We start from the raw sequence: 57,279 nt of genomic DNA, 5'->3' as shown, positions 1-57,279 counted from the left end.
TCCGACGCCCGGAAACCTCTCCAAAAGCCAATTGGCCTGCGCTACACTCTGTCTGCATCGGGTCTCTGGCCTCGCTCGCGGATTTTCCTTTTCCAACAAGAACTTTCGCCGATTTCAGAGCCCGATGCTCCTACCCGTGTGAGATATGCGGGCCAGCCCGCCGGGACCATGTGTATGGGAACCGGATGCCACAGGCGCCTCGGCGCGGCATGACACCCAAACGGCCGATCACATGTCGCGCAGGCTGTAGAATCGAAAAACCGTCATGAAGGCGCTCAAAGTTCGCTATCCCGCGTCGCCGTATCCGCAAGCAGGATCACCGCATCCTCGTTCGCCATGACGACGAATTGCGGCTCGCCATCAATGCGCGCGGCATCCCCAGCGCCAAGGCCGACATTCTCCAGGGTCACGGCGCCCCGCACCACGACCAGATAAAGCGCTCGCCCCGGCGTCGTCTGGTAGCACGCGCCTTCCCCCGCAGGGAGCGCCGCATGCAGCAGGCGGGCGCGGGCGCGCAGCACCACCGGCGCCCCATCGGTCACGGTGCCGGCCGCCTCGGGGTCATCCTCGGGAAAGCCGGAAGCGAGAATGCGGAATCCCCCATCCTCCAGCCCCGCAAAAGCCGGCCGCGCCTCCTGCGCCGGCGTACCGCCCTCATCGTCGGGCAGAAACCACATTTGCAGGAACGACGCCCCAGCCGCCCCCGCCCGCCAGCCCATCGACAGGCACCCGGCGGCGGTCGAAAACAGATGCAGCCCGCCGCTGCCGACGGTCGCATCGGGGAACAGGTCGCTGCGCGCCGTCAGCGTGCCGTCCACCACCCAGGTGGCGATCTCGACATTCCGCTCCGGCCCCAGCACATACGCGGCATTGGCCGCCAGATGCCCGGCATTGACCACACGCAGGCGCCCGTCATGCACATGCTGCGGGTCCTGAAACGCCCCGAAGGCAAAATGACAATGCAGCAGCGCATCGCCCTGCCGCACCTGGCCCAGACTGCTCGCACGCCGGATCGTGATCATCGGGGTTCTGTATCCTTGTCAGCCGTGCGAAACCGGGGTGGCGTCAGGATAGGTGCCCTCCCACCCGCCGCCAAGCGCACGGTAAAGCTGCGTCACCGCGCGCGAAATCTCGGTCGTCGCATCCACGAAGCGCGCTTGCGAGGCCAGAAGCTGGTTCTGCACCGTCAGCACGGTCAGGAAGTCCGAGGCCCCGGCCTTGTATTGCATTCGTGCCGTCTCGACGGCGATCTCGTTCTCCCGCACCGCCTCGCGCAGCCGGTCGCGTTCCGATTGCGCGGTCGCCAGGTCGGCCATCGCGTCATCCACTTCCTGCCAGGCTTTCAGCACGGTCCGCCGCAGCATGATCGCGGCCTCCTTCTGCTGCGCCTTGCGCAGACGAAGCTGCCCCGTCAGCCGCCCACCCTCAAACAGCGGCAGCGTCGCCGTCGGCCCGAACCCGTATTGGCGCGAGGCCCACGACCCCAGCCCGCTGAATTGCAACGCCTGGATATCGAGGCTCCCGGACAGCGTGATGCGCGGGAAGAAATCCGCGACCGCCACGCCGACACTGGCGGTCGCGACATGCAGCCGCTCTTCCGCCATACGGATATCCGGCCGCCGCTCGGCCAGTTGCGACGGCAGCCCGATGGGCAGATCGGCCGGCACCGGCGGAATCGGCGCCGGCTTGCCAAGCTGGGCATTCAGCGCCCCAGGCTCCCGTGCCACCAGAAAGCTCAACGCATTGAGCAGATGCACCTGCTGGCGCTCCAGCGGCGACCGCTGGGCCTCGAAACCCCGCAACTGCCCCGTCGAATCCGCCACGTCCAGCCGCGTGGCGGCCCCCCGGTCGAAGCGCATCGTCGTCAGCCGCACGCTGTCGCGCGCGATGGCGATGTTGTGGTCCAGAATCGCCAGCCGCGCCTGCACGCCCCGCAGGTCGATATAATCCTGCGCGGTCTCGGCCATCAGCGACACCAGCACGTCGCGGCGCATATCCTCGCTGGCGCGCATGGCGGCCGTGGCCGCCTCGACCTGCCGGCGCACATGCCCCCACAGATCGACTTCCCACGAGGCATTCATGCCGTATTGCGGCAGGTTGAACGACGGATTGCCCACACTGCCCGGCAGCGCGGTCGGCCCGAACCCCTGCGTGCCGCTGGCCACGGTGCCGGCCTGCTCGCGCTCCATGGTGCCCAGCAGGCCGAGAATGCCGTTGGTGCTGGCCCGCTCCCGCGCATAGGACGCATTGGCCTCGGCATGCGGAAACTGCGCCGCGCTGGCAATCCGCCGCTCGGCCGCACTCTCCATCAGCCGCAGCGACGCGGCCTGAAGGTCGAGGTTCTCCGCCGCCACATCCTGTTCCAGCGCCGTCAGCACCGGGTCGTTGAACTGCCGCCACCATTGCGGATCGGTCGAAGCCGTCACCGGATGGCTGGCCGCCGGCGTCACGCTCTGATGCCACGCACTCGGACCCGCCACGACCGGCTTGTGGTAGTCGGGTCCGACCGTGCAGGCGGTCAGTGCCGCAAGGCCAAGAATGACGGCCCAGGGCCGGAGGCGGGGCCGTCCGGTACACACCATGGTGGAACCTGCCTGAACATGGGGGCCGTGAGGCGAGAGCGCCCCAACGGCCCGCGCCTGCCACGGGGTTTCGCGCACCGAAACGGAGCGGAGAAAACGCGCGTCCGATCGCCGCCGGCGCGCATGCCCAGCCATAGCCTTAACGCCAGACATAGCGTGCGTCATGGGCATGCGGGCCTGCGGGTTGAGAGGCGGTATCGATGCTGACTTCCACCGACATGCCGACACGCACCCTGGCCGCCAGCGGCTGGCCGGGGTCGAATGTCAGCTTCACCGGCACGCGCTGCACGACCTTGGTGAAATTGCCGGTGGCGTTATCCGGCTGGATCGGCGCAAACGCCACGCCGGTCGCCGGCGCCAGCGAGTCCACATGCGCCTTCAGCGGCTGGCCGGGAAAGGTATCGACCCAGACGGTCGCACTCTGCCCCGTCTGTACATGCGTCAACTGGGTTTCCTGGTAATTCGCCAGCACATAGGCCGCCTGCGTCGGCACCACGGCCAGGATGGCGGTGCCCGGATGCACATAGGCGCCCACGCGCACCCCGCGCTCGCCGACAATGCCGCTCACCGGGGCCGGAATGGTGCAGTAGGACAGGTTCAGTTCCGCCTGCCGCGCGTCACCCTGCGCCTGCAACAGTTCGCCCCGCGCCCGCGCAAGCTGCGCCTTCAGCACATCGACCTGCCGCACGGCGCTTTCGGTCGCGGCCTCGTCGCGCGCCACGGCGGCTTCGGTCTCCTTCTCGCGGGCCTCGGTGGCCTGCTTCTGCTCCACCGTGCCCGCCCCGCCCGACGACAGGTCGCGATAGCGCGCCATGTTCTGCCGCGCGAATTGCAGCGTCGCCTCATCGGCCCGTACCGCCGCCTTCGTCCCGGCAATCACCGAATCCTGCCGTGCCAGTTCGGCCTCCAGGTTCGCCACCGTGCCCTGCGCGGCCTGCAACCGGCCACGGGCCACATCCAGTGCGGCGCGGTAATCGTCGTCCTCGATATGCGCCAGTTCCTCGCCCGCGCGCACCGCCTCGTTATCCTCGGCCAGCACGCGGTCGATCCGGCCGGCAACCTTGGGGGCCACGGCGGTGAAATCGGCGGTCACATAGGCATCGTTGGTATATTGGTCGACACCGTTGCCCATCACCAGCCGGCTGCCGCCCCAGGCGGCAAGCGCGAGCACGATGGCGGTACTACCGGCATATAGCAGGGGTTTTCTGTAAATCATGCGATAGGGTCCGCGAGGTTCAGTGGGCGGGAGCCGTCGCCGACGGCGGGCGAGGCGGATAGACGCGACGGGGCAGGACGACGTTCAGCACGGCGTAGAACAGGCAGACCCAGATCAGGATGAAATAGATATCCGCCAGCCCGAGCACGAGCGCCTGCTCGTGAATAAAGGTGTGGAAGACCTCCAGCGCATTGCGCGCGACATGCCCGGCATCGGGCGAGGTCCCCGCAAGCTGCTGGCCGATCGGCTCGCCCAGCCCTTGCAGCGCCAGCCCGTGCGTGCCGTGGTGGTCGAGCAGCATGGTGGAGTGATATTGCTCCCGCCGCCGCGTCAGCGTGGCGAACAGCGCGAAGGCCACGGCATTGGCCAGCCCCTTGAGCATGTTGACCATGCCCGAGATGAACGGCCCGTCCGCCGGCCCCAGCGCCAGCGTCGCCAGCATCAGCGTCGGGATCACCGTCATCGGCTGGCCGAACACCTGAAGAACCTGGATGAGGTAGAAATTGTCCCGCACCCAGTCGGGCGTCAGCCAGGTGCCGCACCACGCCGCCGCCGCCAGGCACAGCATGCCGCCGGCCAGCACATAGCGGCAATCGACGCGCCGGCTGTTGCAGAGGGCGGCAATCAGCGGAATCATGACCAGTTGTGGCAGCGCCACCACCAGCGAGACCGGTACCATCTGGATCGGCCGATAGCCGCGCACCTCGGCCAGATAGGTGGCCGGCAGTTCCGCCATCAGGCTGCATATCGCCAGAATCCCCACCAGCGACAGCAGCGAGGCCTGGATATTGCGCGACAGCCAGTAATGGATCTTGAAATACGGGCTGGGATGAAAGGATTCGTTGATCAGGAACACGACGAACGCCGCCCCGCCCCAGAGGGCGAGGTTCGTGATGACGGGCGAGCGGAACCAGTCCAGCCGGTCGCCCTGATACAGCACGATCACCAGCGAGCAGATGGCGGGCAGCCCGACCAGCAGCCCGAGCCAGTTGAATTTCGCGAACCGCTCCAGATGCATCGGGTCGCGCGGCAACCCGTAGGCCAGCATGCCGATCGCCAGCGCCGCCATGGGAATGATCTCCCAATACAGCCAGTGCCAGCCGACATGCTCGAACAGGAAAGCTTCCAGCGGCAGGCCCAGATTAGGGCCGAAGGTCGCGCTCATGGCATAGCCGCCGATGCCGAAAACCCGAATTTCCGCCGGCAGATATTTCAGCATCACGGTCATCAGCACCGGCGGCAGGCACCCGCCCGCCAGCCCCTGGAAGGCCCGCAGCACGCATAGCGCGGTCATGTCGGGCATGAAGGGGGCCGGAATCGCCAGCAGCGCCATCACCGCCGTGATGAAGATCGAAAAGCGATAGATCGAGAACGTCATGTAAAACCACGGCGTAAACGCCATGGATGCGATGTTGAACGCCTCGTAAATTGTGGTGACCCAGGTCCCCTCGTCGTGGCCCAGATGCATGGCCCCGCGAATGTCCGACAGGCCGATCTCCGTCACATGCTCGTTGAATCCGGCCACATGCACGGCCAGCAGCATCCCCAGACAGCCGATGACCGTCCGCAGCCCGAAGGGCGGGATATAGGACGGCATCGGCGGCGCGGCATGGATCACCGGCGCCGCGGACGCGGGCGAGGGGGCTGCCGGCGCAGCCATGGCCGGCCCGTCCGGGGCTGCCGCACTGCCGCGTTTGTCAGGATGGTCCGAAATCATGCCCGGATCATCATCGAAATCGAAACGCGGAATACCTCCATTCCGATCAGGTCTGGATTCCACTTTCCGGAAGCGTTTCGGCTGGTCTTTCCCCTGCATGAAAAGATAGGCTGCCCGGATGCGTGGATACGATCTCGACCTGTTGCGCTTCCTTCAGGTGCTGATTGAAGAGCAGAGCGTCTCCGTCGCCGCCCGGCGCATGCATGTCAGCGAACCGGCCATGAGCCGCCACCTGGCCAAATTGCGCACCGTGTTCGGCGACCCGATCCTGGTGCCGTCAGGTCGGCACCTGATCGCGTCCGCCTTCGCGCTGGGCATTCGCGACCGGGTGCAGGCGGTCGTGCGCGCCGCCGACGGGCTGATCGAAACCCAGGTTCTGGCCGACCTGCGCAACATGGCGCCCAAATTCACCATCCGCGCCAACGATGTCGTCGTCGCCCCGATGGCCCTGCCATTGATGCGCGCGCTCCGGCAGGACTGCCCGAACTGCGAACTGGTCTTCGCGCCCGAAGTCGACGACGCCGCCAACCAGGCCCTGCGCGAGGACACGATCGACCTCTATATCGGCGCGACCGACATGCTGAAGCCGGAAATCCGCCGCCAGACCATTTTCTACAACATCATGAAGGCGTTGGTCCGCAAGGACCACCCGCTCTTCGCCGAGGGCATCACGCCCGACGCTCTGACCCGCTACGACCATATCAGCATCTCGCGCCGTGGTCGCGCCCGTGGCCCGATCGACCGCATCCTGCGCGACCAGTATGGCCTGTCCCGCCGCGTCGTCCTGGTCGTCCCGCATTACAAGGCCATGATCGACAGCATGCGCGACACGGACCTCATCCTGACGCTGCCCGACATGGCCCTGTATCGCGTGCCGCTGGCCGAACGCGGCCTGGCGCTGTTCGACTACCCGTTCCCGCTGCCTCGCGTCGAAGCCTTCCAGGCCTGGCACCCAAGACGCGACAACGACCCGGTCCACCGCTGGCTGCGCGAAACCATCTTCCGCGTCGCCCGCCAGATCCAGAGCGAACTGAACTGACCCGACCTGACGTTGCGCGGGTCAGACCGCTTCGCGCGCATCAACGACGCCTGACGCCTTCCGTAATGTCAGCGACAGCGTATTGTTCCCAACATCTGAAAAAACCACGACAAATCGCGATTTTGGCTCTTGCGTGCGAGGAAACGGATGTACAACCTATTGTTGCATATCACATCATAACGTTGCATTGGTGCGTGATGTCCAATCTGGCGATCCACTCTTCCTCAAAGCAGGAACGGCATATTTCCGGTCCGTATTCCCGGACGGACCATCCGGCTGGCAACGCAACCGGCGGCAGGGCGTATGACGGCATCCCGGCCGCAGACGCGATCCCGGACAAAATCGATGCGCCCGCCGCGATCATGGCGATCGGCCGTCGCGCCGGTTCAGTCCTTCCGGAAGATCGTTTTTACGGGTATCACCGGCAGCCGGCGTTTCTGAGCGCCCTTGCCGCCCGGCATGACCGACAAAGGGGTCACGTCGCGGTACCCGCAGTCCAAACGCCCCTCTCGCGCGCCGCGACAGGCCAGGCAGACATGCCCGGTGTCTCCGGACAGGCGACGGACATACAGGACAGCAGCCAGTCCCTGTCCTCGCCATCCTCCACGCTATCCGCTCGGCCGGCCATGACCGTCATGGAATTCATGTCCGACAGCGACGAAGGTGGATTTTCTGTTTCGGCGGGAGATGATGGCGGCGGAATGGATGGGAGCGACAATGGCGAGGGCATAACGGTCACAGGCTCTCCCCCTTCATCCGGAGATGGCGGCAGCGACCTGTCGACCTCCGACAGCACAATGCCTTATACGCCGCCTGCGCCGCCCGCATCCGGCGCGAGCACGGAACATATCACCGTTCATGGCCACGCCGTCACCGTCATCAACGGTGTGGCCTACCTGACGAGCGATTCGGGAAACGGGATTGCGACCTATCAGTCGTCGTCGGGCGCATACGTTCCGATCAAGCTGTCGGATATCGACCAGAACATCGCGGACGACACCCAGAACCTGCTTGGCCGCTCCGCGAGCGAGAGCGATTATAACTCCGCCTACCAGCAATTTTCCGAAGGCCAGTCGCCCAATCAGGTCCGGAACGCCATGGCGCATTCGTCGGGGGCGCAGGCCGCTCTTCAAAACGTCTATCACGACGTTCTGGGTCGCGACATCGACCCGGGCGGCCTGACGACGTACGAAAACGGGCTGGGCACGTCCATGACGCTGTCCCAGGTCCGCACCGTTGTCGCCTATTCGCAAGAAGCACAGAACGACGTCAACGCGATTTATCAACAGGTTCTGGGCCGGCCCGTTGAAGCCCAGGCGTTGGGCGATACCGAGAACGGACTGGCCACCGGCATGACCCTGGCGCAGTTTCGAAGCAACACCGCCCATTCGCAGGAAGCGCAGAACGACATCAATAGCATCTATCTCCAGGTGCTGGGGCGTAATGCCGATCCGGGGGGAATGAACTCCGCCGAAGATGGCCTCGCCACCAATCTGACTCTGGACCAGCTTCGCTATAATACCGCTCAGTCGCAGGAAGCCGCCAGCGCGGTCGGCAACGTCTATGATCTCCTTCTCAACCGAGGGGCCGATAGTGGCGGTTTGCAGACCTATCAGAATGAACTGGCGAACGGCACCACGCTGAACAGCGTCATATCGGAAATCGCCCAATCGGGTGAAGCCGGCACTCAGATTTCCAATTTCCTGAACGGCACGCTCGGCGAGGTCTCCGACGATCTGGCGCATGCTGGACAGACGATGCTGACCGGCATCACGCAGGCTTATGAGACGGTCAAGAATTACACGTCGGATCAGCTTCAGGCTGCGGCGAATGGCTTTCAGGCCACATTTTCGTCGGCCGGAAATGTTCTCGACAGCCTGATGCCCAAGACACAGGACCAATGGCTCGGCCTGGCGGCGACGATGGCGGTTATGGTAACGCCCGCAGGCGAGGCCGTCGCCGCCGCAGACCTCCTTGCCGTGGGCGGCGAGGAATTGCTGGCGACGGCTTTGGACGCGGAACTCGATACCGCGACAGTTTATTCGGCGACCGGGGCGTCCGTTTCAGGGCTTTCGGCGGAAGCCTCGGCAACGTTTGATGAACTGACAGCTTTTGATCCTAAAGCGTCCGGTGCTACCTTGCAACTCGATGCGAACACGACAGTCACGCAGGTAGCCAGCACGAGATATCAGAAGCAAAATCTCAACTTTTCCGGAGGAAATGAGGCAGCGGTAGAGACATTTTTTCGAAAGCTAACTGGATATACGGGAAATTTGGATAATGCCAAGGTGGCGTCATTTGGAAATGATGGTGTTGTGTATTCAGTTCAAACTTCCAGAGGATTAGTATCACTTCGCAATGTCTCTGCATCGGGAAAGGACTGGACTATTCAGTTTGCTCCTCTCTTGAGCAATGGTGTTAGAAAAATAAAATTCGAGTTCTAATGGAATATTACGATGATGGAATATAAGAACAATTTTGATGATTTTATTCTAAGTATAAATACTGAAAATGGTCTCGGCATATGGTGGGCGCTGGATCTTCATAACGAAAAACAAATGACAACAAGAGAAAAATTCTTAAAACTAAAGGAATTTTTTGAATATTCTATTTTCCATAACAGGATTATCGAATACGATTTGGAAAACCAGAAAGCTATCTTCTCCGGCGATGAGCCTGGCACTGTTTTTGACCGGATTTTCGCGGATTTTCCGTTGGATCAATTGCCGGAATATGATGGCGATAACGATAACAGATTCTTTGCTTACATGGCTGTTAAATTTAATGGCTGGGCTATTCTCAATGAGGGAACAACACTTTGTATTCCTGATTGATAGTGCGGCTGTCGAGTAGGAAGAGCCCGGCATCACGCAAGCCTGCGAGACGGTCAAGAACGATACGCTTGGATGGGCGAGACTCTCCCGCACAGGGAGGAGATTGCCAATGGAAGAGGGGACCCGCCACGAAGCCGGATTCCGCAGGATGGCGGCGTAGGTGCCGTCCGAAGATAGCCCGTCTCGGCGTCAGTGAAGCCGATCTGGTCCCCGGACTTGTCTTGGCCGCCCGCCCGCCCGATCGATTGCGGCAACGCATCCCTTCCGCGCCGATTGCGTCTGTGATGGCGACGATGGCACCGAGGGCCCGAACGCGAGGATGCCGATCTTTCATCTTTTCCATCACATGCCCGTCCTCAGTGCGGCATCTCCGGCGGCAGCGGGCGCGGGCGGCGTTCATCGTCGATGGCGACGAAGGTGAACACGCCCTCGGTCACCTTCACCGTCTCGTGCGAATGGCGGGCCCGGCGCCATGTCTGCACATGGATCGACATCGAGGTCCGGCCGGTGCGGATGATGTCGGTATACAGGCTCACCTCATCGCCGATCAGCACCGGCTGGTGCAAAATCACCTTGTCGATCGCCACCGTCACGCAACGCCCCCGGGCACGCAGGGCGGCGGCGGTGCCGGCCGCCAGATCCATCTGCGACATCAGCCAGCCGCCGAAGATATCGCCCGCCGCATTGGCATCGGCCGGCATCGCCACCACCCGGATGGTCGGCGGCCCGGACGGCGGCACGGGGGCGGCGGATGGCTGGTCTGGATCGGTCACGCACTCTTCTCCTTGCTCTGCCCGGAGCGATGTCTTCAGCGGAACGGGGGCTCGTCGAACCCGCGTAGCTTGCGCGAATGCAGGCGGTCCACCCCCTGCGTGCGCAACAGACGCATCGTCTCGATTCCCACCGTCAGATGCTGGGCCACCCGTTCGCGGTAGAAGGCATTGGCCATCCCCCGCAATTTCAGCTCGCCATGCAGTGGTTTGTCAGACACACACAGCAAGGTGCCGTACGGCACGCGGAAGCGAAACCCGTTGGCGGCGATGGTGGCGGACTCCATGTCCACCGCGATGGATCGCGACATGTTGATCTGCGTGAACAGCGCCTTCAGCCGCAATTCCCAGTTCCGGTTGTCGGTCGTCATCACCGTGCCGGTGCGCAGCCGGGTCTTCAGTTCGGAATCGCGCAGCCCGGTCACCCGCGCCGTCACGTCCTGCAACGCCACCTGCACTTCGGCGATCGGCGGCACCGGCACCCAGGGCGGCAGGTCGTCGTCCAGCACATGGTCGTCGCGCACATAGCCATGCGCCAGCACGTAGTCGCCCAGCCGCTGGGTCCGCCGCAGGCCGGCGCAATGGCCCACCATCAGCCAGCAATGCGGTCGCAGCACCGCCAGGTGGTCGGTAATCGTCTTCGCGTTGGCCGGTCCCACGCCGATATTCACCAGCGTGATCCCGTCGCCGTCCGGCCGGCACAGATGATAGGCCGGCATCTGCGGCAGCGATCCGCCCAAAGGCGGCCGGGCGGCATCCCCCCGCCGATGGATCTGGTCGCCGGGCTCCACGAAGCGGTCATATTCGCCGCCCAGATCCACCTGCGCGCGCCCATAATCGCGAAAGGCATCGACATAGCGCTGATAGTTGGTCAGCAGGATGAATCGCTGCACATGCCTGGGCGCGGTGCCGGTATAATGATGCAGCCGCGCCAGCGAATAATCGGTGCGCTCGGCGGTGAACAGCGACAGCGGCCGCGCCTCGTCCGGGTGCGGGATTAGCGCGCAATTGGCGATGCTGTCGTCGGTGGCGTGCAGGTCCGGCAGCGCGTAATGACGCTGCAACAGGCGCAAATCATCCTCGGTGATGGCGGTCACGGCCTCTTCCATCACATAAGGCAGCGGGATCGGCCGGCGCGACCGCCCCACCAGCACCGGCTGGCGGTAATGATGCAGCAGGATGCCGATCTGCTCGCGCCAGTAATCGCGGAACAGTTCCGGGTGGGTCAGGGTGGTGCCGTAGAATCCCGGCTCCAGCACCACGTCGAAGGGCGGCCTCGTCTCCTCGGCCAGCGGCGCGCGGCGGACGGCGAAGGCGAGGTAGGGATAGGTCGGCACAACCGGTTCGGCGGGCTGTCGCCGGCCGAAGGCGGCGCGCAAGGCATGCACGGCGGTTTCGTAAAGGTCGGCAATGCGCCGCACCGCTGCTTCGGCATCGTCGAAGGCTTCGAAATCCGTCCCCACACGGTCGCGGATCGCGGCGAAATCATCGTTCATGCGCCATTCCTTCCGCTGCAAGCGTCCTCCTTTCCAGCGCCCTCCGGCCGGGGGTCAGCGCCGGATCAGGATATAATTGATCGTCACGTCGATATCGAAATGGTCGCCCGTCATGTCGGGGGGGACCGGCGGCAGTTCGGCCCCATGGAACATGCCGGTGGTCGCGGCATCCAGATAGTACGATCCCGACTGGCCCGTCAGCCGCACCCCGCGCACCCGCCCGCTGCGGTCCAGCACCACATGCACGGTCGAGGCCCCGTCGTCGCCGGCACGGGCCGCTTCCTCGGGATAATACATGTGGGTGCGGATCCAGCGGTCGATTTCCTCGCCATAATCCTCGCTGACGCCCCGCACCTGCGTCTGGCTCGAATAGGGCGCGTTCAACTGCCCGTTGCGTACCACCGGTCCCACCGACAGGTCGATCGGCCCGCCGGAGCCCCCCGCGCGGCCGCGCCGCTGGCGCACCGGCCCCGGCGACGGGGCGAAGGACAGGTCCATCGGGTGGTCGAAGGGCGAAGGCGCATGGCTGGGCGTGCGCTGCCGGTTCGGCTGCGTATGGCGCGGCGTGGGGTGCGCCGTCGGACGGGCCGCCTGGCCGGGGCTCTGCATCGCCGGGTTGGGCGGGGCGGTGGAAGGCTGGTCGGGCAGGGTCTGGTCCGACGGCGTGCGCGGCAGCGGCGGCGCCGCCGGCGTCTGCGGCGAGGGCACGCTGGGCGAAGGTGAGGAATCGCTGGGCTGCGGCTCGTCGGGCTGCGGCGTGGTCGGCGTCGGCTTGGCGTGCGACCCGCTGCCCCCCGCCTGATCGGGCGAATTGCGCCCTTGCAGGCCGCTGGAGGCCGGGGGGGTGAACATCATCTCCACGGTCGGCGCCTCGGGCGCGGACGACCCCCCGGCATGATGGCGCGCCGCCTGAAGAATGATCGCCAGCAGCACCAGATGCAGCGCGGCGGAAATCGCGAGCACGGTCGCAACGCCCGGCTCCGCCACCGTATCCGGCCGGATCATCGGCGCGCCGGACTGTTTCAGCGGATTGTAGCCGGGGGGACGGGTGACGGGCTCGGGGCGCAGACCCTCGCGCCCGTGAGGGCGTTCCGGCGGCTCCGGCGGGCGTGCCGAACGCGCCCGAACATCCGCACGCGGGATCAGGACGGGCTCCTCGGCCTGGCGATGGCGGGAGGAAGGACTGAGTGTCACCGTCATGAAGTGCCGGAAGTCTCCGCGTGGTCGCCTGCGGCGCGTGGTCTTTCCGGACCCTAGCCGCTGGCGGACCCGTTGTCATGATATCTTGCCGTCATGATATCGTATCATGATGTCACCGTCGGCCCGGCGTTACCACGCCGAACGCGGAACCGGGCCGAAAATCCGCCCCCCATTGCCGCTCACCCGCCGCTCCGCCAGGCTCTTACCCATCATGTCCTCCGCCATTGCCCTCTCCGACCACGCCCTTCGTGCCCATCTTTCCGCCGCCGACCCCGATCTGGCGGCCCTGGTGGCGCGGGTGGGGCCATGCGGCCTGCGGGTGGACGCCGACCGCGCGCCCTACGAGGCGCTGGTCAATGCCATCGCCCACCAGCAACTCCACGGCCGGGCGGCACTCGCCATCCTGGGCCGGCTGGTCGCGCTGGCCGGCGGCGCCTTTCCGACGCCCGAGGCGCTGCTGGCCCTGCCGGAGGCCGATCTGCGCGCCTGCGGCCTGTCCGGCACCAAGATCCGCGCGATCCGGGGCGTCGCCCAGGCCCGGCTCGACGGCGTGATCCCTTCGCGACACGAGGCCGAGTCGATGACCGACGAAGACCTGATCGCCCGGCTGACCACCCTGCGCGGCGTCGGGCGCTGGACGGTGGAAATGCTGCTGATCTTCTCGCTGGGCCGCCCCGACATCATGCCGGTCGACGATTTCGGGGTGCGCGAGGGCTGGCGGGTCATCAAGCGGCTGGACACCCAGCCCCGGCCCGCCGAACTGGCCGCGATCGCCCGCGACTGGAGCCCCCACCGCTCCGCCGCCGCCTGGTATCTCTGGCGCGCGGCCGAGGCGGCGAAGGCCAGGCACTATGTCGCCCCCTGATGGGCGATGCGCGCCGGCGCGCCCGCCCGGTCCGCTTTCAATAACGGTTCGTGAACTCTTCCACGAGGGCCGCGAAGCGGGTGGGGTTTTCCACATGCAGCCAGTGGCCGGCATGCTCGATCAGTTCCAGATGATAGTTGGGGAACAGCCGGCGCATCACCGTATAATGTTCCCGCCTGATATAGGGTGAATTTCCACCGGCCAGGAACAGGGTCGGGCCAGGATAGGTGTACCCCTCCGGAATATAAGGCCAGCTCTCGATATTGGTCATCGAGTCCACGATTTCCTTCAGCCCGATGACCCATCCGGGCTTCTCGCCCAGCCGGATGTTCTGCAGCATCAGCGCCCGCACGTCGGCATTGGGGATCTCGGGCAGCAGCAGGGCATCGGCCTCGGCGCGATTCAGATAGTGCGGAAACCGCACCCGCAGCATCTGCTCGCCCAGCGAGAACTGCCCGTGCCCGGTGCGGGCGGGCGGAATGTCGGCCACCACCAGGCTGTGCACCATGCCCGGCCGGGTCAGCGCCAGCGTCATCGCCACCTTGCCGCCCATCGAATGGCCCACCAGCGTCGCGGGCAACGCCGCATGATGGGCCAGCGTGTCCAGCAGGTCGCCGGCCATGGTGTTGTAGTCCATCGGCCCATGCGGACTGTCGCCATGGTTGCGCAGGTCGATCGCCAGCGTCCGCCGGGTCCGCGCCAGCCGCCTCTGGAAAAAGCCCAGATTGCGGGCTCGGCCGAACAGGCCATGCAGCAGCACGATGGGCGGACGCGCGGAATGGGCGTCCGACCGGTCGTCAGGTCCGCGCTCGATGACGTTCAGCAGCACGATGGCATGATCCTTTCCCTGGGGCGGCGCGGAAAACCGTAACGGCCGGCGCAGGACTCCCCGCCGAGTCCGAGTGGCCCGGCCAGTGTTATAACATTAACGCAGATCAAGCACGATCTTGCCCGAATGGCTGCCCGACTCCATCAGCTTATGGGCTTCCACCACCTCGGCAAGCGGGAAGGTGGCATGGATCAGCGGCGCGATGGTCCCATCGGAGAGCTTCGGCCACAGCGTCCCGCGGAGCCCCTTGGCCACGCGGGCCTTGTAGGCCCCGTCGCGCGGCCGCAGCGTGGTGCCGGCCACCGTCAGGTGCCGCGTCAGGATGCGCCCCACGCCCACCTCCTGCGCCTTGGCTCCGCCTTGCAGCGCGATGATCACCAGCCGCCCGCCCGGCGCCAGGCAACGCAGGTTGCGGTCCAGATAAGGGCCGCCGATCACGTCCAGCACCACATCCACGCCCCGCCGCCCGGTCAGGGCGTCGATCCGCGCGACGAAATCTTCCTCCCGGTAGTCGATCGCGGCCTCCGCGCCCAGTTTCCGGCACAGCGTCGCCTTGTCGGCCGAGCCCACGGTCACGTAAGGCACGGCCCCCAGCGCCCGCACGGTCTGGATCGCCGCGGTGCCGATGCCGCCGGCCCCGCCATGGATCAGCACGGTCTCCCCGGCCGCGACATGCGCGGTCATCACCAGGTTCGACCAGACGGTAAAGAACGTCTCGGGCAGGGCGGCGGCGCGGATGGCGTCGAACCCGTCCGGCCAGGGCAGGCACTGCCCGGCCGGCACGGCGCAATACTCGGCATAGCCCCCGCCATTGGCCAGCGCGCAGACCGGCGTGCCGATCGCCGGCCAGTCCGCTGCGTCCGGCCCCGTGCCCACCACCTCGCCGGCGATTTCCAGCCCCAGCAGCGGGCTGGCCCCCGGCGGCGGCGGATACAGCCCCTTGCGCTGCATCAGGTCGGGCCGGTTCACACCCGCCGCCTGCACCCGCACCAGCACCTCGCCCGGTCCGGGCACGGGCAGGGGCAGGTCGGTCAGAACCATCGACTCGGGCGCACCGGGCTCGCGCACGATCACGGCACGCATGGCGGAAGGCAGGGCAGGGGACACGGGCATTTCTCCGCGATCGGGGGCCGCAAGCGACGGTGAGGTATGGTAAGACCGAATTCCGGTTGATCCGACAGGCACATCACTTCAAATAGTCGCTACGGGCGACCCGGTGCCGCACATCATCCGCCGGCCGCCGCGCGAAAGTGACCTGCCGTGCCGTCCTCCACTCTCGGCCTGCTGAACCATCTGCGCCGCCATCGCGGCGCATTCCTGCCCCCGGACGGGGCAGAGGGCAGCGTGCGCGATGACCGGGTCGCCTACGTTCCACGCCTGCTGCGCGCCCTGGTCCGGGCGGACGAATTATGGCTGGTGGTGCTCGCCGCCTGCGTCGGCGCTGGCGCCGGTGTCCTGGTCAGCGTCATGAACCACGCCACCCTGCTGGCCCACCGGATTCTGTTCGCCGCCCCCGGCGAGGGCCGCATTTCCGGGCTGGCCGCCATCATCCCCCTGCGCGCGGTCCTGGTGCCCACATTGGGCGGCCTGGGCCTCGGCCTGCTCGGGATCTTCATCGCCCGCTGGGCGCCCGGCCGCCCCGTCGACCCCATCGAGGCCAACGCCCTGCATGGCGGCCGCATGTCGATGCGCGACAGCGCGATCGTCGCCCTCCAGACGGTCTTTTCCAACGCCGTCGGCGCCTCGGTGGGGCTGGAGGCCGGCTTCACCCAGATCGGCGCCGCCACCGGCTCGCGCCTGGGCCGCATGTTCCGCGTCCGGCGCGAAGACCTGCGCCTGCTGGTCGGCTGCGGCGCGGCGGGCGCCATCGGGTCGGCGTTCGACGCGCCGCTGGCCGGCTCGTTCTATGCGTTCGAACTGGTCATCGGCACCTACTCGCTGGCCAACCTGGCCCCGGTCGCGGCGGCCTCGGTCTGCGCCATCGGGGTGGCCCACCTGCTGCACAGCGCCGCCCCCGGCGTCACGGTCGTCCTGCCGCCCACCCTGCGGATGGACGACTACCTGCCCATCGCCACGCTGGGCATCGTCGCCGCCCTGCTGGGCGTCGGGTTGATGTATTGCGTCACGCTGGCCGAGGCCCTGTTCCGCCGTTCCCGCCTGCCGGCCTGGATGCGCCCTGCCATCGGCGGGCTGGTGGTCGGCCTGCTGGCGCTGGTCTCGCCCACGGTCATGTCCTCCGGCCACTGGGCGATGCGCGTCGCGCTGGAGCATGATTACCCCACCGGCTGGCTGCTGGCGCTGCTGGCCATGAAGGCGCTGGCTTCCTCGGTCTCCATCGGCGCCGGCTTCCGGGGCGGCCTGTTCTTCGCCTCGCTCTATCTGGGCGTCCTCACCGGCGCGGCCTTCGGCGGCGCGCTCGCCCTGATCTCCGCCACCCCCCTCTCGGCCGAACTCTGCGCCCTGGTGGGCATGAGCGCGATGGCCGTCGCGGTGGTCGGCGCCCCGATGACCATGGTCTTCCTCGCATTGGAAATGACGGGCAGCCTGCCCCTGACCGGCGCCGTTCTGGTCGCCTCGGTCATCGCCAGCCTCACCGTCCGCCGCACGTTCGGCTATTCCTTCGCCACCTGGCGCTTCCACCTGCGCGGGGAATCGATCCGCTCGGCCGTCGATGTCGGCTGGATCCGTACCCTGACGGTCGGCAGGATGATGCGCCAGGATGTCAAAACCCTGTGCCAGGACACGACGGTCAAGGCCGCGCGGTGCGTCTTCCCGCTGGGGTCGGCGCATCGCATCGTGCTGGTCGACCAGGCCGGCCGCTATGTCGGACTGGTGCTGGTGCCCGATCTGTATGTGGACACCGCGCTGCCCGACGAAACCGTTGCCCGCTTCGCCCAGTATCGCGACCAGATGCTGGTGCCGCAGATGAACCTGCGCGACGCCATCGCCCGTTTCGAACAGGCCGAAAGCGACGCGCTGGTGGTGGTCGACAGCGTGGAAGGCCGGCAGGTGCGCGGCATGCTGACCGAGCAGCACGCCCTGCGCCGCTACAGCGAGGAACTGGACCGCTCCCGCAGGGAACTGGCGGGAGAAAAAGGCCCGCCCGCATAGCGGCCCGGAGCCGCAAAACGCCCAGGCAAAAAACGCCCGAACAAATCGGAAGTTTTTTGGTTCTTTTTTTCAAAAAAGAACGCCGGACCCTCACGGACCCGGCGCCCTTTACCATCAATCCCGCAAAATCGGAATCAGACGGAGTAGTACATCTCGAACTCGACCGGATGCGGCGTATGTTCGAACTTGTAGACTTCCTGCCACTTCAGTTCGATGTAGCTCTCGATCTGGTCCTTGGTGAACACGCCACCGGCCAGCAGGAATTCGTGGTCGGCGGCCAGCGCGCCCAGCGCCTCGCGCAGCGACCCGCAGACGGTCGGGATCTGCTTCAGTTCCTCGGGCGGCAGGTCGTACAGATCCTTGTCCATGGCGTCGCCGGGGTGGATCTTGTTCTTGATGCCGTCCAGGCCGGCCATCAGCATGGCGGCGAAGGCCAGATAGGGGTTGGCGGTCGGGTCGGGGAACCGCACTTCGACGCGCTTCGCCTTGGGGCTGGTCGCGTAGGGGATACGGCACGAAGCCGACCGGTTGGCGGCCGAGTACGCCAGCAGCACCGGCGCCTCGAAGCCCGGAATCAGACGCTTGTAGGAGTTGGTCGAGGGGTTGGTGAAGGCATTCAGCGCCTTGGCGTGCTTGATGATACCGCCGATGTAGTACAGCGCCTGGTCCGACAGGTCGGCATAGCCGTTGCCGGCGAAGACGGGCTTGCCGGCCTTCCAGATCGACTGATGCACATGCATGCCCGAGCCGTTGTCGCCATAGATCGGCTTCGGCATGAAGGTCGCGGTCTTGCCGTATGAATGCGCGACATTGTGCACGCAGTATTTGTAGATCTGCATGAAGTCGGCGGATTCGACCAGCGTGCTGAACTTCGTGCCCAGCTCATGCTGCGACTGCGCGACCTCGTGGTGGTGCTTCTCGATCGGCAGGCCCATCTCGCCCATCGTGGTCAGCATCTCGGCGCGCAGGTCGCTCTCGCTGTCCACCGGCGGCACGGGGAAGTAGCCGCCCTTCAGGCCGGGGCGATGGCCCATGTTGCCTTCCGGATAATCCTTCAGCGACGCGCCGGGGCCTTCGATGCTGTCGAGCTGATAGATGCCGAAATTCGGGCCGGTGCCGAACTTGACGTTGTCGAAGATGAAGAACTCGGCTTCCGGGCCGAAGAAGGCGGTGTCGCCCAGGCCGGTGGACTTCAGATAGGCTTCGGCCAGCTTGGCGGTCGAGCGCGGGTCGCGGTTATAGAACCGGCCGGTCGAGGGCTCGATGATGTCGCAGATCAGGATCAGCTGCGGCTTGGCCGAGAACGGGTCCATCACGGCGGTGGTGGGGTCCGGCAGCAGGACCATGTCGCTTTCGTTGATGGCCTTCCAGCCGCCGATCGACGAGCCGTCGAACATGAAGCCGTCGCGGAACGTATCGTGTTCGATGGTCGAGACATGCTGGCAGGTATGGTGCCACTTGCCGCGCGGATCGGTGAAGCGCAGGTCCACCAGCTCCACGGAATGTTCCTGGATCAGGCTGAAGACCTTGGCGATAGCCTCAGCGGAAGGGGACGGAAGGGTGGTCGGAGCTGAACTCTGGGCTTTCTTCGCCATCGATATACCTGCCTTGAACTGAAGGTGCCGTATGACACGGCAGTGGAACGGTTACGAAACTAGCGCCCCGTTGTCGATAGGATGACTGGGGCTCCGCCATGCCCGGCAGTCCCGTGCGGGGCGGAAAAAGGGCATGGGTCAGGGGTCAGATGGCCTCATGGCCCCTTTCCCCGGTGCGGATGCGGATCACATCCTCCACCGGCATGATGAAGATCTTGCCGTCGCCGATGCGCCCGGTGCGCGCGGCCGCGACGATCGTCTCGACCGCGCGATCGACCATGTCGTCGGCGCAGACGATCTCCAGCTTCACCTTGGGCAGGAAATCCACGATGTATTCGGCGCCGCGATACAGTTCGGTATGGCCTTTCTGGCGACCGAACCCCTTGGCCTCGGTCACCGTAATGCCCATCAGGCCGATTTCGTGCAGCGCGTCCTTCACTTCGTCCAGCTTGAACGGCTTGATGATGGCCTCGATCTTCTTCATGCCCGCGTCGCCACATCCTGGGGCGGTGCCGGGGGCCGGGACCGCGCTGTGCCTGGGCCGACCGGCCCGGCCGACCGCCCCCGATACCGTGGCACGGGTCGCGCCCGCAAGCAATCGGAGCGGATTGCAAAATGCCGGGATTTTCCGCACATCTGCACGCGCGCGGCCGCAAGGGTGCCCGCAGCCGGGAAAGAGCGATCATGAAACCGTTGAACAGCCTGCTGTCGGGCCTGCCGACGACCATCTTCACCGTGATGTCCGCCCTGGCCGTGCGTCATGACGCGATCAATCTCGGCCAGGGCTTCCCCGACACCGAAGGCCCGGCGGACCTGATCGAGGCCGCCGCCGCCGCCCTGCGCGACGGCCGCAACCAGTATCCGCCCCTGACCGGCGTGCCCGAACTGCGCGAGGCCGTGGCCCGCGCGAACGCCCGGTTCTACGATCTGGCGATCGACCCGGCGCGCGAGGTCATCGTCACCTCCGGCGCCACCGAGGCCCTGGCCGCCTCGCTGATGGCGCTGCTCGATCCGGGTGACGAAGTCGTGGTGCTGGAACCGCTCTACGACACCTACGTGCCCATGATCCGCGCCCTGGGTGCGATTCCCCGCCCGGTCCGGCTCACCCCGCCCCACTGGTCGCTCCCCCGCGCGGAGCTCGAGGCCGCGTTCGGCCCCCGCACCAAGGCCATCCTGCTCAATTCGCCGATGAACCCGACGGGCAAGGTCTTCAACCGGGACGAACTGGCCGTGATCGCCGAGCTGGTCGCCCGCCACGATGCCTACGCCATCTGCGACGAGGTGTACGAACACCTCACCTTCGGCGCGCGCCACATCCCGCTGATGACGCTGCCGGACATGCGCGAACGCTGCCTGCGCATCGGCAGCGCGGGCAAGAGTTTCTCGCTGACCGGGTGGAAGGTCGGCTACATCACGGCCCCGGCCTCCCTCGCGGGCTGCGTGGCCAAGGCGCACCAGTTGCTCACCTTTACCACCGCGCCCAACCTGCAACGCGCGGTGGCGATGGGGCTGGACAAGGAAACGGATTATTTCGCCACCCTGGCGTCCGACATGCGGGCAAAGCGCGATTTGCTGTCCGAGGGCCTGCGCGGCGTGGGGTTCGACGTCCTGCCCTGCGACGGAAGCTATTTCGTGGTGGCCGACATCCGCCCCACCGGCTTCGCGGGCGACGACGTGGCCTTCTGCCGCGCCATGACCGAACGCTGCCGCGTCACCGCGATTCCGGTCTCGGCCTTCTACAGCACCGCAGAGGCGCCGGGCCACCTGGTACGATTCGCCTTCTGCAAGCGCGAAGGGGTCCTGACCGAGGCCGTGGCCCGCCTGCGCGCCGGACTGCCCGACCTGCGCGGCGCATAGCGCAGGCGGGGACGGGGCAGGCGTTTTTTTGCCCTCATGTGGCCTGGGCGATTGACGGGCGGGAATCAGTTCTCTACATGACAGCCCGCTGTGGCGGACGTAGCTCAGCTGGTAGAGCGCCGGTTTGTGGTACCGGTGGTCGCGGGTTCGAGCCCCGTCGTTCGCCCCAGCGGGTCAGATCAATCTGACAAACCCTGATGACATATCGGCATCACGGGTTCCTGCCCAGGCGGCCCCAGGGGCCGTCGGCCGCGCCATCCCTGAAATAACGCTCCGGTCCCACAGGCGCATCATCCCGCGCATGGCGCCCGCTTTCGCGCCTCACCGCGATTCGGTATGACAGGGCCAAATGCGGCCGCCCGTCCGCCGCTCGACAGCCCATGCCGGAAGGAATGGCATTTCAGGTGCGACGCCGCACAAAGCCTTCGCCGCAATGCTTCGTTCCTTTGTGGATCATGGCCGCAGCCTGGGCCGGCACCGTCGCCACCCGGCAGGCGATCGCCCAGACCGGCGGCAACCCGGCGGCCGCCCCCCTGACCGTCTCCTCCCCACCCCCGGCGGATCGCGCCGCCGAGGCCATCACCGTCACGGGCAGACGCAGTGCGGGCGCGGTGCTGGGCGACGACAAGCCGATCACCCGGATCGGCCCGGAGGAGGTACGCGCCTACGGGGTGGACACGGTGTCCGACCTGCTCACCGCCATCGCGCCCGAAACGCGCTCGGGGCGCGGAACCGGCACCAATCCCCCGGTCGTCCTGCTCAACGGGCAGCGTATATCCGGCAATCAGGAACTCCAGGACCTGCCGTTCGAAGCCGTCGCGCGCGTCGATATATTCACCGAGGAAGAGGCCCTGCGCTACGGCTATTCGGCGGACCAGCGCGTGGTGAACATCGTCACCGTCCGCCGCTTTCATGCGGGGCGCATCAATCTCGCGGCCGGCCAGTCCACCGATGGCGGCGCGCGGACCATCGCGCCCTCCCTCAGCTTCACGCATCTGAACGGCGACCGGCGCATCACTCTCAGCGCCCGCTACGGCGCGAACGCCTGGCTGCGGGACAGCGCGCGCGGCGTCGTGCCGCCACGGGCCGGCGGACGGTACGACAATGCGGGCAATCTCGTCGCGGCGGATGGCGGCAGCCTCGATCCGGGGCTCGACGCGCTCGCGGGCCGGCCGGTCACCGTCGCGGGCGTCCCCACGCTGGCCGAGGGAGAAAGCCCGGCCCTGGCCGACTTCCTGCCCTACGCCGACACGCCCCGCTCCAGCACCGATTCATCGGCCTATACGCTCCAGCCCCGCAAACATGTCGGCACGCTCAACGGCGTTCTGGCCGACCGCCTGTTCGACGATGTCTCCGCCGCGCTGAACCTGACCTACACCCATCAGGATCAGGAGAGCCTGCAAGGCCCGGCGCGCGGCATTCTCGACCTGCCCGCCGACAATCCGTTCTCGCCGTTCGCAACCGACACCCGGCTGTACCGGGACTTCACCGAGGTCTCGCCCCTGCATCAGCGCGCCCGCACCGATTCCGGCCATGCGGGGCTGAATGCCAACGGCAGGTTCGGCACATGGAAATGGAACGCCAACGCCAGCTACGATCACGGCGTGACCGTCACCCGCACCGAAACCGGCCTCGATCTTTCCACGGTGCAGGGCCTGCTCGACGCGGGCGATAACGGGTTCGACCCCTATGTCCCCGTCTCCCGCTGCTATCTGGGGGTGCGCACACGCAATAGCGGCCGGTCGGTCAGCAGTACGGGCAGGCTCAGCGTCCTTTTGTCCGGCACGGTGACCCGCCTTCCGGCGGGCGATCTCTTCGTCAGCGTCGGCCTGACAGGCACCCTCGCCGCCCAGAACGCCACGTCGCATATCGGCGGCAGGACCGAACGCGGCGACATCCGGCGCGATGTCGGCAATCTCCACCTCAATGGCGACATCCCGATATTCGGCGAGGATTTTCTTCCGGCCGCGGGCAAGCTGGGCGCCAACGTCAACGGCTCGGTCAGCCGCGTCTCGCATTTCGGCACGCTGGGCGCGGTCGGTGGCGGCCTGACATGGTCGCCCGTCGACTGGGTGCAGTTTCCGTTCTCCTACACCACGCGGCGCGACGCCCCCACGGCCGCGCAACGCGTCTCGCCCACCATCCAGACGCCCAACGTCACGACCTACGATTACGTCCGGGGCCAGTCCGTCCAGGTCACGACGCTCACCGGCGGCAATCCGGATCTGGCGGCGACGCGGCGTCGGGAACTCAGCCTCGGCGCCATCGTCAACCCGCCCTTCCTGAGCGACGCGCGCCTGCACGTAAACTATGTCCGCGCCCGCACCGACAACGGCGTCCAGTCCCTGCCCACCGCGACCGCCGCCATCGAAAACGCCTTCCCCGACCTGTATCGCCGCGATCAGGCCGGGGTGCTGGAGATCGTCGATCTGCGGCCGGTCAACATAGCGCGCGAGACGCGCAACGAATGGAACGCCACCTTCGTCTATTCGCGCCCGTTTCCATCGGGCACGAAAAGCCGGAAGGGCGCAAAGACCAACGGCAAGACCGATGGAAAGACCGAAGGCGGCCGGATCTATCTGATCGCAACCCAGGTCTGGCGCCTGAAAGACGATATCCTGCTCCGGCCCGGCCTGCCCGCGCTCGACCTTCTCAACGGCGGCACGATCGGCGCTTCGGGCGGGCAGCCGCGCCACGAGGCCACGATCCAGGCGGGCCTCTACGACCAGGGCTTCGGCGTGCGCCTGGTGGGGAAATGGCAATCCGGCACATCGGCCCTCGCCTCCAGCGCCGCCAGCAGCCTGTTCTTCGGGGACCTGAAAACGCTGGACGCAACGATGTTCGTCGATCTCGGCCGCACCCCCAGGGGCAGCCGCGCACCATGGGCGCACAATCTGCGCCTTTCGCTGGCGATGGTGAACCTGTTCAACACCCGCATGCGCGTGCGCAACGGCGCGGGCGCGACACCGGCCGGCTACGCGCCCGCCTTCATGGACCCGCTGGGCCGCACGATCACGCTGACCTTGCGCAAGGCCCTGTAGGGCGGGCTCCGCCGACGGTCAGCGCCCGAACAGCCGCCCCAGCCCGTCCTCCAGGCCGATCGGCACCACGCCCAGATCCCGTGCCATCGGCCCCGTGTCGAACGCCTTGTCTTCCAGCAGGCGCCGGATTTCGGCGGTCCCCACCGGCGGCAGGCCCGGCAGCACGCGGGTCGCCCACGCGGCCGCCATCATCGCCGCGGCCGGCACCGGCAGCACGGGGCGCGGCCTCAGGCCCGCATGCCGCGCCACCATGGCGGCGAAATCCCGGTAGGAGAGGGCGGTCCCCCCCGCGATCACCAGCGCATGAGGCCCGTCCCATGCCCGGCCCAGCGCCGCCAGCATGCTGCGCGTCACGTCGTCCTGATGGATCGGCTGCACCAGCGCGTGCCCGCCGCCGGGCAGCGGCGTCACCGGCAACCGGCGCAGCAGCGCCGCCAGCCGGCGCACATTGTTCTCGCCCTGCGCGCCATAGATCATGGTGGGGTGCAGGATAACCCCGTCGCGGCCCGATGCCATCAGCGCCGCCTCGCCGGCCAGCACGCCGTTGCCGTGCGCGTCGGGCCAGCGGGTGAATTTGCGGGTGCTGCCCAGACACACCAGCGCGGCCCCTTCGGGCATCGCCGCCAGCAGGGCGGGCACATGCCGCGCATGCGCGGTGCTGGCCACCCGTGCCGCGCCCGCCAGCGCCCGGCGCAGCCCGTCCGCCGGCCCCGTCAGGTCCGCGATCACGGGTTCGCCCGGCAGGCCGGTCGCCCGCCAGCGGGCGGCATCGCGCACTACGGGGACAAAGGGCGTTCCCTGCTCCAGCAGCGCCCGGCACAGGGCCACCCCCGACCGGCCGGAGGCACCGATCACATGCACAGGCCCGCCGGGGAGCGGGGGAGGGCTCACGGGAGGCTGATCGACAGGCCCAGCATGCCCGCCGTGGCGGGGTCGCCGGCCATCGACAGCGCCACGCCCAGCATCAGCACGCTGATCGGCCGGGGCGGCCGCAGCATCACGCGCAGCCGCTGGTCCGGCCGGGCCAGGAAATGGCCCAGCGCCTGCATCGAGGGGTCGGGCGTCTCCGCCAGCGCGGTCTGGATCTGCTGGCGGTAGGCATCGGGCGCCACCTGCCGGGCGCGGGCCAGCCCGTCCAGCACATGGTCGGCCAGCGAATGGTCCTGCCAGTCGATGGTGGCGGAGACGATCCGCGCGGTCTCGGGCAGGTTGGCCAGGTCATCGACCGGTATCTGGTCCAGATCGGCCAGGATGGTCATATGGCCCATGTCCGGGGCGTCGATATCCAGCGGATGCAGGGTCATGGTTCCGCTCTGGCGCTGAAGGGTGCTGACGGCATGGATGCGGCCGGCGAAATGGTCGTAGCCGATCATCCGCAGCAGCGACTGGTCCTGCGGCGGGCTGGGCCAGGCGGTCAGGTCGGTGATGGTGGTCTCAAGCTCGTCCTGGCTGGTGGTGGCTTCCTGCTCGGCTTCCAGATGCCCCACGCGCAGCAGCGGGCTGGCGGTATCGATGGTCAGGGCCGAGATGTCAAACCGGCGACGGCCGACCGTATGGATCAGGTGCCCCGATTGCAGCAGGCTGGCGAGCTGGCCGGCAAAATCCGGCCCGTCGATGCGCAGATGGCCGATGCCGATGCGGCGCGACGGCGCCAGGCGGATCTGCACGGCAAGCGTCTCGATATCCAGGTGCGAGGTCCGGCCCAGCCCGTAATCGCGGAGGGTGGCATTGGCGATCGTCAGGTCGGTCTGCCCGCCCGGCACCGCCACATGCAGGTCCTTCACCTGCGCCGAATCCAGCACCATCGAGTCCAGGCGCGGCGGGGTGGGGGTGCGGAACAGGTCCGGCCCGCTATTGGGCAGCACCAGCCCCTTCAGCACCAGCGACGCGATCGAGGCCGTGGCCCCCGGTTCCATGATCTGGACGTTGCGCAGCGTCAGCGCGCCGATATGCTGGCCATCGACCGCGTTTCCGGTCACGCGGCCCACGATGGCCTCGGAGGCCGTCAGGGTCAGTCCGGGGTTGCGATACGTCACCGCCGTCAGCCGCGCGCCACGGGCGAGAATGCGCGGCGAGGCGGTGGCATAGGTAAAGCTGGCGCCGGAGCCGATCGCCGTCCGCAGGTCGGCAATGGCGGATTCCATTCGGCTCTGGGCGAGATGCCGCAGGCCCAGCCCTCCCACGATCACGATGATCAGTAGCAGAACAAGGGCGGAAGTCAGTTTTTTCACGTATGGGGCACCCGTCTATGGCCGGTATGACAGCTATAACATTCCCATGCGGATGGGCAATCTCCCGATGGAGCCCAGGATGTGGTATGGGGATACCGCATCGCTAGTTGCCCGAAAAATCGGCGCAAAACCCGTTTTTGTCTTGACGGAGTGGCCGCGTGCGCGGATAACGCGCCACCCGTTACCGCTCCCTATCCATCAGACGGAACACAAACAGATGAAGACCACCCTCTCGCTGAAGCCCGCAGAGGTGACGCGAGACTGGATCCTGATCGACGCCGAAGGCCTCGTTCTGGGACGTCTCGCCGCCATCATCGCGCAGCGCCTGCGCGGCAAGCACAAGCCGCAGTTCACTCCGCATGTCGATTGCGGCGACAACATCGTCGTGATCAACGCCGAGAAGATCAGCCTCACCGGCAACAAGGTCGGCCAGAAGCTGTTCCATTACCACACGGGCTATCCGGGCGGCATCAAGCAGCGCACGATCACCCAGCGGCTGGAGGGCAAGAACCCCGGCCATGTGGTCAAGAAGGCGGTCGAGCGCATGATCACCCGCGGCCCGCTACAGCGCGCGCAGATGAAGCACCTGTATGTCTATGCGGGTACCGAGCATCCGCACGCCGGCCAGCAGCCCACGACGCTCGACGTCGCGGCGCTGAACCGCAAGAACACCATCAACACCCAGAAGGTCGGGGCCTGATAGAATGTCTGAAACCCAAGAGCGTACAGGCACGCTGGCCGACCTGAAGGATGCCGTCGCAACCGGCCAGGTCGTCTCCACGCAGGATGCCCCGGTCTACGAAGCCAAGCGCGACGCGCAGGGCCGTTCCTACGCCACCGGCCGCCGCAAGGACGCGGTTGCCCGCGTCTGGATCAAGCCGGGCAAGGGCGACATCACGGTCAACGGCCGTCCGGTGGGCACCTACTTCGCCCGTCCGGTGCTGCGGATGCTGATCACCCAGCCGTTTCTGGTGGCCGACCGCTACAACCAGTTCGACGTTTACTGCACGGTCACGGGCGGCGGTCTGTCCGGCCAGGCCGGCGCGGTCCGTCACGGCATCAGCCGCGCGCTGACGCATTACGAGCCCACGCTGCGCGGCATCCTGAAGGCCGCCGGCTTCCTGACCCGCGACTCGCGCGTCGTCGAGCGCAAGAAGTACGGCCGCGCCAAGGCCCGCCGTTCCTTCCAGTTCAGCAAGCGCTGATTGCTCCATCCGGCCAGGGCGCGCACAGCGCCCGGCCGGCGCGGACATCAAACGGGGGATATCCGGCCCATGCGGCCGGGTATCCCCCGTTTTTTTTGGCGATCGCGCCGGCGCCCGCGCAGCATCCTGTCTCTCGCATCCCGGCTCCACGCGCCTTTCGCTGGACGTCGCGCGCCATGTGGCCATGATGTTTCATCACCGCCCCGTCGCATGATCCGATCCGCGAGACCGCCAATGCACCGCCCTGCCGGCCACAGTCCGGCGCCGACATGATGTGGTGCCTCCCAGGCGTCTTCCGGTCGCTGCGCATCGTCAATTACCGCATCTGGGCCGCCGGCGCCTTCGTCTCCAATATCGGCACCTGGGTCCAGCACACGGCGCAGGACTGGCTGGTGCTGACCGAACTGACGCACCACGACGCCTCGGCGGTCGGTCTGGTCATGGCCCTGCAATTCGGGCCGCAGATGCTCCTGCTGCCCTGGACGGGCTTCGCCGCCGACCATTTCAACCAGCGCCGCCTGCTCATGGTCACCCAGGCGGCGATGGGCGTCCTCGCCCTGGCGCTGGGCGCGCTGACGGTCGCGGGCATCGTCCGGCTCTGGCACGTCTATGTCTTCGCCTTCCTGTTCGGCTGCGTCGCCGCGTTCGATGCCCCGGTCCGCCAGACCTTCGTGGCCGAACTGGTGGGCGAGCGCGACCTGCACAACGCGGTGGCGCTCAACTCCACCTCGTTCAACGCCGCCCGCCTGATCGGCCCGGCCGTCTCGGGGCTGGTGATCGCGGCCATCGGCACCGGCTGGTCCTTCCTCATCAACGGGGTCTCCTTCGTGGGCGTCCTCCTCTCGCTGGCCACGCTGCGCGTCGCCGCCCTGCGCCCGAGCGCCCGCGTCCACCGCCGCAAGGGCAATTTCACCGAGGGGTTCCGCTATGCGTGGGGCCGCCCCGATCTCCGGGCGATCCTGATCATGCTGTTCCTGATCGGCACATTCGGCCTCAACTTCCCCATCTTCATCTCCACCATGGCCGTCAGCGTCTTTCATGTCGGGGCGCGGGGTTACGGCATCCTGTCCTCCATCATGGCGCTGGGCTCGATGGCGGGCGCCTTTTTCGGCGCCGCCCGCATGGCGCCGCGTTTCGAATCCCTGCTGACGGGCGCATTCGTTTTCGGCCTCGGCTGCGCGCTGGCCGCCCTCGCGCCGGGCTACTGGCTCTTCGCCGCCGCGCTCGTCGTCATCGGCGTCGCGGCCCTCACCGTCACCAACACGACCAACAGCCTGGTGCAGCTTTCCACCCCGCCCGAAATGCGCGGCCGGGTCATGGCCCTGCGCGTCGGCGTGGCCCTCGGCGGCACGCCGATCGGCGCCCCCATCGTCGGCTGGGTCGCCGACAGTTTCGGCCCGCGCTGGGCGCTGGGCGTCGGCGCGGCCGCCGGACTGGCCTCCGCGCTCGTCGCCCTGCTGGCCCTGTCGCGGCGGGACGCAGGCAACCCGCCCTGAACCCGTGCATGGAAGAAGCGGGCGCCCACGCGTGCCGAACGCCCCGCCTCATCCTGGCAGAGCGGCCACACCGCGTGATACGCACCTCTCGCACATCGTCCCGCGCGGCAGGCGGATTCTCTCTCGCCGGGGCGCGTGCGCGAACAGAGGGATGGAAATCGTGGCGTCATGAAACGCACGGCTGATCTTCCGCATCATCCGCCGCCCGTCGTGGGTTTCGCGGATCACTATGTCGGCGGGTTCGTGGACGGGTTCCATACCCATGACCGTGGCCAGCTCTCCGTGTTTCTGGCCGGCACGGTGACGGTCGGCACCTGTCGCGGCAGCTTCACCCTCGGCCCCGGCCAGGGCCTGTGGCTCCCCGCCAACACGCTCCATCAGGCGACCTGCCGCACCGATCTGGCGTTCCAGGTCGTCTATGTCGATCCCGCTCTGACCGGCGCCGACCTGCCGCCCAGGATGTTCGACGTGTCCACCCTCATGCGCGGGCTGGTGGACGAGATCATTGCCATGAAATACGATTTCACGATGGACGATCGCATGTCGGCCATCGCCCGGCTCCTGGTCGATGAAATCGGGCGCGCCCCCCGGATCGCCGAACGCCTGCTTTTTCCACAGGACCACCGGCTGCGCCGCGTGTGCGAACTCATTACCGCCCAGCCGGGAGACTGCCGCGACATCGACCATTGGGCGCGCGAGGCCGGCATGGCGCGGCGCACCTTCACCCGCCTGTTTCACCTGGAAATGGGGATGGGGTTCGCGGCCTGGCGTCGCCGGGTGCGGGTGATCGAAGCCGCATCGCGCATCGCGGCGGGCCAGTCCATCGCGGAAGTCGCGTTCGATCTCGGCTATGAGAATGCCGGCAGTTTCAGCACGATGTTCCACAGAACCTTCGGCGTCGCCCCCAGTACGCTGCGGCCCGGCACGGGGCCGGCACCGCGCCCGTAACAGAACGGGCGCCCCGCCCACCGCGCACGGCCTTCCCCACCCTCCGCCACACGATCGCCCCCGACGCCATCGGTCCGATCATGCGCGCCGTCCCGCAAACCGCGATGTCGGCGATCAGGCCGAATGTACTGGCGTTCAGGCCAGCCGGAGGTTCGTCGCTTGATGGGACCTCCAAAGAGGGCTATCGGCGCAACTAAGTCTTATTCTTAATATCAACATCGATCACCGTCTTCCGCAGGAAGATATCGGGTCACGAAACAGGTCGGGTATGCAGCGCAGCAGGATTGTCTACACGGTTCTTTTTTCCCTTGTTCTGACCGACGCGGCCGCCGCCGCCGGGCAGCAGAAAAAGACCGACACGCCCCATAAGGTCGGAACGCCCCCCGCCGGCCAGACCGCCACCACCCAATCCAAGGCACATGCCCCGCAGGCGGAGCAGATCGAGGTCAGGGGACGCATGGCCTCGACCGTCGCCTCTTCCGCGACCAAGACCAATACGCCGCTGGTCGAGACGGCCCAGTCGGTCACCGTCATCACGCGCGACGAGATGGATGTGCGCGGCGTCCTGACGCTCAACCAGGCGGTGCGCTACGCCGCCGGCATCACCGCCGATACGCGCGGCGGGGAGGGCACGCGCTACGATCTGTTCGACCTGCGCGGCTTCACGGTGCCGACCTTCCTCGACGGGCTGAAAGTGCAGAGCAGCCCGACAGGTTTCGCGGTTGCCCAGACCGATACCTCCCGCCTGGATCGCGTCGAACTGCTCAAGGGCCCGGCCTCCGCGCTGTACGGCCAGTCCAGCCCCGGCGGCCTCACAGCACTGTCCAGCAAGCTGCCGACCGACCAGCGATCCTATGGCAGCGTGAACACGACCGGCGGCATGTTCGATCTCTATCGCGTCGATGCCGATGTCGGCGGCTTCGCGACGGACGACGGCCTGGTCCGCTACCGGCTATACGGAACGGTGAACGGGCAGCACACCCAACTCAGCAAGACGGGAAGCCGACGTTTCAGCATAAGCCCGTCCTTCACGTTCGGCGGCACCGGGCCGACCACCCTCACCCTGCTGGGCAATTACCAGTACGACCCCGAGAACGGCTCCTATGGCGGTGTCCCGCTGATCGGCTCCCTCAGGCGGGCATCCTACGGCTACCTGCCGCGAAATTTCTACGATGGTGATGTCCCTTCGGAAAAATTCAACCGCAGGCAGGGTTCGATCACCTATCTCTTCAACCATCGTTTCAATAACGACTGGAGCTTCAGCACCCGCGGACGCTACGACGATATCATGACCGAATATCGCAGCGTCTATGACAACGGCTATTACGACGACGGCGGCGACGGCACCACCGGTACCATGCTGTCCCGCTCCGCATACGGCACGCGGGAGCACGTGTACAACCTGGCATTCGACAGCCAGTTCAAGGGGCATGTCCGCACCGGGCCGCTGCGTCATACGCTGATGTTCGGGTTCGACTACATGCAGCAGAGAGCGAACGACAAGGAATCCGGCGGCGATGCGCCCGATCTGGATGTCCTGCATCCCGATTACCACATGGTCATCCCCCCGCTGACGCCGACTCAGAACTACGTCACGGAGTCCCACCAGATCGGTGCCTACGGCCAGGACGAGATCCGCTGGAACCGTCTGATCCTGACCGGCAGCCTCCGCAACGACTGGTACCGGTCCCATCAGGTCGAGTTTCTGTCCCAGTCCGATACGCGGCAGAATGCAAGCCAGATCACCTGGCGCGCGTCCGGCCTCTATCATTTCGATTTCGGCCTTGCGCCCTATATCAGCTACGCCACGTCCTTCCAGCCGCAGTCGGGCAGCGTCTCCAACGACGGCGGGGCCACGTTGCGCCAGGCGAACCCGTCCGTCGGAAAACAGCTCGAAGGGGGGCTGAAATATCAGCTTCCGGGCACGTCCCTCCTGCTCACCGCGGCGGGCTTTCATATCGAGCAGAGCAACGTCCTCGTCTCCGTCGCCAATACGGGCTACAATCTGCAAAGCGGGCTGGTCCATTCGGACGGGTTCGAGTTCGAGGCCCATGCCGATCCGTTCCGCAACCTCATGCTCACGGCGGCCATCAGCGTCCAGCGGGTGCATGACGATTCCACCGGCAAGCCGCTGATCCAGTCGGGCAAGGGCAATGCCTCGCTGTTCGCCTTCTACACGATGCCGTCAGGCCCGGCGAAAGGATTGGGTTTCGGCGGCGGCATGCGCTATTCGGCAAAAACCTATGGCGGACAAGCGACGTACGGCAGCGTATGGCTCCCGCAATATGCGCTGTTCGATGCGTCCATCAGCTACGATCTGTCGAACCTGTCCCGCGCGCTCCGGGGATGGAAGGTTTCGGCCAGCGTCCGCAACATCTTCGACCGGCATTATGTCGCCAACTGCTTCGCCTACGGCTACGCCGGCCAGTATTGCTATTATGGCGAGCGCCGCAACGCCCAGGCCAGCATAGGATATAGCTGGTAGACCTCCCTCGCCGCGCAAGGTTCTGAACGCCTGACCCGTCATGGGGCGGGCAACCGCCCAACGCGGAAACATCGCGCGACCGGTCAGGATTTCTCCCGTTCCAGCAGCCTCTCCTTGCGCGCGACCCCCCAGCGATACCCCGAAACCGTGCCGTCATGGCGGATCACGCGATGGCACGGTATGGCAACGGCCAGCGCATTGGCGCCACAGGCATTCGCCACCGCCCTTACCGAAGCGGGGGCGCCGATCCGACGCGCGATGTCGCGATAGGTCGCAATATTCCCGGCCGGAATCTCCCGCAGCGCATCCCACACGCGCTGCTGAAAGGCCGTGCCGCGAATATCGAGGGGCAGATCCAGCCCGATGGCAGGCGCTTCCACAAACCCGACCACCCGCGCCACCAGTGCTTCGTAATCCCGGTCGCCCCCGACAAGCTCGGCACGGGGAAAGCGATCCTGAAGATCGCGCACCAGCAGTTCCGGGTCATCCCCCAGCAGAATAGCCACGATCCCCCGTTCGCTGGAAGCCACGAGGATCGCCCCCAGCGCACACGCCCCCACGGCAAAGCGCAACCGCTCGGCGACCGCCCCCCGGCGCAGCGCGGTCGGCGTCATGCCCAGCATCCCGGCGGATTTTTCATAAAAGCGGCTGCTGGACCCATATCCGGCGGCATAGATCGCATCCGTCACACGCGGCGCGGCGGGCAGGGCCGCGCGCAGGCGCCCGCTCCGGCAGGCATCGGCATATCGGCGCGGCGAAAGCCCGGTGGCGCGGGTGAACACACGCTGGAAATGGCCGGGGCTCCACCCGACCGCGCGCGCCAGGGCGGCAAGGGTCGGGCGCCTGTCGCCGGCTTCGATCAGGCGGCACGCCTGCACGACGCGCGCATTCCGCCCGTCCGCGTCCGCCGCCGCATCGGGGTCGCAGCGCAGGCAGGGCCGCGCGCCTGTCGCCCGTGCGTCCGCGATGGTGTCATGAATCCGCACATTGTCCGGCCGGGCCATGCGCGAGGGGCAGGAGGGCCGGCAATAGACCCCCGTGGTGGTCACGGAATACCAGAACCACCCGTCGGCCCGCCGATCCCGATGCACGATCCCGCGCCAGCGCGGGTCCCGTTCGGTGGCGTTCCTGTCCGCGTCCGATCCCTCCATCTCCGCCTCCCGTCAATTGTGATTGACCCCGACACTATGTCCGTCGACGATGCCGCACACTCCGAACCGTGCGATCAAATCCCGATCATCACGCCGGTCTCGTCACCCGGCCGCCAGATGCGCCCGCCGAAAAAAGGGAAAGAAGCCGTTTTGTCGAAAGCCGATCATTCGTCCAGTCTTGCGCTGTTGTCCCTGGCTTGCGGTGCCTTCGCGATCGGGGTCACCGAATTCACGCCCATGGGGCTGCTGCCCGTCCTGGCCGAGGGCGTCCATGTCAGCGTGCCCAAGGCCGGCAGCCTGATCAGCGCCTACGCTTTCGGCGTCATGGGCGGCGCCCCCTTCGTCACCCTGCTGCTGGCCCGCTATCCGCGCAAATACGCGCTGATCGGGCTGATGGTCCTGTACGCCATCGGCAATCTCACATCGGCGGCCAGCGCCGACTACACGCAGTTGCTGCTCTCACGGGTGCTCACCAGCATGGCCCATGGCGCCTTCTTCGGCCTGGGCGCGGTCGAGGCCGCCAGCCTGGTCGCGCCCAACCGCCGGGCCAGCGCGCTGGCCAGCATGTTCATGGGCCTGACCGTCGCCAATATCTTCGGCGTCCCGGCCGCCACCTGGCTGGGCGATACGCTGGGCTGGCGCAGCGCGTTCGCCGTCATCTCGATGCTGGGCGTGGTCGCGGCGGCGGCCCTGTCGGTCGCCCTGCCGCTGGCCGAGGCCGGCCCAAGGCCCGACGCGGCGGCCGAACTCAAGGCCATCCTGCGCCCCAACGTGCTGATGGCACTGGGCGTCACGGTCATCGGCGCCGGCGCGATGTTCGAACTCTACACCTATATCGTGCCGATGCTGGAGCACATCACCAAGGCCGGCCCGGCGCTGACGACGGCGGCGCTGATGCTGATCGGCGTCGGCTTCAGCATTGGCAACGCCATCGGCGGCCGCGCGGCGGACCGCTCGCTGGCCGGTACGCTGCTGGTGTTCTTCCCCATCCTGGGCCTGATCATGCTGGCCTTCCCCTTCGCGGCGCAGACGCCGGCCGGCGCATTGGCCGGCGTCCTGCTCTGGGGCACCGCCAGCTTCTCGCTGATGCCGGCGTTGCAGATGCGCACCATGCAGGCCGCGCACGACGCGCCGGGCCTGGCCTCGTCGGTCAATATCGGCGCGTTCAACCTGGGCAACGCGCTGGGTGCCGCGCTGGGCGGCGCGGTCCTGTCCTTCGGGTTCGGCTACCCGATGGTCTCCGCCGCCGGCCTGGGGATCTGCCTGCTGGGCGTGGTGCTGGTCCTGCTGTCCCGCACCGGGCGGCTGTCACCGCAGGCCGAATAGCGCGGCCTTGCCGACAGGCCGCCACGTTGCTACGCATGGCGTGTCGGAAAAGGCAGATCTGGTCTGGTAAGCCCAGGTCCTTTCGGTAACGAAAGCTCTGGTCTTTGGCCTCGCGCACAAGACCCCCGCGACGAACAACGGATGCTCTCCCGGGCATCCAGTCGTTCGTCCGGCGCGGGGGCAGATGCCAGGAACGCTCCGGTCGAACATCGACAGTGGAGCCGTTCATGCCTGTAGAGTTTCCGAAATATCATGATGTAATCATCGTGGGCGCCGGCCCGGTCGGGCTGTTTCTCGCTGGCGAACTGTGCCTCGCGGGCTGTTCGGTCCTGATGCTGGAGCAGGCACAGACCCCGGCATCTCCCCTGAAGGACCTGCCGTTCGGACTGCGCGGCCTTTCGGTCGCGACCATGGAAACATGCGATCGCCGCGATCTGCTCGACCCACTCAAAAGCCGTGCCGCCGATCGCGACGTCACGGCCACGGCGCACTGGATGCGACCAGGCCGCCGCGCTGCCGGTCACTTCGCCGGCATCCCGTTCTTTCAGGATCAGATCGACAGCGCGACATGGCCCTATCGTCTGCCCGGCCCCATCGGCGGCATGGCGGCCGATATGGCGGGCATCGAAACCGTGCTGGCCGATCGTGCGCTCGCCATGGGCGCCGAAATCAGGCGCGGCTGTAAAGTCGAGGATCTTTCACAGTCCGAGACGAAAGTCAGCGTGCGCGCCAATGGTCGCACGTTCGAAGGTCTCTGGCTGGTCGGCTGCGACGGTGGCCGCAGCAGGGTGCGCAAGGCGGCCGGGATCGCCTTCACCGGAACGGAGCCGGAATTGACCGGCTATTCCGCCGAAATCGCATTGGCCGATCCGGCCAGCCTCAAACCCGGCCGCCACGCCACCCCCACGGGCCTGTACACCTACGCCCCGCCGGGCCTGGTCACGATGGCCGATTTCGATGCCGGCGCATGCCACCGGACGCAGCCGATCACCCGCGACCATATCCAGGCGGTCCTGCGCAAGGTCTCCGGCACCGATCTCGTGGTCACGGCACTGAAACGTGCCACCACGTGGACCGACCGCGCCTGTCAGGCGACCGACTACCGTCGGGGGCGCATCCTGCTGGCGGGCGACGCCGCCCATATCCATTCGCCGCTGGGCGGGCAGGGCCTCAATCTCGGGCTTGGCGACGCGATGAATCTCGGCTGGAAACTTGCCGCGACAATCCGCGGCCACGCGCCACCCCACCTGCTCGACAGCTATGCTGACGAGCGGCACCCTGTCGGTGCGCGGCTCCTCGACTGGTCACGGGCACAGGTCGCACTCATGCGCCCGAGCCGCGCGACACGCGCGCTCGAAGCCATCATCCGCGATCTGATCGAAACACGCGATGCCGCAACCTATTTTGCCGAGCGCGTATCGGGCATCGGGCTCCGCTATGATTGCGGCGGAACGCACCCGCTGGCCGGCCACAGCGCACCAGACTTCGCCCTGGCCGACGGAACAGGGCTGAACGACCATCTCCGCACCGGGCGCGGCCTGCTGCTGGATTTCGTCGCGCAACCATCGCTTCGCGCCCTTGCGGATCGCTGGGCCGGACGGGTCGATTATGTCGCGAGCGATGCAGAAGAGCACCTGGGGCTGCACGCGGTACTGGTAAGGCCCGACGGTTATATCGCCTGGGCCAGCGACCATGCCACCGATGACGAAGGGGCGTTTCAAGCCGCCCTGAGATGGTTTGGAAACCCTCGGAAAGAACGTTGATCTCCCAAAGGCGGATGCGTCGGGCATCCCCGGCAGAGGCGTTACCCTTGACCGATAAAAGGGTAACGCCCTTTGCAGAACCGATCCGTTCTCTTCCGGTCTTCATTACGATCGGCCGAACTTCCAACAGGACCGGCAGAATGCCGGTCCCACCCGGGCCATCGCGCACATACGCTGCGCAATAAAGGCTTTTTTTCTTCTCTCGCGTCAGAAAGTGAAGAAACCTACGACACAAACGCCAGCAGGTCCGCCTTCAGCCGCGCATCATGCGTCACCACAAACCCGTGCGGCGCGCCGTCGTAAACCGTCAGCGTCGCGTTCGCGATCATCTTCGCCGCCAGCGCCCCCGTGGCGTCCAGCGGCACCACCTGGTCGTCATCGCCGTGGATGACCAGCGTGGGCACGTCGATCGTCGCCATGTCCGGATGGAAATCCGTTTCGGAAAAGCTGGTGACGCAATCAAGGGTCGCCTTGAGCGACGCCTGAAGCGCGATCTGCAAGGTCTGCTCCAGCACGCCGTCTGAAACCGCCGCGCCGTGATTGACGCCATAGAAAACCGGTGAGAAATCCTTGAGAAACTGCGCGCGGTCCGCCCGCAACCCGGCGCGGATCCCGTCGAAGAGGCTCTTCTCCGGCCCCACCGGATGGCCCGCGGTTTTCATGAATTGCGGGGTGACGGCCCCCAGCAGCGCCAGCTTGCCCACCCGTTCGCTGCCATGGCGGGCGATGTAGCGGGTCACGTCGCCGCCGCCCATCGAAAACCCGACCAGCACCACGTCCCGCAGGTCCAGATGCCCGATCAGTTCGGCAATGTCGTCGGCCAGCCGGTCGTAATCATACCCCTGCCACGGCTGGTCGGAGCGCCCGAACCCCCGCCGGTCGAAGGCAATGGCGCGAAAGCCGTTTTCCGCCAGATGCAGCATCTGGCTGTCCCACATGTCGGCACTCAGCGGCCAGCCATGGCTGAACAGCACGGGCCGGCCCGTGCCCCAGTCCTTGTAATAGAGGCCGACACCATCGGAAGTCGTAAAGCGTGTCATGGTCCTGTTTCTTGTCCGGGCCGCGTTCGCGGCCACACGGGGGAGGGGAGTGGAGGCGTTGTCAGAGGGCCGGCACCCTGGCGGCCCGGCCCAGCCGCAGGGCAAACCGTCCCGGTCCGGCCACGGCCAGCGCGATCAGCCCGCCGGCAATGCCGATATTCTTGTAGAAATGGATCATCATGTCGTACCGGAGCATCCCCTCCATGGTCCAGAAATGATGGCCGATAAAACCGGTCACGACGGTGTAGGCGGCCAGCAGTAACGCCAGCGGTTCGACGAACACCCCCAGCACCAGCGCCACCCCGATGCCCAGTTCCACCCCCGTCGCGATCAGCGCCGACAGGGCAGGCAGGGGGGCGCCGGTCTGCGCCAGGTAAGCAACGGAGCCGGAATAATCCGACAGCTTGCCCCACCCCATGACGAGAAAGAGGGCCGAAAGGGCGATACGGGCGGCAAGCAGGGCGACATCGCGGGTAGCGGGCGTAATCATGTCAGGCAATCCTGTGGCGAAATCAGGGGAAAGCGGAAAATCCGAAGTTTCCGTCTGTCGACGTTGCAATCACGTTATGAGCAACTAGTCGATGATGAAATAGAAACAACGGAAATACATCGGTTCCGTTTTTTACCTCAAACGCCTTGTCCGCACGGTCCCTGGCTGTCGTGGAAAGGATCGTCCGTGTAGCCCCGCGCATCGCCGCCATAGAACGTCGCGCGGTCGGAGCGGTGGAGCGCCCAGTCATGGCGCAGGCGCTCCACCAGCTCGGGGTTGGCGATGAAACTGCGCCCGAACGCGATCAGGTCGGCATCGCCGGACGCAGCAGGAATACCCTACAGCCGTCCCTCCGCCGCGATTTCCTGCATGTCCAGGTCCTGTTCCATCTCCCGCAGCACATGGTCATGGAGCTGTCCCTGACGATACAGGGCCAGGATTTCGGCGCGCGCCGCACGAATGGCCGCCAGCACCGCCTCGTAATGCGCGATTTCCTCCGGCCGGTGGGCGGGCATGTCGTGGGCATAGTCGCGGGTCACGCGCAGGCGGTAGCGGTATTGTTCCAGCAGGCGCGGGTGGCGCTCGGTGCCGTCGGGCTGGCGTGACGCCTGCTCGACGGCCCGAAGCTGGGCCTCGGCCATCCGCACCCAGGCGACGTTCTCGTTGGTCTGGATGTGCGCCGCGTCGTCGTCGGTCACGTTCAGGGCACGGACCAGCGGTTCCAGCGTAATGCCCTGCAACAACACCGTGACCAGGATCGCGGCAAAGGCGCAGCACAGCGCCAGGTCACGGCCCGGCAGGCTCTCGGGCAGGGAAAGGGCGGCCGCCAGCGTCACCACCCCGCGCATGCCCGACCAGCCCATGATGATCGTCTCGGGCAGGGAGGGGGCGGCGAAATGGCGCGGCCACCAGCGGCGCAGCACCGCCCGCACCGCATCGGCACCAAACAGCCACACGAAGCGCGAGACGATCATGGTTCCCAGAATGGCGGCGATCGGAATCACCAGATGGTGCAGCAGGTCCGTCGTCCCTTCCAGCCGGTGCAGCACCCCGCGCAGCGACAGGCCGATCAGGATGAACAGCACCGATTGCAGCAGAAAGACCATCACCTTCCAGAAGGCCAGACCGCGCACGCGCGTGCTGGCGCTGAAATCGGCATGCTGGTTCCATCCCAGGATCAACCCGGTGGTCACGGTGGCCAGCACGCCGGAGACATGCAGCCGGTCGGCCCCGATATAGGACGCCGCCGCCAGCAGCACGGTCGCGGTAATCACCAGGTCGCTGTCGCGCAGCCGGCGGATCAGCCACAGCCCGCCCCACCCCAGCACCGCCCCGATCGCCACCCCGCCGACCGAGACGAGGCAGAACGCCCCAACCGCCGCCATCGGGTCGAACAGCCCGGTCAGCGCCGCCGCCAGCGCGAAGCGGAACAGCACCAGCCCCGTGGCGTCGTTCAGCAGGCTCTCCCCCAGCAGCAGCGATGTCAGGCGTCCCGGCAGGCTCAGCCGCTCCATCGCGGCCTCGGCGGCCACGGCATCGGGCGGCGAGACGATGGCCCCCAGCGTGAAGCACACCGCCCAGGGCAGCGACGGCACGGCCAGCCGGGCCACGACGCCCACGGCCAGCGTGGTGAATAGCGTCGTGCCCACCGCCAGCGCCAGAATGCCACGCAGGTTGCGGCGAAATTCGTGCCAGGCCGTGAACCACGCACTGCTCATCAGCAGCGGCGGCAGGAACACGACCATGACCAGGTCGGGGTCCAGCGTCAGTTCCGGCGTCTCCGGCAGCAGGGCCAGCCCGGTGCCCCCCAGGATGAAGGCCGCCGCCGGCGGCAGTGCCAGCCGCCGCGCCAGCCGCTCCAACGCCAGAATCACCAGCAGCAGGAACAGGAAATACTCGTAGCGGGCGACATCGGACATGGAAGGGATCCGCGAAGAGGGCATGGAGACGGGATGCAGCTATGCATAATTCATAGAACGGCGGATTCAAAAACACCGCCCCGCTTTTCGCCGCGGTCTCCGGGGAGCGGACGATTGTCTCAGCTTTGCGACAGTCGCCAAGGGGGCGAGACACGTTCGTGTGAGAAAGCTTACAGGATCGTAGCGACCGGAAAACCTTCCTGCCGATAAGCAGGCTCGTCGGCAATAGCCATGGGGCCGCAGCCTCACGAGTTGTTCCGGATCACGGAAACTTCATTATAGAATAGGAACATACGCGAAATGAGTAGTGTGTTCTCGATCGTCACCTCGATCCTGCTGGCCCTTGTGGGGCTCTTTCTTTTCCTCGGCGGCGGCTATCTCGCCGTCCTCGGTGGGTCCTGGTTCTATGTCCTGGCCGGCGCCGTCATGATCGGCGCGGCGGTGACAGGGATCAGGTCGCCCAGACTTGCGCTGCGGCTCTATGCCGGGCTGCTGCTGGTTTCGACCCTGTGGGCGCTCTTCGAGTCCGGGTTCAACATCTGGAACCTGGAAGTGCGTCTGCTGACCCTGGTGGGCATCGGCGCGTGGATGCTGCTGCCATGGGTCTGGAGCCAGGGCGGCAGGTGGCTGGCGGAAAAGCGCGAAATGCTCGGCGCCGTCGGCGTCAGCGTCCTGGCGCTGGTCATCAGTTGCTTCACCTCCTATTCGATCGACGGCACCGTGCCGGCCGACCGCATGGCGGCGCAGGAAGCCGATTCAGCCGCCGACGGCATCCCCGCCGGCGACTGGCAGGCCTATGGCCGCACTATGGGCGGCGATCGCTATTCGCCCCTGGGCCAGATCACCAAAGCCAATATCGGCCAGTTGAAGCGCGCGTGGGTCACCCGTACGGGCGATGTCCGGCAGGATGGCGAAGGCACGGTCGCCGGCCCCGACCAGGGCCATGAATTCAACCTTGAAGTCACACCCATCAAGGTTGGCGACACGCTCTACATGTGCACGCCCCATAGCTGGGTGATGGCGCTGGATGCGGCGACCGGCAAGGTCAAATGGAAGTTCGATCCGCATCCCGCGCAGGCGGATCAGGAAAAGAACGTCTATCTCTCCTGCCGTGGCGTGACCTATTACAAGATCCCGGACGAAATCCAGACGAGCTGCCGCACGCGCATCTATTCGCCGGTGGCCGACGTGCGGATCGTGGCGCTGGATGCCGAAACCGGCAAACCGTGTGACGATTTCGGCGATCACGGCTTCATCTCCCTGCGCCAGTATCTGGGCCATGTGCCCCACGGCTTCCACTTCGTGACCTCGCCGCCGCTGGTGGCGAAAAACCGCCTGATCACCGGCGGCTGGATCTTCGACAACCAGGCCAATTTCGAACCCTCGGGCGCCGTGCGCGGCTTCGACGCCACGACGGGCGAAATCGCCTGGGCCTGGGATGCCGGCCACACGCCCGAAACCTGGAAGCCCGGCCCGGATGACGTGCTGACGCGCGACACGCCGAACGCCTGGGGCGTCTACACGGCCGACCCGGAACTGGGCCTGGTCTACATCCCCACCGGCAACTCTCCGCCCGACAACTGGGGTGGTTCGCGCCGCCCGTTCGACGACGCCACCTCCTCGGCGACGATCGCGCTGGATATCGTGACGGGTGAACGCCGCTGGACCTACCAGACCGTGCATCACGATCTGTGGGACATGGACATCCCGTCCGGCCCGTCGATGGTCGACCTCCCCGGCCCGAACGGCGAGATGATCCCCGCCCTGGTGCAGAGCACCAAGCGCGGCGAGTTCTTCGTGCTGGACCGCCGCACCGGCCAGCCGGTCCCCGGCTACCCGGTCGAGGAACGCAAGGTGCCGACCGCCGGCATCGCGCCCGACGACCGCGTGTCGCCGACGCAGCCCTATCCGACCGCCATGCCGTCGGTGTCGCCGCCGGACCTCAAAGAGACCGACATGTGGGGTGCCACGCTGCTGGACCAGATGATCTGCCGCATCCAGTACCGCCAGTCGGCCTATGACGGCCAGTTCACCCCGCCGCATATCGGCAGGACCACGATCGTCTACCCGGCGTTCTACGGCATCGTCGACTGGCAGGGCATCACGATCGACCCGCAGCGCAAGATCATGCTGGCGAACGCGAGCTACCTGCCGTTCCGCATCAAGCTCGATCATCGCCAGACGCTGGAAGGCCCCGGCACACTGCCGAAATGGGACGGCAAGGGCGAAGAACCCGCCGCCAAGGGTGACGCGCTGTCGGTCTCGCCGGATTACGGCACGCCCTACATCGCCTACACCAACCCGTGGCTGAATCCGTTGCAGATCCCCTGCAAGGGCCCGGTCTGGGGCACGATCACGGCGATCGACCTGGTGACGAAGAAGATCGTGTGGCAACACCCGGTCGGCACCACCCGCGACACCGGCCCGTTCCGGACGCACACCAACCTGCCGCTGCCCACCGGCATGTATAATATCGGCGGCAACATCGTGACCAAGGGCGGCGTCGTCTTCATGGGCGCCACCGCCGACGACTACCTGCGGGCCTTCGACCTGGCGACAGGCAAGGTGATCTGGAGCGACCGCCTGCCGGCAGGCGGCCAGGCCACCCCGATGTCGTACGAGGTCGGCGGCAAGCAGTATGTCCTGATCGCGGCCGGCGGCCATGGCGGCCTGGGCACGCGCAGCGGCGACTACATCATCGCCTATACACTCGACGGCGCGCAGGGAACCGGCGCGACCGCCCAATAAGCAATAATAATAACAACAGGTACCGGGCGCGCTTCAGGCGCGCCCGGCATCGCCCCCAACGGAATCAAACCAATGCGTTTGACAGAACGGCCGGCATGGCTCCGGACCCTCGTCCGCTTTTCCATCCCCGGCGCCTTCCTGCTTGGCGCGCTCCCGGCGGCCCACGCCTCGGATGTCACACTGGGCATCATCGGCCCGCACGAATACGACCTGCCGGTCGATTTCAAACCGTTCAACGTGCTGGTGCAGTACGGCGACGGCAACGCGGCCGGCTCGTACTACAACGGCTCGGGCCAGCGCACGGCGGGGCAGGGCAGCCACACCTGGTCGGGCCTGACCAAATACGTCCATTTCCGCAGTTTCGACGCCCTTCCTGGTGTCGGCTTCGCCTTCGAAATCATCCAGGGCGAGAGCTTCACGCTGGCCAACGGCAAGAATTACGGCGGTCTCGGCCCCACCATCGTCGGCCCCGCCGCATGGTTCAAACCCAACGCGCACAGCACCTTCGGCTTCCAGACCTTCATGCAGACGCCGGTCGGCACGCGCGACGCCACCTCGCCCAATTACTGGTCGAACATCTCAAGCTTCATCTTCGATTACGAATGGACGCATTTCAGCTTCGACGGCGACGTGGGCACCGTGGTCGGTTCGACCAAGCATATCAGGGGCCAGAACAGCTATTTCCCCGGCGTCGTGTTCTATTCCAACCTGCGCTGGAGCTGGAAGGCCACCAAACTGCTCGAACCGTTCTTCGCGCTCGACTGGCAGAACGTGACCGGCACCTACAACAACACCCACCGCGCCTACGTAAAGGATTCCAGCAGCCGCGAAGTGGCGCTCGGTGTCGGCATGATGTTCAATATCGCGAAGAATTTTTCCTTCACAACACGCTATACGCACTCGGTCGAGGGTCGAAACACCCCAGAGAGCAATGCCTATTACATCAAGCTCGTCTATCTCTGGTAGCTCCCTGTCCCGGAACAGGGGCGGTCATCGCGCCCTCCTGCTCTCCGCGCCCGATCCAGAAGCCCTAATCAGGAGACTGACTCGGTGAAGACTACAGAACGCATATAGGTTTTATGCGCAAAATAGGGCACGGAAGAGCCCGACAGGCTCAAGCGATGCCGTTCCTGCACGGAAGAGGCAGGTGCGGCAGGGCTGGGCGTATTGTGAGCGATGCAGGCGCGGCAAGCGATGGAATGGGCAATTCCCAATAAGAACAATACCAGCACGGCGCGAAACAGCGCCGGCGGCATCATGGTGGAACGCTCGTGGCACCGATGCGCCGCCTCCCACCACGTCGATCCGGCCCAGGGCTGGGTGGCCGATATTTTCAGCGGTGCCGAATTCCGCCATCTCAGCGGGCGTTCCGCTCCGCTGATGCGGGCGGCCCAGCCCGAAATGCGGCGCCTGTTCGATCTGGCGCATCCCATGGGCCTGCTGGTCCTGCTGGCGGATACCGACGCCATGCTCCTGGCCCGCTGCGCGGACGAGGCCCAGTCGACGCATTGCCGCCGGATGGGCCTGCAACAGGGCGCGATCTGGGACGAAGCGATTGCCGGCACCAACGGCGTCGGCACCTGCGTCCGCGACGGCACCCCCATCGTGCTGGGCCAGGGCGAGCATTGGCGTTTCTGCTTTTCCCTGCTCGCCAGTTTCGCAACGCCGATCTTCGATGCACAGGGCCAGATCATCGGCGCGCTCAACCTCGCCGCCTTCCATGGCGATTCCTCGCGCCACGCCGCCCCCCTGCTGATGGACACGCTCATGCAGGCCGGCCGGCGGATCGAAGATCAACTGTTCCGTAACCGCTATGAGGGGCGCAAGATCGTGCTCCTCGACACGGCCGACGGCATGTCCGCGCCGCTGGTCGCGGTCGATGACGACGGCCAGGTCGTCGGTGCCACGCGCGCCGCCCGCACCCTGATGCAGTGGACCGACGAGATGCTCCGCGAGCAGCCCAACCTGCTCTCGACGCTGGAAGGCGACGATTCCCCCAGTTTCCGCAAAGCCGAAGAGAGCGTCATCCGCTCCGCCCTGGCCACCACGCAAGGCAATGTAACCCGCGCGGCCCGCGGCCTGGGCATCAGCCGCGCCACTTTTTATCGGAAGATGCGCATGCTGGGCATCGAATGACCCGCGCGGAACCTCACCGAAAATACGGAGCGGCCGCAGGTTCCGTGCGGCCGCTCCGATGCGTGCCAACCAGCACCCACCAGCGCCGGCCGCGCGCCGGATGCCCCGCTCCCATGCCCCATCCCCATCCCCCATCGGTGCGTCCGCACCCTCTCCAGACCGCGCATCACCCGCCCGGACTGTGCCGCCTTGCACGAACGTTGCACGTTCGATAATGTGCGAATAATTCGCATTAACATGGTGGCGCGTGCTTCGGAAAATTCATCGCTGGATCGGGCTGGCCCTGATCCTGCCGTTCGCGTTGCAGGGCCTGACCGGGCTGCTGCTGGTGGTCCTGCCGCTGATGCTGGCGGGCCGTCCCGCCGCCCCGGTGGCCGGCCCGCCCATGGGGGCCGAGGCCATGATCGGCGCCGCGCGCGCCGTGGCTCCCACCGGCACGCAGCCCCTGCGCTTCGACCCCGCCCGCTGGCCGGGCGACAGCGCGGTCGTCGCCTTCGGGCCGGCCGGCGAGCGCCACCCGGAATTTGAGGTGATGGTCGATCCATCCCACGCCGCGGTCATCCGCACGCATATCCTCCCCCACGGGCTGCGCGTGCTGCACAACCTGCACGCCGACCTGCTGCTGCTGCCCTACGGCCAGTATGCCACCGGTGCCATGGGCATCCTGCTCAGCGTCATGGCCATCACCGGTCTGCTCCTGTGGTGGCCGCACCCGGCCTTGTGGGCTTCGGGCAAATGGCGCCGCACGGTCCTCGTCTCGTCCAGGGCGAGGGGCTATCGCCTGTGGCGCGAAACCCATATCAGCTTCGGCTTCTGGACGCTGGCGGTCATGCTGTTCCTCGCCCTCAGCGGCGCGGTCCTGGCCTTCCCCTTCGCCCGCCCGCTCTTCGGCGTCCAGGGCGGCGGCGGCCGCCCGGCCCAAAGCCGCCCGCACCACCCCGACCGCACGCCCGCCATCCCCGGCGAACAGGGCCTGGACGCCGCCCTGGCCGCCGTGCACACCCAGATGCCCGATGTCGTCCTCATGTCAGCCCATTTGGGCGGCAACCCGGCCGAGCAATCCTTCAATATCGTCCTGCCGGCCTACGGCCCCAACCGCCCGGCCACCGTGCGGTACGATGCCGATGCCGGCACGGTGCGCTTCACCCGCGACCCGGCCCGGCAGCGCACGGGCGAACTGACCTTCATGTGGCTGCACACGCTGCACGAGGCCAAGCTGGCCGGCCCCGCCGTCATCGCCGGTCTCTGGCGCACGGCGGTCGGCATCGCCGGCGCGGCGCTGCTCTATTTCTCGATCTCCGGGGGCGTCATGTGGGTCCTGCGCCGACGCGGCGCTGCCACCCGCAAGGCCCGCGTGGCAGCCGTGCCCGACCCCACGCGCACCGCCTGAACACCCCAACCGCCGGAAAGCCATGCCTTTTTCCGCACACTGGTCTCCCCACAAGGCTGCGTGTTATAACAAACGCCCAGGCGACCCCACGCCTGAAAAAGGGACATGCAGAAGATGCGGAAATACGAGCTTTACGCTCTGACTTCGATGATCGTGATCATTTCCGCCGTCATTTATTATGTGCAAGGGCATTACGCTCCCGTTTCCACGGGCTGCACGCTGGGTATCTGTTTTTAAGAGCCTGTTCGCCAGGCCACCGGGTCGGCATATCCTCCGCTCCGATGCGCGAAAAGACAGAACGGGCGTGCCCCGCGTCCCGCTCTCGCCGTGTCATCTCTTCCGTACCCGGACAATCCGTAACCCATCGCGAAAATTCAGGGTCATAAGCCCAAGATTGACGGACCCGGCCAGAAGTTCCACACTCTGCACGCCATAGAACACCCCGTCCAGGCGCAGTTCCGCTGCGCGGGCCGCAAGGAAAAAGGCACAGGGAACGAGCATGCAGATGCCATTGATCCCTATGATCCGCATGCGCTTCAGCTTCACGATTGCCAGACCGCGCGGCGCCCCGCCCGCCGCGCGGTAACCCGACAGACCGGTCAGGGCCAGACAGGGAATGAGAACCATCAGTCCCCACAGAATACGACCTTTGGTGGCAGCGATGATAAGCGCGTCTCCGTATAATTCAGAGGCGACAGACGCCGTCATGAAACTGACGATGCAAAGGATAGCGATCCCGCCTGCCAGCGGATGGAGGCGGTGGAGCAGTTTTTGCATGATATCGCCCTTGCGAGAATGAACGGGAAGCATTTACATAGCTAGCCATGATAGAAGATAGCAAGCCATATAAATGGCAGACCCGAGAGCACTCCCTTGGCTATATGGTCAACTGGGCGGCCAGACTCTTCGCACGAGAGATGGATGACGCTTTGCGTCCTTTCGGTCTCATGTCGGGGCAATTGCCGGTATTTTTCGCTCTGGCGGATGGACAACCACGGTCCCAGAGCGCGCTGGTGCGCCTTGCGGCGGTAGAACAGTCGACCATGGCCAAGACCCTCTCGCGGATGGAGCGGGACGGGCTGATCGAGCGCACGCCCGATCCGAATGATCGACGGAGTGCATTGATCTCGTTATCGTCCGCGGCGTCGGAAAAATTACCAGATATCGCTGCCGCCGTCGCAACCATCAATGCCAGAAGTCACGCGTGCCTCTCCGGCGACGAAAGCCGATTGCTGCTGCAATTGTTACATCAGGTCGTCAACGGTCTGGCAACCTGATCCGGCACCCCGCCATCCCGATCCATTACGCCGGATTCTCCTGTAAAATGACGACGTGTGCAGAACACGCATCACGAAAATCGACTGCAAAAAAAATGGGTTTCCAAAGGCACCGCCTTTGGCGGGTCCAGGGTGGAACCCTGGCCTTCCACCACCCCCACCCGACACACCCTCTCCTCGTCCACCCGCGCCACGTTGAACCACAGTCACTCGGCGGCACTCCCATCGGCGCTGAACAGCGTCCCCGGCGCGAGAACCACCCCACGCGCCCCGACAGACCGAAGCATGACCATCAGCATCTCACCGAAAAGACAGGCAATGCCGACCCCGACGCACGATCCGGCGGAAAACAGGGCGACGATCCACCCCAACCGCGCCACCGGCACGACATCGGCCGGGAGGGAATAGACGACCGCCACCAGCGCCGCGTCGCCGATCCCACCCCCATCCGGCAGATGAACAGACGCGCAAACCCGTTGGAGAGTCCCCAGCCGATCGTGGCGAGGCTCCACAGGACCAGACCGCCAACGACGATCGGCGGCCGCAAAACCGGCCGGTCACCATCGAGATCGCCAGCCCGAGCACCGAATACAGCAGCGCGAACGCGAAACCGTTCAGGATGGCCAACCGAACATCATCCAGATGCAGATCGGCCCTTCCCGGACCGATCATCAGCGAAAGGATCGGCCGATCGATCAACGACAGCACATAAGCGCAGCCGAACAGGATCGTCGTGGCCACCGGATGCACCGCGCGCGCGGCGGATATGGACATCTCTATCCCCGTTCCCGGCCGGCCCTCTGCCGGATGCAGCACCCGCCGCAAAGAATCATGCGGACCCGCGTGAGGGAGTTCCGCTGCCGCGTCAAAACCAGGCTGGAACAGGCTTCCGTCCGGCATGTGTTTTGCACATCGCAGCCCGGTTGACGGCGACCGGCCGCGAAGGGCCGCAAACGCCCATCGGCCTGCCGGCAGCATCATGTTTCAAACAGGTCTAACGGCCCCGTCACCCGTTTCCTCTGCCAGGACCGTGGACCGGCCCAGGGGCGGCGAGGGGACGCCACCCCGGAATGTCGCCGATGAGGATTCGAAAGGCGCGCCTCCACCCCTGATCGTGATTGCCGACAGATTGACCGGTATGGGGCAACCCTGCACTCTGCATGGCATGACACATGATTCCGCCTTCACCCCCCTGCCGGCCGTCGGTTCATGACGGCCCCCCTGCACATCTGCATCGCGGGGATTGGCGCCATCGGCGGCACGCTGGCGGCCTGTCTGACACGCGGAGGCGCATCGGTCTCGCTGATCGCGCGCGGCGAAACCCTGTCGCGCCTGCGCACGCACGGCCTGACCGTGACCGAAGGCGAGACCACCTTCACCTGCCACCCCGCCGTCGCCGAGCGCGCGCCCGGCCCGATGGACGTCCTGTTCCTCGCCGTCAAATCGCATCAATTGTCCGACCTGCTCCCGGCGGTCCTGCCGGCGGTCGGCCCCGACACATTGATCGTCCCCATCATCAACGGCATCCCCTGGTGGATGACGGCAGACGACGCCCCGCCGGCCTTCCGCACGCTCGCCCCCCTGCTGGACCCGACGGGCCAACTGGCGGCCCACCTGCCGGCACGACAGATCGCGGGCTGCGTCGCCTACGCCTTTTGCGCCATCGAAGTCCCCGGACAGATCCGCTCCCTGCGGCCGATGCGCCTGGTGCTGGGGCGTTCCGCACCCGACACGTCCGACACGCCCGACGCACCCGGCCCGACCCGCGACCGACTGACCCATCTCGCCGGCCTGCTCAACGCCTGCGGGATCGACGCTCACGTCACCGACGCCATCCACGCCGAAATCTGGACCAAGCTCGCCACCAACGTGGCCACGAATCCCCTGTCGGTGATCACGGGCGCCACGCTCGAAGCCATGGCGACCGACCCGGCCACCCGCGCGATCATTCGCGCCTCACTGGACGAGGCGATCGCCACCGGCGCGGCCTGTGGCATTTCCACCCTCAAACCGGCCGAGACGATCTGCGCCATGATGGCGGCAGCAGGCCCCCACGAAACCTCGATGTTGCAGGATTTCCGCGCTGGCCGAACCCTGGAGACGGTAGCGATCGGCGACGCGCTGGTGGCGCTGGCGCGCGCACTGGCCGTGCCGACACCGATCATCGACACCCTGCTCGGCCTCGTCGCCTTTCAGCGCCGTTCCCTGGCCGGAAAGGAACAGGCATCATAACCAGCGACGCGATGCACGACGAATGGACCCTGCGGGTCCATTCGGCGGAATGCTACCACCGCGCCAGCGCACATTGTCAAATGCAAACGAGCCGGACATCTATCCGATATTGATGCATAAAAATGACGAGCGAAGCGTCGTCGCCCTAAACGGCCCCGTCCGGTTGCCCATAATTTTTTGACGCTTCCACCGTGCGCGCAAATACGGTGCCGATGGCGTGGCACGGTACTTCCCCCGTTTCTGTAGGCTACTGTCTATCTGCTCATTTTCCTCAAGCAGACAGGCAGCTTTGGGGGGCGCGGAATGTCGGCTGTCATCACCGAACTACATGAATCTCGTAGATATGGCTTATATAATTCGGTGGAGAGCCTAGGGGTGAAATATCTTTGCGGTCGATAACTGCTGTTACCGAAAAAACAGGATTATCGCTAGAGCTACGTTTGAATATATCGGATCTGTATTTCTCCGGTATATTCGACAAGGAAAAGCGAAGGCTGGAGGAAGTGGATGGAAACATCGGATAATTTAGAGGCATAGCAGACTCACAAAGCAGATCTGTTTTTTGTTCTCCTCCAATGTCAGTAATGGCTCCAGATGGAGAATTTTGACAAGTCATGAAATTCTGAATAACTTTTACCTTGTCGTGACCTTTGCATCCAGACAAAATAACCATAGCTATGGTCGGTAACAGTAACTTGCTAAACATATGGGCATTCTCCGAGCTTGTTCCCAACGAACTTCAATAAAAACTTCATATAATTACTCAGGAATCGTTGCGGTTTGTAAGTGATGAAATTTAATAAAAATTAGCGTGAAATAGTGCCATGAAGTGCAGACTGACGTCAAATTGTCCGGAATGAGGCGGTTGCTGCCTGTCTGATCCCGCATCACAGATCAGACAAGCAGTTCAGGTTACTCAGCCGCTCATGCTGGGCATTATTGTGGGTTTCCGTGATACGCTTCTACGGGCCGAACCGGCGTTAATGTCGTGATTTCGATGAAGTAGCCACCCTTCGCTCGAAAGTAGAAAGACCACGCGCCATGTGCGTCGCGTGGTACCTGCACCTCCCAGCCGTCCCCGCTCAGGCGCTTATAGAGAGCATCGACGTCCTCGCGAGACTTTTGGATGAAACCAATGTGCAGAATGTCGAATCGCTTGGGATAATCGAAGCCTTCGAGTTTGTTGTCGAAATGGTTGACGATCAGTACCAGCCCATCATTGTCCTGCATAATGGCCATCTTGGTTCCACGCACAACGAGAGTGCGCAGGCCGAAATATTGTTCGAACATTGCGCGATCAGCCTCAGTATCGTGGCTGTAGAGGTTGATGTGGTTCAGCTTCATGACTGTGTCTTTCCGTTGGTGAGACGGACACGAGCCGGTCGCAACATGGACAACGACGACCGACCACGGACGAGGCCAATCCTCGTCGTGTCCGGCCATGGTCAAGAGCGGGTTTATTCGCTCAAGCGTGACTGTCTCCGGAGAGACCGCAGGTTGTCACCGTACCTGCATCGCTGTCTTTTTAGGCAAAATCGACTTTGCTGACGCCAGCAGCAGCGGTCAAGCGGCATCTTCAGTCAAGTCCGCTTCGTAGAAGCTTATTGAATGACGAAAACGACCAATAAGAGGCGAAGCCGGAAAAAGGGTGAAAGCTGTAGACGACCAGATGGGAATCGGTGTTTCGCTACCGATATTCGCGTGTGTTGTGCTGGCGGTGTTGGCGTGGGTTATGTTAAAGTAATTGGCGGCGGGATGTGCCGTTTTCTGGGATTGAGGAACGCGATTCGTGGGTTCCGTCTCCTCTTGTTTCAGGTTTTTCGTGTGTCGGTGCGAGCATGTGGCGGCGTGGCGCTGGTGGCGGACGGCATCGTGGGGATGTGTTTTCTTTCTGGCTCTGACGGCGCTTGCTGCGTCCGCTCGTGCCGATGATGGGGCGCCGTTCTCGGCGCTCGATTTGACCGGCCCGTTCGGCACCGCATCCCGCTGGACGCTGACGGCGACGCGAGGCGGGCCGACGCCGGACCCGAGCGGGCTCGATCCCTCCATCCCGGGTGTCATGACAATGTGTCTTCAGACGAGCGCACGGCCGGGATGCGCGCGCGATCTGCTCGATGCGCCGCCGGTCCACCCCGGCGACGATCCCGTCTGGTCGACCACGCGGAAGGTCGATCGCGTCGCGATTCTTTCTCTGCCCGTCGGGAAACGTCTGCTGGTGGAAACCTCTGGCCCACATAGCGCCAATAACAGCCATTGGATCTTGACGCAGGTGCTGGCCTATGACCGGGGCGCGGATCGGTTCCGGTCTCTGTTCGCCCGCGCGGTCGGGAGCAACCATAACCAGGAAATCCGTGTCATCGAACATGGTCCTCTGGCGAGCGATATCGTCATGGTCGAACCGACCGCCGATGCGCCTTACGGATACTGGATCACGGTCTTTGGCCAGGCTTCCACGATCTATCGTCCAGAGTTGCGCTTTCGGAGTGCCACGCATTATGGCGACGGCAATCCGCTGGCTGTCATCGATGCGGAAATGCCCAATATTCTGCGCCGCCTCGGCAAGCCCGATCCTCTGCCGCGTGCCTCCGCGGCCTGTCCGATGCCGCATCTGCACGATGGCGCTCTGTGGTGTACGCGGCCAGAGGAAACCCGGTAATCAAGCCGGATGAGCGGACGGTCTGCCGGTCCTGCGCGACCTGATGACATAACCCCCCTTTTCTGATCGACGAATGGGGATGCAAGGGCCAAGGCCCTTGCCGGGTTCGGGCAGAGCCCGACCTTATTTTCCGTGCGACCGCCCCATATCGGGCTATCCCACGATGCTTGCCTGTCTGGTGGCGGTCGTTGCCATTGGTGTGATCCGGAGGGTAAGCCCTCCATTCACCTGGACTGGAGAGAACCAAGATAGGCACAGAGCATGTCGGCCATGGCATGTGAGAACGCTTCGACTTCCTCGGGTGTTCGAGATTTTTCGGAAAAATGTTTCCCCACCTGGCTCAGGGTCGTGCCGATCAGTTCACCCGCCAGTTCGCGCGTGCAATCCAGTGCGTCAGGGAGAACCTCCCGCATGAAGTGCTGGAGAATGGCGTCTCCCGAAGCCTGAGCGGTTCGTGATTCCGGCGCATCCCGATAGAGCGGTGCTGCGTCGCTGAGCGCCACGCGCATCTCCGCTTCATCGCACTCCGACTGCACGAAGGCATGGACCAGCTTGTGTACCCGCTCGAGCGGGGGGATCCTCGTGTTCTCGAGTATGTCGCGCAGGAGATCGGTTGTCCGCGTCCATTCATCGCTTTGAAGCCGAAAGAGGATCGCGGCCTTGTTTGGAAAATATTGATAGACCGACCCCACGCTGACGCCGGCTCTCTCGGCGACCCGGGCCGAGGTGAAGCGTTGGGCGCCTTCCGCAGCCAGCACCTGAGCCGCCGCCTCCAGGATCGTGGCGACAAGGTCCGCGGAGCGGGCTTGCTGGGGGCGCTTGCGTAGGGAAATCGAGGGATGTCGGCGATTTGACACGGCATTTGCCCAAAGTGGCTCGTCAAAACAATAAACTAGAGCATCGGTCGGGCGGTGCAAGGTCGGGCGCGACACTTGGCGTTCATGGGGCGGAACCATTTTTTCGATCCTGTGCGGAGCCGCTTCAAAACCTGAATAGCGACATTCAGGAGGGCGGCGCGTGTCCGCGCCGCGCGGTCTGTTTGGTGTAGTTTTTTATATAAAATTCAAATACATACAAAATTTTTCCGTCGAGATAAAGGCAATGCGACTACGCGATATGACGGATTCGTCGTATTTTCAGCGTGAGGCAAGCAACGCCTTCAGCATGACCGGAGATCTTTATGAACACGCTGACGACCGCCCCGCTGGCGCCTCTCCTCGACCGTCTTTTCGAAGAAGCCGAGGCGGCGTGGTCGGGCAATCCTTCCGTGGCCGCGTATTGGTCGACGCTCTCGGAGCAGGATCAAGCGCGCCTGATGTGCAGCAAGACCGAGTATCGCGATTTCTACGCGCGCTTGAAGGATGTTCCGCTCGCCGTCTCGCGGGAGACCGGAGCGCTGCTTTACATGCTGGCGCGCAGCACGGGCGCGAGAAAGATCGTGGAATTCGGCACGTCGTTCGGCATCTCCACACTGCATCTTGCAGCAGCACTCCGGGACAATGGGGGTGGGCGCCTGATCAGCGCGGAGTTCGAGCCGTCCAAAATCGTCAGGGCACGAGCGCATCTGCTGGAAGGCGGCCTGAGCGACCTGGTGGAAATCCGGGAGGGCGACGCCCTGCAGACGCTGGCGGCCGGGCTGCCGGACGAGATCGACCTGCTGCTGCTGGATGGCGCGAAGGGACTTTATCTTCAGGTTCTGTCCCTGGTCGAAAGCCGGCTTAGGCCGGGAGCGCTCATCATCGCCGACAATGCCGATTATTGCCCCGATTATCTCGACCGGGTCCGTGCGCCGGCGCAGGGCTACATGTCGGTGCCGTGCACGGGCGATGTCGAAATGTCGATGCGCGTTGTCTGAGAGACTGACCGAAAATGCACGCTGGTGGCGTGTCCTCCGCGCGTTTCCTGCGCTTCGGTGCTCACGGCCGTCAAGGCCGCTCCGCTCCGATGCTCGGAAACACACGCCGGGCGCGGCCCTGACGGGCCGCTCTCGCTCACCAGCCCGCATTTTCGGTCAGGCTCTGAACCGCCCACAGGCTTTTCCGCGTGGTGGAACGCCAGCCGTCGCAAAAGCAGAAAACATGGATGTCGAAATCTGGAGTTTTAAAATGACCGATATGTCCCGTACCGCAATCGTCACCGGCGCTTCCAGGGGTATTGGCGCCGCGTTGGCCAGGCGCCTTGCCGCCGACGGTTTCCAGACGATCGTCAACTATGCTTCCAGCGTTACCGAAGCAGAGGCGGTGGTGGCTGCGATCATCGCGGCCGGCGGCCGCGCAAAAGCGATCAAGGCCGACGTGGCTGATCCTGAAGCCGTCAAAACACTGTTCGACCAGACGGAAGCCGAATATGGCCCTGTCGATGTGCTGATCAACAATGCCGGGATTAGCAAAACCGCGCCGCTGGCCCAGGTCTCCGACGAGGATTTCCAGCGCCTGATCGCCGTCAACCTTGCCGGCGCCTTCAACGGCATGCGCGAGGGTGCCCGGCGAGTGCGTGACGGCGGTCGTATCATCAACCTGTCGACGAGCATCATCGGCGCCTATCTTCCCGCCCACGGTGTCTATGTCGCCACCAAGGCGGCGGTGGAGGGGCTGACCCATGTCCTGGCCAAGGAACTCGGCGCCCGCCGCATTACCGTCAATGCCGTCGCGCCCGGACCCGTCGCCACCGAGCTGTTTTTCGCCGGCCGGTCCGAAGACCTCATCCAGCGCCTGATCGGCGACATCCCGCTCGGTCGTCTCGGCGAGCCCGACGACATTGCCCGCGTCGTGTCCTTCCTGGCCGGCCCGGAAAGCGGTTGGGTGAACGGCCAGGTCATCAAGGCAAATGGCGGCCGCAACTGATCGCAACGCCAGAGCCTTTCCATCGAAACCGGTTCGGTGGACATGCTCTCGTTTATTGTTTTGACGAGCATCTTCACCTCTTTGAATGCACGCATTCAAAGAGGATCTGCTCCAGGCGGATCGTTCCCATATGACCTACCGATCGATACGTGACCCGGCGCAGGCCCGCCTGCTGGGGCTGGTCGTGGTCCTGTTCGTTTCCTATCTATGCGTCGCTATTCCCATGCCGGTCGTCCCGGTCTACGTGACCGGGCGCCTCGGGCTCGGCAATGCTTGGGCGGGGCTTGGGGTCGGCATTGCCTTTCTCAGCACCATCGTGATGCGCGGCTATGCCGGCCACCTGTCGGATCGCCGCGGCGCCAAGGCAGCGGTGGGACGTGGCCTGGCCTTCTACGCTGGCGGGGCACTGGTCTCGTTGGTTGCCGGCCTGCTCACCCAGGCTCCGCTGACAGGTTTCGTCGTCCTGGTCGCCGGCAGATTGCTGCTCGGGCTCGGCGAGAGCCTGGTGGGCGTCGGTGTGATCGCCTGGGGAATCGGCCTGGTCGGTTCCGCGCGATCGGGGACGGTTCTGGCCCTGGTCGGTGCCGCGATCTACGGCGCGCTTGCCGTCGGCGGCCCCATCGGTCTCGTCCTGTTCGACCGGCTGGGGTTCGTCGGGGCCATGGCGGTCAGTACGCTGTTGCCCTGCCTCGGCCTCTTGGCCATCCTGGCGATGACCGGCGTCGCGCCGCATCCCCACGCCGAACGCCCGTCCTTTCTGAGCGTGATGGGCCGGATCTGGGGCTACGGGCTGATCGTCTGCCTCCAGGGCATCGGCTTCGCCGCGATCGGTTCGTTCTTCGTGCTGTACTTCCTGCATCGGCACTGGAGCCATGCCGGGCTTGGCTTCATGGCTTTCGGCGGCGGGTTCGTTCTGGTGCGTCTGCTCTTTGGCCATCTGCCGGATCGGTTCGGCGGCTTGCCGGTCGCCATCGGCTCGCTCGCCATCGAGGCGCTCGGGCAGTTCCTGATCTGGGGCGCCCACGGTCCGATCCTCGCCCTTGCCGGCGCCTGCCTGACGGGCCTGGGCTGCTCGATGATCTTTCCGGCCATGGGGCGGGAGGTGGTCCACCTCGTGCAGCCGCATCTGCGGGGTACGGCCATGGGCGGGTTCACGGCCTTCCAGGACCTGGCCTATGGGCTGACCGGCCCCCTTGCGGGTCTCTTTGCAGACCGAGCCGGATATAGTGGGGTTTTCCTGATTGGTGGCATTGCGGCGGCGGCAGGTTTCCTGATCGCGCAGGCCCGATGAAATCGGCCGCCGATGTGCAGAGTTGCATGGAGGTGCCTGACATGACGATAATCGTCATGACGGGTGGCCGCCTTCAGTCAAGCCGCATGTCTCATATGAAGGCGGAAGCGGCCATGTTCGAAGAGGATAAAATCATCCTCACTCCGCCTTCGACGGATCATCCCCAGGGTTGACGTAAGTCATGCCGAAAGGCCCAACACCGGAAATCTCCATGATAACCGAAGCATCCGCCGTTCGCAGAGCGTGCGGGGTCTCCCTGGGCAGATGGACGAATCCCCCCAATACTGTTCACTTAGAGTGATAATCTGCTAGGTTCTCTCCGATAGGAGGGAAGCGGCATGGCGCGAATAGCAGCGGCGTTCGATGGAGACGCGGGAATTGGTGATCGACTCGGGATAGCGACGATCAGCCGCAGCTTTGGCCGCGAACAGATCGGAGAGGCGTTGCGCGCGAGCGGCCGCAAGACGCGGCGACGCCGTGATATGCCGGAAGACCTGACG

48 protein-coding genes and 1 tRNA gene are annotated in these 57,279 nt (G+C 65.6%); 26 read left to right on the top strand and 23 right to left on the bottom strand.

From position 1 onward, the window contains the following. Positions 1 to 275 precede the first annotated feature (275 nt). The 4 genes from HLH25_RS17390 to HLH25_RS17375 all read right to left on the bottom strand — a co-directional run bounded on the left by HLH25_RS17390 (position 276) and on the right by HLH25_RS17375 (position 5,458). Positions 276 to 1,022, bottom strand: a complete 747-nt coding sequence (locus HLH25_RS17390) for a pirin family protein (protein WP_182975269.1) — start codon at positions 1,020 to 1,022, stop codon at positions 276 to 278. Between the two features lie 18 nt (positions 1,023 to 1,040). After that, positions 1,041 to 2,582 carry an efflux transporter outer membrane subunit gene (locus HLH25_RS17385; RefSeq protein WP_182975268.1) on the bottom strand — a complete coding sequence of 514 codons (1,542 nt, stop codon included), beginning with the start codon at positions 2,580 to 2,582 and terminating at the stop codon, positions 1,041 to 1,043. Between the two features lie 139 nt (positions 2,583 to 2,721). Further along, positions 2,722 to 3,798 (bottom strand): HlyD family secretion protein, encoded by a 1,077-nt coding sequence (locus tag HLH25_RS17380; RefSeq protein ID WP_182975267.1) that lies wholly within the window; start codon positions 3,796 to 3,798, stop codon positions 2,722 to 2,724. Between the two features lie 19 nt (positions 3,799 to 3,817). Further along, positions 3,818 to 5,458 (bottom strand): MFS transporter, encoded by a 1,641-nt coding sequence (locus HLH25_RS17375; protein WP_182975266.1) that lies wholly within the window; start codon positions 5,456 to 5,458, stop codon positions 3,818 to 3,820. 175 nt (positions 5,459 to 5,633) lie between these two features. Here HLH25_RS17375 and HLH25_RS17370 point away from each other — a divergent pair, with 175 nt between their 5' ends. From HLH25_RS17370 to HLH25_RS17360, 3 genes are all read left to right on the top strand, one after another. Beyond that, on the top strand, positions 5,634 to 6,554 hold the full coding sequence (locus HLH25_RS17370; protein WP_182975265.1) for a LysR family transcriptional regulator: 921 nt from the start codon (positions 5,634 to 5,636) through the stop codon (positions 6,552 to 6,554). Positions 6,555 to 6,751: 197 nt separating this feature from the next. Then, a complete protein-coding gene (locus HLH25_RS17365) occupies positions 6,752 to 8,998 on the top strand; it encodes a DUF4214 domain-containing protein (RefSeq protein ID WP_182975264.1) in 2,247 nt (748 codons plus the stop codon). A 12-nt stretch (positions 8,999 to 9,010) separates the two neighbouring features. Further along, positions 9,011 to 9,388 carry a hypothetical protein gene (locus HLH25_RS17360; RefSeq protein ID WP_182975263.1) on the top strand — a complete coding sequence of 126 codons (378 nt, stop codon included), beginning with the start codon at positions 9,011 to 9,013 and terminating at the stop codon, positions 9,386 to 9,388. A gap of 356 nt (positions 9,389 to 9,744) precedes the next feature. Here the strand turns inward: HLH25_RS17360 and HLH25_RS17355 are convergent, their stop codons facing one another. The 3 genes from HLH25_RS17355 to HLH25_RS17345 all read right to left on the bottom strand — a co-directional run bounded on the left by HLH25_RS17355 (position 9,745) and on the right by HLH25_RS17345 (position 12,854). Next, on the bottom strand, positions 9,745 to 10,089 hold the full coding sequence (locus HLH25_RS17355; protein ID WP_182975278.1) for an acyl-CoA thioesterase: 345 nt from the start codon (positions 10,087 to 10,089) through the stop codon (positions 9,745 to 9,747). Positions 10,090 to 10,196: 107 nt separating this feature from the next. After that, on the bottom strand, positions 10,197 to 11,654 hold the full coding sequence (locus HLH25_RS17350; RefSeq protein WP_182975262.1) for an AMP nucleosidase: 1,458 nt from the start codon (positions 11,652 to 11,654) through the stop codon (positions 10,197 to 10,199). Positions 11,655 to 11,708: 54 nt separating this feature from the next. Next, positions 11,709 to 12,854, bottom strand: a complete 1,146-nt coding sequence (locus tag HLH25_RS17345; RefSeq protein WP_182975261.1) for an energy transducer TonB — start codon at positions 12,852 to 12,854, stop codon at positions 11,709 to 11,711. Positions 12,855 to 13,065: 211 nt separating this feature from the next. Between HLH25_RS17345 and HLH25_RS17340 the strand changes: the two genes are divergently transcribed. Then, positions 13,066 to 13,719, top strand: a complete 654-nt coding sequence (locus HLH25_RS17340; protein WP_182975277.1) for a DNA-3-methyladenine glycosylase family protein — start codon at positions 13,066 to 13,068, stop codon at positions 13,717 to 13,719. 37 nt (positions 13,720 to 13,756) lie between these two features. Here HLH25_RS17340 and HLH25_RS17335 read toward each other — a convergent pair whose 3' ends face one another. Together HLH25_RS17335 and HLH25_RS17330 are read right to left on the bottom strand one after the other, a co-directional pair. Further along, positions 13,757 to 14,548: an alpha/beta fold hydrolase gene (locus HLH25_RS17335; protein WP_182975260.1), complete on the bottom strand. Its 792-nt coding sequence runs from the start codon at positions 14,546 to 14,548 to the stop codon at positions 13,757 to 13,759. A 96-nt stretch (positions 14,549 to 14,644) separates the two neighbouring features. Beyond that, complete coding sequence (locus HLH25_RS17330; protein ID WP_182975276.1) at positions 14,645 to 15,631, bottom strand: NAD(P)H-quinone oxidoreductase; 987 nt, start codon at positions 15,629 to 15,631, stop codon at positions 14,645 to 14,647. Positions 15,632 to 15,808: 177 nt separating this feature from the next. On the opposite strand from HLH25_RS17330, the gene HLH25_RS17325 reads away from it, so the two are divergent. Continuing rightward, complete coding sequence (locus tag HLH25_RS17325; RefSeq protein ID WP_375288996.1) at positions 15,809 to 17,659, top strand: chloride channel protein; 1,851 nt, start codon at positions 15,809 to 15,811, stop codon at positions 17,657 to 17,659. A 134-nt stretch (positions 17,660 to 17,793) separates the two neighbouring features. On the opposite strand, the gene glnA is transcribed toward HLH25_RS17325, so the two are convergent. Further along, a complete protein-coding gene (gene glnA, locus HLH25_RS17320) occupies positions 17,794 to 19,254 on the bottom strand; it encodes a type I glutamate--ammonia ligase (RefSeq protein ID WP_182975259.1) in 1,461 nt (486 codons plus the stop codon). Between the two features lie 145 nt (positions 19,255 to 19,399). Beyond that, entirely contained in the window at positions 19,400 to 19,738 is a 339-nt protein-coding gene (locus tag HLH25_RS17315; RefSeq protein WP_114725662.1) for a P-II family nitrogen regulator, read from the bottom strand. Positions 19,739 to 19,938: 200 nt separating this feature from the next. Here HLH25_RS17315 and HLH25_RS17310 point away from each other — a divergent pair, with 200 nt between their 5' ends. The 3 genes from HLH25_RS17310 to HLH25_RS17300 all read left to right on the top strand — a co-directional run bounded on the left by HLH25_RS17310 (position 19,939) and on the right by HLH25_RS17300 (position 24,152). Next, positions 19,939 to 21,111, top strand: coding sequence for an aminotransferase (locus tag HLH25_RS17310; RefSeq protein WP_182975258.1), 1,173 nt, complete (start codon positions 19,939 to 19,941; stop codon positions 21,109 to 21,111). A gap of 93 nt (positions 21,112 to 21,204) precedes the next feature. Further along, positions 21,205 to 21,280, top strand: a tRNA-His gene (locus HLH25_RS17305). A 235-nt stretch (positions 21,281 to 21,515) separates the two neighbouring features. Next, entirely contained in the window at positions 21,516 to 24,152 is a 2,637-nt protein-coding gene (locus HLH25_RS17300; RefSeq protein ID WP_182975257.1) for a porin family protein, read from the top strand. An 18-nt stretch (positions 24,153 to 24,170) separates the two neighbouring features. Here HLH25_RS17300 and HLH25_RS17295 read toward each other — a convergent pair whose 3' ends face one another. Both HLH25_RS17295 and HLH25_RS17290 read right to left on the bottom strand, forming a co-directional pair. Then, complete coding sequence (locus HLH25_RS17295) at positions 24,171 to 25,043, bottom strand: SDR family oxidoreductase (RefSeq protein WP_182975256.1); 873 nt, start codon at positions 25,041 to 25,043, stop codon at positions 24,171 to 24,173. Next, on the bottom strand, positions 25,040 to 26,383 hold the full coding sequence (locus HLH25_RS17290; RefSeq protein WP_182975255.1) for a hypothetical protein: 1,344 nt from the start codon (positions 26,381 to 26,383) through the stop codon (positions 25,040 to 25,042). Before HLH25_RS17290 ends, HLH25_RS17295 begins: the two co-directional genes overlap by 4 nt. Positions 26,384 to 26,600: 217 nt before the next feature. Between HLH25_RS17290 and rplM the strand changes: the two genes are divergently transcribed. From rplM to HLH25_RS17265, 5 genes are all read left to right on the top strand, one after another. Beyond that, a complete protein-coding gene (gene rplM / locus HLH25_RS17285; protein WP_114725670.1) occupies positions 26,601 to 27,083 on the top strand; it encodes a 50S ribosomal protein L13 in 483 nt (160 codons plus the stop codon). Between the two features lie 4 nt (positions 27,084 to 27,087). After that, positions 27,088 to 27,588: a 30S ribosomal protein S9 gene (gene rpsI / locus HLH25_RS17280; protein WP_114725672.1), complete on the top strand. Its 501-nt coding sequence runs from the start codon at positions 27,088 to 27,090 to the stop codon at positions 27,586 to 27,588. A gap of 269 nt (positions 27,589 to 27,857) precedes the next feature. Then, positions 27,858 to 29,084 (top strand): MFS transporter, encoded by a 1,227-nt coding sequence (locus tag HLH25_RS17275; protein ID WP_182975254.1) that lies wholly within the window; start codon positions 27,858 to 27,860, stop codon positions 29,082 to 29,084. Positions 29,085 to 29,252: 168 nt separating this feature from the next. Continuing rightward, positions 29,253 to 30,032: an AraC family transcriptional regulator gene (locus HLH25_RS17270; RefSeq protein ID WP_182975253.1), complete on the top strand. Its 780-nt coding sequence runs from the start codon at positions 29,253 to 29,255 to the stop codon at positions 30,030 to 30,032. A 268-nt stretch (positions 30,033 to 30,300) separates the two neighbouring features. After that, the gene (locus HLH25_RS17265; protein ID WP_182975252.1) at positions 30,301 to 32,517 is read left to right on the top strand and encodes a TonB-dependent siderophore receptor; all 2,217 of its coding nucleotides are present in this window, start codon (positions 30,301 to 30,303) and stop codon (positions 32,515 to 32,517) included. Positions 32,518 to 32,600: 83 nt separating this feature from the next. Here HLH25_RS17265 and ada read toward each other — a convergent pair whose 3' ends face one another. Beyond that, positions 32,601 to 33,668 (bottom strand): bifunctional DNA-binding transcriptional regulator/O6-methylguanine-DNA methyltransferase Ada, encoded by a 1,068-nt coding sequence (ada, locus tag HLH25_RS17260; protein ID WP_182975251.1) that lies wholly within the window; start codon positions 33,666 to 33,668, stop codon positions 32,601 to 32,603. A gap of 150 nt (positions 33,669 to 33,818) precedes the next feature. On the opposite strand from ada, the gene HLH25_RS17255 reads away from it, so the two are divergent. Both HLH25_RS17255 and HLH25_RS17250 read left to right on the top strand, forming a co-directional pair. Further along, positions 33,819 to 34,994 carry an MFS transporter gene (locus tag HLH25_RS17255; RefSeq protein WP_182975250.1) on the top strand — a complete coding sequence of 392 codons (1,176 nt, stop codon included), beginning with the start codon at positions 33,819 to 33,821 and terminating at the stop codon, positions 34,992 to 34,994. Between the two features lie 227 nt (positions 34,995 to 35,221). Beyond that, positions 35,222 to 36,757 (top strand): FAD-dependent monooxygenase, encoded by a 1,536-nt coding sequence (locus HLH25_RS17250; protein WP_182975249.1) that lies wholly within the window; start codon positions 35,222 to 35,224, stop codon positions 36,755 to 36,757. Positions 36,758 to 36,981: 224 nt separating this feature from the next. Here HLH25_RS17250 and HLH25_RS17245 read toward each other — a convergent pair whose 3' ends face one another. From HLH25_RS17245 to HLH25_RS17230, 3 genes are all read right to left on the bottom strand, one after another. Further along, a complete protein-coding gene (locus tag HLH25_RS17245) occupies positions 36,982 to 37,797 on the bottom strand; it encodes an alpha/beta fold hydrolase (RefSeq protein WP_182975248.1) in 816 nt (271 codons plus the stop codon). A 61-nt stretch (positions 37,798 to 37,858) separates the two neighbouring features. Next, positions 37,859 to 38,287 (bottom strand): DoxX family protein, encoded by a 429-nt coding sequence (locus HLH25_RS17240; protein ID WP_182975247.1) that lies wholly within the window; start codon positions 38,285 to 38,287, stop codon positions 37,859 to 37,861. A 338-nt stretch (positions 38,288 to 38,625) separates the two neighbouring features. Next, complete coding sequence (locus HLH25_RS17230; RefSeq protein WP_182975246.1) at positions 38,626 to 40,206, bottom strand: Na+/H+ antiporter; 1,581 nt, start codon at positions 40,204 to 40,206, stop codon at positions 38,626 to 38,628. 300 nt (positions 40,207 to 40,506) lie between these two features. Between HLH25_RS17230 and HLH25_RS17225 the strand changes: the two genes are divergently transcribed. From HLH25_RS17225 to HLH25_RS17210, 4 genes are all read left to right on the top strand, one after another. After that, positions 40,507 to 42,954: a membrane-bound PQQ-dependent dehydrogenase, glucose/quinate/shikimate family gene (locus HLH25_RS17225; protein ID WP_220791881.1), complete on the top strand. Its 2,448-nt coding sequence runs from the start codon at positions 40,507 to 40,509 to the stop codon at positions 42,952 to 42,954. 72 nt (positions 42,955 to 43,026) lie between these two features. Beyond that, positions 43,027 to 43,920 carry a transporter gene (locus HLH25_RS17220; protein ID WP_182975245.1) on the top strand — a complete coding sequence of 298 codons (894 nt, stop codon included), beginning with the start codon at positions 43,027 to 43,029 and terminating at the stop codon, positions 43,918 to 43,920. A gap of 228 nt (positions 43,921 to 44,148) precedes the next feature. Then, on the top strand, positions 44,149 to 45,090 hold the full coding sequence (locus HLH25_RS17215; RefSeq protein ID WP_182975244.1) for a helix-turn-helix domain-containing protein: 942 nt from the start codon (positions 44,149 to 44,151) through the stop codon (positions 45,088 to 45,090). Between the two features lie 247 nt (positions 45,091 to 45,337). Continuing rightward, entirely contained in the window at positions 45,338 to 46,480 is a 1,143-nt protein-coding gene (locus HLH25_RS17210; RefSeq protein WP_182975243.1) for a PepSY-associated TM helix domain-containing protein, read from the top strand. Between the two features lie 330 nt (positions 46,481 to 46,810). Here the strand turns inward: HLH25_RS17210 and HLH25_RS17205 are convergent, their stop codons facing one another. After that, the gene (locus HLH25_RS17205) at positions 46,811 to 47,290 is read right to left on the bottom strand and encodes a hypothetical protein (RefSeq protein WP_246402638.1); all 480 of its coding nucleotides are present in this window, start codon (positions 47,288 to 47,290) and stop codon (positions 46,811 to 46,813) included. A 14-nt stretch (positions 47,291 to 47,304) separates the two neighbouring features. Between HLH25_RS17205 and HLH25_RS17200 the strand changes: the two genes are divergently transcribed. Continuing rightward, positions 47,305 to 47,757 carry a MarR family winged helix-turn-helix transcriptional regulator gene (locus tag HLH25_RS17200; protein ID WP_182975242.1) on the top strand — a complete coding sequence of 151 codons (453 nt, stop codon included), beginning with the start codon at positions 47,305 to 47,307 and terminating at the stop codon, positions 47,755 to 47,757. 206 nt (positions 47,758 to 47,963) lie between these two features. On the opposite strand, the gene HLH25_RS17195 is transcribed toward HLH25_RS17200, so the two are convergent. Continuing rightward, positions 47,964 to 48,269, bottom strand: coding sequence for a hypothetical protein (locus HLH25_RS17195; RefSeq protein ID WP_182975241.1), 306 nt, complete (start codon positions 48,267 to 48,269; stop codon positions 47,964 to 47,966). A gap of 697 nt (positions 48,270 to 48,966) precedes the next feature. On the opposite strand from HLH25_RS17195, the gene HLH25_RS17190 reads away from it, so the two are divergent. After that, positions 48,967 to 49,989, top strand: coding sequence for a ketopantoate reductase family protein (locus HLH25_RS17190; protein ID WP_182975240.1), 1,023 nt, complete (start codon positions 48,967 to 48,969; stop codon positions 49,987 to 49,989). A gap of 316 nt (positions 49,990 to 50,305) precedes the next feature. On the opposite strand, the gene HLH25_RS20075 is transcribed toward HLH25_RS17190, so the two are convergent. The 3 genes from HLH25_RS20075 to HLH25_RS17180 form a co-directional block, all read right to left on the bottom strand. After that, the gene (locus HLH25_RS20075; protein ID WP_220791880.1) at positions 50,306 to 50,695 is read right to left on the bottom strand and encodes a hypothetical protein; all 390 of its coding nucleotides are present in this window, start codon (positions 50,693 to 50,695) and stop codon (positions 50,306 to 50,308) included. Between the two features lie 230 nt (positions 50,696 to 50,925). Next, entirely contained in the window at positions 50,926 to 51,333 is a 408-nt protein-coding gene (locus HLH25_RS17185) for a VOC family protein (RefSeq protein WP_114726468.1), read from the bottom strand. Between the two features lie 219 nt (positions 51,334 to 51,552). Next, positions 51,553 to 52,038: a hypothetical protein gene (locus HLH25_RS17180; protein ID WP_182975239.1), complete on the bottom strand. Its 486-nt coding sequence runs from the start codon at positions 52,036 to 52,038 to the stop codon at positions 51,553 to 51,555. A 16-nt stretch (positions 52,039 to 52,054) separates the two neighbouring features. On the opposite strand from HLH25_RS17180, the gene HLH25_RS17175 reads away from it, so the two are divergent. After that, positions 52,055 to 52,645, top strand: a complete 591-nt coding sequence (locus HLH25_RS17175; protein ID WP_182975238.1) for a hypothetical protein — start codon at positions 52,055 to 52,057, stop codon at positions 52,643 to 52,645. A gap of 224 nt (positions 52,646 to 52,869) precedes the next feature. Here the strand turns inward: HLH25_RS17175 and HLH25_RS17170 are convergent, their stop codons facing one another. Next, a complete protein-coding gene (locus HLH25_RS17170) occupies positions 52,870 to 53,601 on the bottom strand; it encodes a TetR family transcriptional regulator (protein WP_220791879.1) in 732 nt (243 codons plus the stop codon). Between the two features lie 224 nt (positions 53,602 to 53,825). Here HLH25_RS17170 and HLH25_RS17165 point away from each other — a divergent pair, with 224 nt between their 5' ends. The 4 genes from HLH25_RS17165 to HLH25_RS20590 all read left to right on the top strand — a co-directional run bounded on the left by HLH25_RS17165 (position 53,826) and on the right by HLH25_RS20590 (position 56,952). After that, a complete protein-coding gene (locus HLH25_RS17165; protein WP_182975237.1) occupies positions 53,826 to 54,500 on the top strand; it encodes an O-methyltransferase in 675 nt (224 codons plus the stop codon). A 223-nt stretch (positions 54,501 to 54,723) separates the two neighbouring features. Then, a complete protein-coding gene (locus HLH25_RS17160) occupies positions 54,724 to 55,488 on the top strand; it encodes an SDR family oxidoreductase (RefSeq protein ID WP_246402636.1) in 765 nt (254 codons plus the stop codon). A gap of 130 nt (positions 55,489 to 55,618) precedes the next feature. Then, on the top strand, positions 55,619 to 56,779 hold the full coding sequence (locus tag HLH25_RS17155; protein ID WP_182975236.1) for an arabinose transporter: 1,161 nt from the start codon (positions 55,619 to 55,621) through the stop codon (positions 56,777 to 56,779). A 41-nt stretch (positions 56,780 to 56,820) separates the two neighbouring features. Beyond that, positions 56,821 to 56,952, top strand: coding sequence for a hypothetical protein (locus tag HLH25_RS20590; RefSeq protein WP_259657266.1), 132 nt, complete (start codon positions 56,821 to 56,823; stop codon positions 56,950 to 56,952). Positions 56,953 to 57,279 lie beyond the last annotated feature (327 nt).

This window comes from Gluconacetobacter dulcium (genome assembly GCF_014174165.1).
Classification (GTDB): Bacteria; Pseudomonadota; Alphaproteobacteria; order Acetobacterales; family Acetobacteraceae; genus Gluconacetobacter; species Gluconacetobacter dulcium.
Note: the sequence above shows the minus strand (reverse complement) of the source record. Positions and strands in the feature narration are given on the sequence as shown.

Excerpts from the sequence above, each read along its gene's own strand:
- HLH25_RS17390 (WP_182975269.1), bottom strand. The coding sequence starts at position 1,022 with ATGATCACGATCCGGCGTGCGAGCAGTCTGGGCCAGGTGCGGCAGGGC.
- HLH25_RS17385 (WP_182975268.1), bottom strand. The coding sequence starts at position 2,582 with ATGGTGTGTACCGGACGGCCCCGCCTCCGGCCCTGGGCCGTCATTCTT.
- HLH25_RS17380 (WP_182975267.1), bottom strand. The coding sequence starts at position 3,798 with ATGATTTACAGAAAACCCCTGCTATATGCCGGTAGTACCGCCATCGTG.
- HLH25_RS17375 (WP_182975266.1), bottom strand. The coding sequence starts at position 5,458 with ATGGCTGCGCCGGCAGCCCCCTCGCCCGCGTCCGCGGCGCCGGTGATC.
- HLH25_RS17370 (WP_182975265.1), top strand. The coding sequence starts at position 5,634 with ATGCGTGGATACGATCTCGACCTGTTGCGCTTCCTTCAGGTGCTGATT.
- HLH25_RS17365 (WP_182975264.1), top strand. The coding sequence starts at position 6,752 with ATGTCCAATCTGGCGATCCACTCTTCCTCAAAGCAGGAACGGCATATT.
- HLH25_RS17360 (WP_182975263.1), top strand. The coding sequence starts at position 9,011 with ATGATGGAATATAAGAACAATTTTGATGATTTTATTCTAAGTATAAAT.
- HLH25_RS17355 (WP_182975278.1), bottom strand. The coding sequence starts at position 10,089 with ATGCCGGCCGATGCCAATGCGGCGGGCGATATCTTCGGCGGCTGGCTG.
- HLH25_RS17350 (WP_182975262.1), bottom strand. The coding sequence starts at position 11,654 with ATGAACGATGATTTCGCCGCGATCCGCGACCGTGTGGGGACGGATTTC.
- HLH25_RS17345 (WP_182975261.1), bottom strand. The coding sequence starts at position 12,854 with ATGACGGTGACACTCAGTCCTTCCTCCCGCCATCGCCAGGCCGAGGAG.
- HLH25_RS17340 (WP_182975277.1), top strand. The coding sequence starts at position 13,066 with ATGTCCTCCGCCATTGCCCTCTCCGACCACGCCCTTCGTGCCCATCTT.
- HLH25_RS17330 (WP_182975276.1), bottom strand. The coding sequence starts at position 15,631 with ATGCGTGCCGTGATCGTGCGCGAGCCCGGTGCGCCCGAGTCGATGGTT.
- glnA (WP_182975259.1), bottom strand. The coding sequence starts at position 19,254 with ATGGCGAAGAAAGCCCAGAGTTCAGCTCCGACCACCCTTCCGTCCCCT.
- HLH25_RS17315 (WP_114725662.1), bottom strand. The coding sequence starts at position 19,738 with ATGAAGAAGATCGAGGCCATCATCAAGCCGTTCAAGCTGGACGAAGTG.
- HLH25_RS17310 (WP_182975258.1), top strand. The coding sequence starts at position 19,939 with ATGAAACCGTTGAACAGCCTGCTGTCGGGCCTGCCGACGACCATCTTC.
- rplM (WP_114725670.1), top strand. The coding sequence starts at position 26,601 with ATGAAGACCACCCTCTCGCTGAAGCCCGCAGAGGTGACGCGAGACTGG.
- rpsI (WP_114725672.1), top strand. The coding sequence starts at position 27,088 with ATGTCTGAAACCCAAGAGCGTACAGGCACGCTGGCCGACCTGAAGGAT.
- HLH25_RS17275 (WP_182975254.1), top strand. The coding sequence starts at position 27,858 with ATGATGTGGTGCCTCCCAGGCGTCTTCCGGTCGCTGCGCATCGTCAAT.
- HLH25_RS17270 (WP_182975253.1), top strand. The coding sequence starts at position 29,253 with ATGAAACGCACGGCTGATCTTCCGCATCATCCGCCGCCCGTCGTGGGT.
- HLH25_RS17265 (WP_182975252.1), top strand. The coding sequence starts at position 30,301 with ATGCAGCGCAGCAGGATTGTCTACACGGTTCTTTTTTCCCTTGTTCTG.
- ada (WP_182975251.1), bottom strand. The coding sequence starts at position 33,668 with ATGGAGGGATCGGACGCGGACAGGAACGCCACCGAACGGGACCCGCGC.
- HLH25_RS17250 (WP_182975249.1), top strand. The coding sequence starts at position 35,222 with ATGCCTGTAGAGTTTCCGAAATATCATGATGTAATCATCGTGGGCGCC.
- HLH25_RS17245 (WP_182975248.1), bottom strand. The coding sequence starts at position 37,797 with ATGACACGCTTTACGACTTCCGATGGTGTCGGCCTCTATTACAAGGAC.
- HLH25_RS17240 (WP_182975247.1), bottom strand. The coding sequence starts at position 38,287 with ATGATTACGCCCGCTACCCGCGATGTCGCCCTGCTTGCCGCCCGTATC.
- HLH25_RS17230 (WP_182975246.1), bottom strand. The coding sequence starts at position 40,206 with ATGTCCGATGTCGCCCGCTACGAGTATTTCCTGTTCCTGCTGCTGGTG.
- HLH25_RS17225 (WP_220791881.1), top strand. The coding sequence starts at position 40,507 with ATGAGTAGTGTGTTCTCGATCGTCACCTCGATCCTGCTGGCCCTTGTG.
- HLH25_RS17220 (WP_182975245.1), top strand. The coding sequence starts at position 43,027 with ATGCGTTTGACAGAACGGCCGGCATGGCTCCGGACCCTCGTCCGCTTT.
- HLH25_RS17215 (WP_182975244.1), top strand. The coding sequence starts at position 44,149 with ATGGAATGGGCAATTCCCAATAAGAACAATACCAGCACGGCGCGAAAC.
- HLH25_RS17205 (WP_246402638.1), bottom strand. The coding sequence starts at position 47,290 with ATGCTTCCCGTTCATTCTCGCAAGGGCGATATCATGCAAAAACTGCTC.
- HLH25_RS17200 (WP_182975242.1), top strand. The coding sequence starts at position 47,305 with ATGATAGAAGATAGCAAGCCATATAAATGGCAGACCCGAGAGCACTCC.
- HLH25_RS17190 (WP_182975240.1), top strand. The coding sequence starts at position 48,967 with ATGACGGCCCCCCTGCACATCTGCATCGCGGGGATTGGCGCCATCGGC.
- HLH25_RS20075 (WP_220791880.1), bottom strand. The coding sequence starts at position 50,695 with ATGTTTAGCAAGTTACTGTTACCGACCATAGCTATGGTTATTTTGTCT.
- HLH25_RS17185 (WP_114726468.1), bottom strand. The coding sequence starts at position 51,333 with ATGAAGCTGAACCACATCAACCTCTACAGCCACGATACTGAGGCTGAT.
- HLH25_RS17180 (WP_182975239.1), bottom strand. The coding sequence starts at position 52,038 with ATGGAGGGATCGAGCCCGCTCGGGTCCGGCGTCGGCCCGCCTCGCGTC.
- HLH25_RS17175 (WP_182975238.1), top strand. The coding sequence starts at position 52,055 with ATGTGTCTTCAGACGAGCGCACGGCCGGGATGCGCGCGCGATCTGCTC.
- HLH25_RS17170 (WP_220791879.1), bottom strand. The coding sequence starts at position 53,601 with ATGGTTCCGCCCCATGAACGCCAAGTGTCGCGCCCGACCTTGCACCGC.
- HLH25_RS17165 (WP_182975237.1), top strand. The coding sequence starts at position 53,826 with ATGAACACGCTGACGACCGCCCCGCTGGCGCCTCTCCTCGACCGTCTT.
- HLH25_RS17160 (WP_246402636.1), top strand. The coding sequence starts at position 54,724 with ATGGATGTCGAAATCTGGAGTTTTAAAATGACCGATATGTCCCGTACC.
- HLH25_RS17155 (WP_182975236.1), top strand. The coding sequence starts at position 55,619 with ATGACCTACCGATCGATACGTGACCCGGCGCAGGCCCGCCTGCTGGGG.
- HLH25_RS20590 (WP_259657266.1), top strand. The coding sequence starts at position 56,821 with ATGACGATAATCGTCATGACGGGTGGCCGCCTTCAGTCAAGCCGCATG.